Source organism: Flammeovirga aprica JL-4 (genome assembly GCF_012844305.1).
Lineage (GTDB): Bacteria > Bacteroidota > Bacteroidia > Cytophagales > Flammeovirgaceae > Flammeovirga > Flammeovirga aprica.
The window spans coordinates 1-57671 of record NZ_JABANE010000013.1; the positions used below are offsets into that span (position 1 = coordinate 1).

General features: G+C 35.9%; 47 protein-coding genes and 1 tRNA gene (1 of these 48 running past the window's edge). 24 read left to right on the top strand and 24 right to left on the bottom strand.

Annotated features, from left to right (window positions below; all coding sequences use genetic code 11):
- Positions 1-150: 150 nt before the first annotated feature.
- The 7 genes from HHU12_RS06540 to HHU12_RS06570 all read right to left on the bottom strand — a co-directional run bounded on the left by HHU12_RS06540 (position 151) and on the right by HHU12_RS06570 (position 8413).
- Positions 151-1251: a PCMD domain-containing protein gene (locus HHU12_RS06540; RefSeq protein ID WP_169655957.1), complete on the bottom strand. Its 1101-nt coding sequence runs from the start codon at positions 1249-1251 to the stop codon at positions 151-153.
- A 7-nt stretch (positions 1252-1258) separates the two neighbouring features.
- Positions 1259-1981 (bottom strand): outer membrane beta-barrel protein, encoded by a 723-nt coding sequence (locus tag HHU12_RS06545; protein WP_169655958.1) that lies wholly within the window; start codon positions 1979-1981, stop codon positions 1259-1261.
- 189 nt (positions 1982-2170) lie between these two features.
- Entirely contained in the window at positions 2171-2986 is an 816-nt protein-coding gene (locus tag HHU12_RS06550; protein WP_169655959.1) for a DUF6048 family protein, read from the bottom strand.
- Positions 2967-3920, bottom strand: coding sequence for a hypothetical protein (locus HHU12_RS06555; protein WP_169655960.1), 954 nt, complete (start codon positions 3918-3920; stop codon positions 2967-2969). The genes HHU12_RS06550 and HHU12_RS06555 overlap by 20 nt, the downstream gene beginning before the upstream one ends.
- A 217-nt stretch (positions 3921-4137) precedes the next feature.
- Entirely contained in the window at positions 4138-5316 is a 1179-nt protein-coding gene (locus tag HHU12_RS06560) for an acetyl-CoA C-acyltransferase (protein ID WP_169655961.1), read from the bottom strand.
- A 45-nt stretch (positions 5317-5361) separates the two neighbouring features.
- On the bottom strand, positions 5362-7770 hold the full coding sequence (locus HHU12_RS06565; protein WP_169655962.1) for a 3-hydroxyacyl-CoA dehydrogenase/enoyl-CoA hydratase family protein: 2409 nt from the start codon (positions 7768-7770) through the stop codon (positions 5362-5364).
- Positions 7771-7891: 121 nt separating this feature from the next.
- Positions 7892-8413 (bottom strand): MarR family winged helix-turn-helix transcriptional regulator, encoded by a 522-nt coding sequence (locus HHU12_RS06570; protein WP_169655963.1) that lies wholly within the window; start codon positions 8411-8413, stop codon positions 7892-7894.
- A gap of 317 nt (positions 8414-8730) precedes the next feature.
- On the opposite strand from HHU12_RS06570, the gene HHU12_RS06575 reads away from it, so the two are divergent.
- From HHU12_RS06575 to HHU12_RS06595, 5 genes are all read left to right on the top strand, one after another.
- Positions 8731-10509: an ABC transporter ATP-binding protein gene (locus tag HHU12_RS06575; protein WP_169655964.1), complete on the top strand. Its 1779-nt coding sequence runs from the start codon at positions 8731-8733 to the stop codon at positions 10507-10509.
- Positions 10510-10755: 246 nt separating this feature from the next.
- Positions 10756-11280 (top strand): RNA polymerase sigma factor, encoded by a 525-nt coding sequence (locus HHU12_RS06580; RefSeq protein WP_169655965.1) that lies wholly within the window; start codon positions 10756-10758, stop codon positions 11278-11280.
- 181 nt (positions 11281-11461) lie between these two features.
- Positions 11462-12034 carry an adenylate kinase gene (locus HHU12_RS06585; protein ID WP_062618839.1) on the top strand — a complete coding sequence of 191 codons (573 nt, stop codon included), beginning with the start codon at positions 11462-11464 and terminating at the stop codon, positions 12032-12034.
- Positions 12035-12303: 269 nt separating this feature from the next.
- Entirely contained in the window at positions 12304-13413 is a 1110-nt protein-coding gene (obgE, locus tag HHU12_RS06590) for a GTPase ObgE (protein WP_169655966.1), read from the top strand.
- Positions 13414-13491: 78 nt separating this feature from the next.
- Entirely contained in the window at positions 13492-15093 is a 1602-nt protein-coding gene (locus tag HHU12_RS06595) for a hypothetical protein (protein WP_169655967.1), read from the top strand.
- A gap of 135 nt (positions 15094-15228) precedes the next feature.
- Here HHU12_RS06595 and HHU12_RS06600 read toward each other — a convergent pair whose 3' ends face one another.
- The 3 genes from HHU12_RS06600 to HHU12_RS06610 form a co-directional block, all read right to left on the bottom strand.
- Positions 15229-15708, bottom strand: a complete 480-nt coding sequence (locus HHU12_RS06600) for a Dps family protein (protein WP_044204571.1) — start codon at positions 15706-15708, stop codon at positions 15229-15231.
- Positions 15709-15941: 233 nt separating this feature from the next.
- On the bottom strand, positions 15942-16493 hold the full coding sequence (locus HHU12_RS06605; protein WP_169655968.1) for an REP-associated tyrosine transposase: 552 nt from the start codon (positions 16491-16493) through the stop codon (positions 15942-15944).
- A gap of 155 nt (positions 16494-16648) precedes the next feature.
- Complete coding sequence (locus HHU12_RS06610) at positions 16649-18727, bottom strand: S9 family peptidase (RefSeq protein ID WP_169655969.1); 2079 nt, start codon at positions 18725-18727, stop codon at positions 16649-16651.
- A 275-nt stretch (positions 18728-19002) separates the two neighbouring features.
- Here HHU12_RS06610 and HHU12_RS06615 point away from each other — a divergent pair, with 275 nt between their 5' ends.
- From HHU12_RS06615 to HHU12_RS06625, 3 genes are all read left to right on the top strand, one after another.
- A complete protein-coding gene (locus tag HHU12_RS06615) occupies positions 19003-19410 on the top strand; it encodes a hypothetical protein (protein ID WP_169655970.1) in 408 nt (135 codons plus the stop codon).
- A gap of 133 nt (positions 19411-19543) precedes the next feature.
- A complete protein-coding gene (locus HHU12_RS06620; RefSeq protein WP_169655971.1) occupies positions 19544-20866 on the top strand; it encodes a DUF2851 family protein in 1323 nt (440 codons plus the stop codon).
- 110 nt (positions 20867-20976) lie between these two features.
- Positions 20977-21267, top strand: a complete 291-nt coding sequence (locus tag HHU12_RS06625) for an ArsR/SmtB family transcription factor (RefSeq protein WP_169655972.1) — start codon at positions 20977-20979, stop codon at positions 21265-21267.
- Here the strand turns inward: HHU12_RS06625 and HHU12_RS06630 are convergent.
- Positions 21264-22682, bottom strand: coding sequence for a BamA/TamA family outer membrane protein (locus tag HHU12_RS06630; protein WP_169655973.1), 1419 nt, complete (start codon positions 22680-22682; stop codon positions 21264-21266). The genes HHU12_RS06625 and HHU12_RS06630 overlap by 4 nt on opposite strands.
- 304 nt (positions 22683-22986) lie before the next feature.
- Here HHU12_RS06630 and HHU12_RS06635 point away from each other — a divergent pair, with 304 nt between their 5' ends.
- From HHU12_RS06635 to HHU12_RS06660, 6 genes are all read left to right on the top strand, one after another.
- The gene (locus HHU12_RS06635) at positions 22987-25029 is read left to right on the top strand and encodes a PP2C family protein-serine/threonine phosphatase (RefSeq protein WP_169655974.1); all 2043 of its coding nucleotides are present in this window, start codon (positions 22987-22989) and stop codon (positions 25027-25029) included.
- A gap of 86 nt (positions 25030-25115) precedes the next feature.
- A complete protein-coding gene (locus tag HHU12_RS06640; RefSeq protein WP_169655975.1) occupies positions 25116-25676 on the top strand; it encodes a DUF4199 family protein in 561 nt (186 codons plus the stop codon).
- Position 25677: 1 nt separating this feature from the next.
- On the top strand, positions 25678-26370 hold the full coding sequence (locus tag HHU12_RS06645; RefSeq protein WP_169655976.1) for a YggS family pyridoxal phosphate-dependent enzyme: 693 nt from the start codon (positions 25678-25680) through the stop codon (positions 26368-26370).
- A gap of 60 nt (positions 26371-26430) precedes the next feature.
- Positions 26431-27141, top strand: coding sequence for a Bax inhibitor-1/YccA family protein (locus tag HHU12_RS06650; RefSeq protein ID WP_169655977.1), 711 nt, complete (start codon positions 26431-26433; stop codon positions 27139-27141).
- A 624-nt stretch (positions 27142-27765) separates the two neighbouring features.
- Positions 27766-29571 carry a T9SS type A sorting domain-containing protein gene (locus HHU12_RS06655; protein WP_169655978.1) on the top strand — a complete coding sequence of 602 codons (1806 nt, stop codon included), beginning with the start codon at positions 27766-27768 and terminating at the stop codon, positions 29569-29571.
- A 7-nt stretch (positions 29572-29578) separates the two neighbouring features.
- Entirely contained in the window at positions 29579-30034 is a 456-nt protein-coding gene (locus HHU12_RS06660; RefSeq protein WP_169655979.1) for a DUF6438 domain-containing protein, read from the top strand.
- A gap of 76 nt (positions 30035-30110) precedes the next feature.
- Here HHU12_RS06660 and HHU12_RS06665 read toward each other — a convergent pair whose 3' ends face one another.
- Positions 30111-30581: a hypothetical protein gene (locus tag HHU12_RS06665; protein ID WP_169655980.1), complete on the bottom strand. Its 471-nt coding sequence runs from the start codon at positions 30579-30581 to the stop codon at positions 30111-30113.
- A gap of 232 nt (positions 30582-30813) precedes the next feature.
- On the opposite strand from HHU12_RS06665, the gene pxpA reads away from it, so the two are divergent.
- The 3 genes from pxpA to HHU12_RS06680 are packed head-to-tail and all read left to right on the top strand — an operon-like array spanning position 30814 to position 33088.
- Positions 30814-31563: a 5-oxoprolinase subunit PxpA gene (pxpA, locus tag HHU12_RS06670; protein WP_205959799.1), complete on the top strand. Its 750-nt coding sequence runs from the start codon at positions 30814-30816 to the stop codon at positions 31561-31563.
- The gene (gene pxpB / locus HHU12_RS06675) at positions 31560-32228 is read left to right on the top strand and encodes a 5-oxoprolinase subunit PxpB (protein WP_169655982.1); all 669 of its coding nucleotides are present in this window, start codon (positions 31560-31562) and stop codon (positions 32226-32228) included. The genes pxpA and pxpB overlap by 4 nt, the downstream gene beginning before the upstream one ends.
- Positions 32225-33088 (top strand): 5-oxoprolinase subunit C family protein, encoded by an 864-nt coding sequence (locus tag HHU12_RS06680; RefSeq protein ID WP_169655983.1) that lies wholly within the window; start codon positions 32225-32227, stop codon positions 33086-33088. The genes pxpB and HHU12_RS06680 overlap by 4 nt, the downstream gene beginning before the upstream one ends.
- A 147-nt stretch (positions 33089-33235) precedes the next feature.
- On the opposite strand, the gene pruA is transcribed toward HHU12_RS06680, so the two are convergent.
- Complete coding sequence (pruA, locus tag HHU12_RS06685; protein WP_044211646.1) at positions 33236-34870, bottom strand: L-glutamate gamma-semialdehyde dehydrogenase; 1635 nt, start codon at positions 34868-34870, stop codon at positions 33236-33238.
- 223 nt (positions 34871-35093) lie between these two features.
- Here pruA and HHU12_RS06690 point away from each other — a divergent pair, with 223 nt between their 5' ends.
- The 3 genes from HHU12_RS06690 to uvrA all read left to right on the top strand — a co-directional run bounded on the left by HHU12_RS06690 (position 35094) and on the right by uvrA (position 40393).
- Positions 35094-35561, top strand: coding sequence for a GNAT family N-acetyltransferase (locus HHU12_RS06690; protein ID WP_205959800.1), 468 nt, complete (start codon positions 35094-35096; stop codon positions 35559-35561).
- A gap of 212 nt (positions 35562-35773) precedes the next feature.
- Positions 35774-37330, top strand: a complete 1557-nt coding sequence (locus tag HHU12_RS06695; protein WP_169655984.1) for an ankyrin repeat domain-containing protein — start codon at positions 35774-35776, stop codon at positions 37328-37330.
- Positions 37331-37543: 213 nt separating this feature from the next.
- Positions 37544-40393 carry an excinuclease ABC subunit UvrA gene (uvrA, locus tag HHU12_RS06700; protein ID WP_205959801.1) on the top strand — a complete coding sequence of 950 codons (2850 nt, stop codon included), beginning with the start codon at positions 37544-37546 and terminating at the stop codon, positions 40391-40393.
- A gap of 305 nt (positions 40394-40698) precedes the next feature.
- Here uvrA and HHU12_RS06705 read toward each other — a convergent pair whose 3' ends face one another.
- The 3 genes from HHU12_RS06705 to HHU12_RS06715 all read right to left on the bottom strand — a co-directional run bounded on the left by HHU12_RS06705 (position 40699) and on the right by HHU12_RS06715 (position 42753).
- Positions 40699-41457 carry a class I SAM-dependent methyltransferase gene (locus HHU12_RS06705; RefSeq protein ID WP_169655985.1) on the bottom strand — a complete coding sequence of 253 codons (759 nt, stop codon included), beginning with the start codon at positions 41455-41457 and terminating at the stop codon, positions 40699-40701.
- Between the two features lie 26 nt (positions 41458-41483).
- The gene (locus tag HHU12_RS06710; RefSeq protein WP_169655986.1) at positions 41484-42017 is read right to left on the bottom strand and encodes a hypothetical protein; all 534 of its coding nucleotides are present in this window, start codon (positions 42015-42017) and stop codon (positions 41484-41486) included.
- Positions 42018-42150: 133 nt separating this feature from the next.
- Positions 42151-42753: an OmpH family outer membrane protein gene (locus HHU12_RS06715; RefSeq protein WP_169655987.1), complete on the bottom strand. Its 603-nt coding sequence runs from the start codon at positions 42751-42753 to the stop codon at positions 42151-42153.
- Between the two features lie 250 nt (positions 42754-43003).
- Between HHU12_RS06715 and HHU12_RS06720 the strand changes: the two genes are divergently transcribed.
- The gene (locus tag HHU12_RS06720; RefSeq protein WP_169655988.1) at positions 43004-45043 is read left to right on the top strand and encodes a BatA domain-containing protein; all 2040 of its coding nucleotides are present in this window, start codon (positions 43004-43006) and stop codon (positions 45041-45043) included.
- 105 nt (positions 45044-45148) lie between these two features.
- Here the strand turns inward: HHU12_RS06720 and HHU12_RS06725 are convergent, their stop codons facing one another.
- Both HHU12_RS06725 and HHU12_RS06730 read right to left on the bottom strand, forming a co-directional pair.
- Positions 45149-47542 carry a GAF domain-containing protein gene (locus HHU12_RS06725; RefSeq protein ID WP_169655989.1) on the bottom strand — a complete coding sequence of 798 codons (2394 nt, stop codon included), beginning with the start codon at positions 47540-47542 and terminating at the stop codon, positions 45149-45151.
- Between the two features lie 248 nt (positions 47543-47790).
- A tRNA-Leu gene (locus HHU12_RS06730) sits at positions 47791-47872 on the bottom strand.
- A 288-nt stretch (positions 47873-48160) separates the two neighbouring features.
- Between HHU12_RS06730 and mnmA the strand changes: the two genes are divergently transcribed.
- Positions 48161-49366: a tRNA 2-thiouridine(34) synthase MnmA gene (gene mnmA, locus HHU12_RS06735; protein WP_169655990.1), complete on the top strand. Its 1206-nt coding sequence runs from the start codon at positions 48161-48163 to the stop codon at positions 49364-49366.
- Between the two features lie 205 nt (positions 49367-49571).
- Here mnmA and HHU12_RS06740 read toward each other — a convergent pair whose 3' ends face one another.
- The 5 genes from HHU12_RS06740 to HHU12_RS06760 all read right to left on the bottom strand — a co-directional run bounded on the left by HHU12_RS06740 (position 49572) and on the right by HHU12_RS06760 (position 54128).
- Positions 49572-50102 (bottom strand): rod shape-determining protein MreD, encoded by a 531-nt coding sequence (locus HHU12_RS06740; protein WP_169655991.1) that lies wholly within the window; start codon positions 50100-50102, stop codon positions 49572-49574.
- A 37-nt stretch (positions 50103-50139) separates the two neighbouring features.
- A complete protein-coding gene (gene mreC, locus HHU12_RS06745; protein ID WP_169655992.1) occupies positions 50140-51003 on the bottom strand; it encodes a rod shape-determining protein MreC in 864 nt (287 codons plus the stop codon).
- A gap of 241 nt (positions 51004-51244) precedes the next feature.
- Entirely contained in the window at positions 51245-52270 is a 1026-nt protein-coding gene (locus HHU12_RS06750; protein WP_169655993.1) for a rod shape-determining protein, read from the bottom strand.
- Positions 52271-52615: 345 nt separating this feature from the next.
- A complete protein-coding gene (locus HHU12_RS06755; RefSeq protein ID WP_169655994.1) occupies positions 52616-53281 on the bottom strand; it encodes a carboxypeptidase-like regulatory domain-containing protein in 666 nt (221 codons plus the stop codon).
- Between the two features lie 163 nt (positions 53282-53444).
- Entirely contained in the window at positions 53445-54128 is a 684-nt protein-coding gene (locus HHU12_RS06760) for a hypothetical protein (RefSeq protein WP_169655995.1), read from the bottom strand.
- Positions 54129-54575: 447 nt separating this feature from the next.
- Between HHU12_RS06760 and atpD the strand changes: the two genes are divergently transcribed.
- Together atpD and HHU12_RS06770 are read left to right on the top strand one after the other, a co-directional pair.
- Positions 54576-56081, top strand: coding sequence for a F0F1 ATP synthase subunit beta (gene atpD, locus HHU12_RS06765; RefSeq protein ID WP_062618916.1), 1506 nt, complete (start codon positions 54576-54578; stop codon positions 56079-56081).
- A gap of 142 nt (positions 56082-56223) precedes the next feature.
- Complete coding sequence (locus HHU12_RS06770) at positions 56224-56469, top strand: F0F1 ATP synthase subunit epsilon (protein WP_062618918.1); 246 nt, start codon at positions 56224-56226, stop codon at positions 56467-56469.
- Between the two features lie 794 nt (positions 56470-57263).
- Here HHU12_RS06770 and HHU12_RS06775 read toward each other — a convergent pair.
- A protein-coding gene (locus tag HHU12_RS06775) for an undecaprenyl-phosphate glucose phosphotransferase (RefSeq protein WP_169655996.1) crosses the window boundary here: on the bottom strand, positions 57264-57671 show its end. The gene runs 975 nt beyond the window's last position; the window shows 408 of its 1383 coding nt (coding positions 976-1383); its start codon lies beyond the right edge, outside the window; the stop codon is at positions 57264-57266.

The window sequence follows — 57671 nt, forward strand, 5'->3', positions numbered from 1 at the left end:
TTAACGTATTGACTTTTATTATTTTCCATAATAACGATTGTTTTAGTGTATCGTTATTTCAGGACTTCACAAAGTCTGAAAATAAAAAAGTCCATTGTAATCGGCATCAATTACAATGGACTTTTTTATTGGCTTTATCTTGATTAAAAATTAATAATTCAATTTAAAGTTATCAATGTCTAGGGTACTTCCAATAGCACCTGTAAAGGTGTCTCCCAAGGCACTTGAAGAGAAGACAATAAGAATATGAGTAGGTATATCATTAGGATCTGCGAACCCTACTTCTTCCTCACCCGCATTTTGATTTAACCCCATAAACGCAGGAGATCCCGCAGGCAATTCTCCATAATGAATATCCAAATTAAGTGCAGTCCAATCCGTTACAGCATCACCACTTCTATGCCAAGCAGTTCCCAATCTGTATCGTTGCCCATCAACTCTTTTTTGAAGAATTACATAAATATCACATTGATCATCACCTGTAGCTGGATTTTGATTTTCATAGTACTCCGTACCAGGCTTATATCTGTATTCCACTGAAAAAGAAACAGGTCTACTGCCAAATGTGATCCCAAATTTTGTGTTATTTCTAGGATTGGCGGCATCTGGAGGCAAATCATCAGTAAAGTAGCCTGTAAATAAAGAAGCTGCCGCGATATTATATATAGGTACTTTTATACTTTCAAGCTGAGCATATTTTCCTCCATCTCTATCTTGAGGAGTAGTATTACCACCATCAACAAAAGAAGCTACTGCACCTCTGTTTGCAGTGTCCCAAATTCTAGAAGTTAATACATCTGACTGAGGAGTTGGTGTATTATATGTATACTTATTGAATAACCATGTTACTTCTGTTTCATACCATGAGTCAAAATTACTATTCTCTATCTGTATTTCAGAAGTCTGACGGAAAGCTTTCACTTTCCAATTCACTTTACTTCCATCTTCAGCTGTAACTACATATATTACTGTATCGGAAAAGTTTTGAACCTCTCCAACCATGGGTTCAACTGATGCTAAAGATGAAATCGTAATATTTGTCGTTTTAAGACTATCTAAATTCACTGATTCATTTACAGGAACCAAGATTTCTCTATTTAATGAGTCAATTTGAGAAGTGCCTGACTGACCTTCCACTTCAAAAGCTGTAATTTCAGCCTTTGGTGATAAACCAAAATAATCCCAATCAATACATGAAGAAAGAGAAAACACCAAGGCAGATAGTATTGTAAATCGTAATATTTTCATCATTCAAAGTTTAGAAATAGTAGGCCACAGCCAATTTGATTTGTAATAAGTTTACTCTAAAATTAAGGTCAAAATCTGTTCTTTGAGATTCTTCAGTATAGTTTTTCACACCTTTCACATGTTCCATTTCCAATCCCAATAAACCCACTGAAGCTTCAAAAGCAAAACCATCTGCAATAAACGCCGCAAGACCAGGCTGAATACCAATACCCAAAAGCACTTTATCTGTCATGGTTTTATTCAAGTCAGTTCCCGATTCAGTTTGTTTTAATCTTCTAGAAGTTCCCACCTGAAGGGAAGTTTGATTAAAAATACTGAAACGTCTAGAACTTGACAAAGGAATATAGTTTCTGATAAAAGGAGCAAAGAAATAACCATGTCCAATAGATTTCAAGTGTGTTCTAACATTGTTAGCCGTGTAAATTTCATTCTTGTTCTCACTTGAATAAGAAAACTCCAAACCTACCATAAAGAAATCTTTAATGAAATATCCTCCTTGAACACCTATTTCAAAATCACCATTGTCTTGTTTATGTAATTCTCTAATAAACTGATCTTCATTTTCGGCATTGCTTGATGATAATTGCACTGTCAGAGAGGTATACCACTGCCCTTTGGCTTCATTGTGATTGAAATCCATATCTCTAGGATCTGGATCTCCTTTTTTTTCATTTTGTGCATAAATAGATTGAACACTCATTAAAAGTAAGAGTGCAGTTAATATGTGTTTCATAAATAAGAATAGATAAAAGAGTTATTAGAGCACTAAATTTATATTTCAGTGAAAGGGTCAGATTCTCTTATGCTATCAAGTCAAAAACTATTGAATGAGATTTTTGATTTTACATTAAAGAATATTCCTCTCATTTTTTCTGGTTTATTATTTAATATAATGAAAATGATCAAGTAAGTATCGAAAGAACTATTGTTTTTTCTTTTGCCTTGGCTCTGTATACATCGGCCAGAATGGAATTCTATATAAAAGCCTGTATTGGAAATTTAACCTAGATCTGTCGTCTTTATTATGATACCAGCCAGGAATATGCGCTTTTGTAATCGCTGTAGGAGGAAAGTCCTTCTTGATAGTGTAAGCAAACCCAAAATCTACCGTTAGGTTTTGGACTAGTACCAGCTTTAAACTTACCGTAAATTCATACCAGTCCACATTGACGTTTTTCTCCGTCAAGTGCTTTAGTGTCGCTCCCTCTTCCCAATAATCATTTCCAGAACTATAAAAATCTGCTGACTGATCAAAAGTAGAGTTCGCATACTTAAGTCCAAATGACAGAGCATTGGCTGTAGATGCTCTTTTCATCACATTGTATTCAATACCAAAACGATAAAACGACCCGTTACTTCTATATCTGAAAAAATCAGCATCAGGATTCTCTTTCGTGCGGTCCATTACTCCATACTCCCCTGTGATAAAAAAGGCATTTCTGATCATAAAATCAGCATATAAAGTGTAAGCACTCATCTTTGACTCAGTCATAGACTGCACAAGCGGACGTAAATCCGTGCCCAAACGCATTGCAGACAATACAAAGAACTGAGAACCTTTTGGCTCTCCTTTTTTATTTAAAGGCCATGGCTCTTCTTCGATAAGTGTTGTATCCTGTGCTACATCAGAAGAGTCTGTATAAACTTCTTCTCCGGATTCATTTTGAGCATAAAGCGTCAGTGCACCTCCCAAAAGGCACATTGTAATCGTTAATATTTTAGATAAATAGCTTGACATTCGGAAAATCTGGATTAGTATTTACAGTAGTTCTATCAATTTGCATTCTCTTAAAATGAGGGCCTTGAGGATAAATAAATTCTTTACCAGTCGTTCCTGCACTGTCTAAAAGAACACTTCCTGTACCATCAAAAAATATACAACCTGTTGCGTCATCACTAATTGTAGTAGAAGTATTAAAAACTACTTTCATAGACTGTTCTATTGTATCTGCATCATTCGTAATTTGTCTAAAAACAAATGTAGTACTGTCACTACCTTCCAAAGGTAAATAAATAGTACTGAAACGATCCGACCCAGTATAAATCGGTGCAAAATGATTCCCTTTTACATGAATTGATGTAAATGATTCTTCTCTTGGGTTGCCAGTGGCACTATCTAAGTAAGTTACGATTAAATTTCGACTTGCTGATTTTTCTTCAGAATCACAAACATCAATTACAAATCGAATATTCTCGGTGATTGTATCAGCTGAAACAGTGGGTACTACTACTGCTACTGAATCAAATAATACATCTCCTCTATAAAAATCTTGTCCTGCTCCTCCTTGTGTAGGAGAAACCTTCAAACCTGAAAGCTGTTCATAAGCTCCACAATCCGGACCGTTTACTTTCACTGAGGTTTCGTAACTGATATATGTTGAATCGGCCATTCCTTCTGTCACAAATGAAAAACCCGTTTCTCTAGACGTAACTTTCAATGGAAGCAGGTATTTACCGTTTGCCATTTTTGTTATTTCTGGGGCACCATCACCTATTCCTTTTACAGAAGTAAAGTTAATATCCAGTGTACTTGAAGGATCATTTTTATCATAAAAAGCTCCAACAGCATAAGAAGAGGGATTGGAATAAGCATCGCAGTCTCTACAGGATGGGGTTGCAAAAAAAATTGACAGTGGGATTAATGACCATAATCCTCTTTTGATTAATTTCATCAAGTTCATACAACAAATTTAAGGAGCAAAACGCAATTTAAAAGTATTTTCCAATTAGGATTGAGTTTTCGTAGTACAAAACAATCAAAACTTAAGATTTGACAGTTATCTCATTATTGTTGACACTCTCTACACACATATTGTGAAAGTACTGTGCATAAAAAAAGGCGACCCCGAAGAGTCACCTTATCTATTTATAGCCTGAAGGTTATTGGTCTTATTTTAATAATTCATAAATACCAGCAACACCTTGTCCACCACCGACACAAGCTGTTACCATACCGTATTTCTGATTAAGTCTTCTCATTTCATTGAAAAGCTGTACTGAAAGTTTTGCACCTGTACATCCTAGTGGGTGACCTAATGCAATCGCTCCACCGTTTACATTAACAATGCCCGGATCAATATCAATATTCTTCAATACCGCTAATGATTGTGCTGCAAAAGCTTCATTCAATTCCACTTGCTCAATGTCTGACAATTTCAAACCTGCTTGAGCTACTGCTCTTGGAATTGCCTCCACCGGACCAATACCCATAATTCTTGGGTCTACCCCTGCCGATGCATAAGACACCATTCTTGCAATGGGCTCCAATTTCAATTCCTTTACCATACGTTCAGACATCACCATCACGAATGCGGCGCCGTCTGAAGTTTGAGAAGAGTTACCGGCTGTTACTTGTCCTCCTTGTTTGAAGGCAGGTTTTAAACGACCTAACCCTGAAGCATCAGATTTACGTGGTCCTTCATCCGTATCCACTACAAACTCTCTTGTCTTTTTACGGTCGCCCTCCAAGTACGTTTCTTTCACTGTAATTGGAACAATTTCATCTTTGAATTTTCCATCAGCAATTGCGGCCAATGCTTTTTCATGCGATTTTACTGCAAACTCATCCGCTTCATCACGGTCAATACCATAATCTTTGGCTACTTCTTCTGCAGTGAGCCCCATATTTAAATAATATTGAGGTGTCTCCGTTGCAATTTTGTAGTTCAACCCTGTCTTATAGCCCATCATTGGTACCATAGACATGGATTCTGTACCGCCTGCAATAATACAATCCGCCATTCCTGCACGGATCTTGGCCGTTGCCATTGAGATCGTTTCCACACCAGAACCACAGTATCTGTTCACTGTTACACCTGGTACTTTTAAGTTATCTGGAGCAAAAGCAAGCAATGAAATCATTCTTGCCATTTGCATACCTTGTTCTGCTTCTGGAATTGCACAACCTACGATGAGGTCATCAATTCGAGTGGGGTCCAAAGCCGGTACGCTCTGAACGAGATGTTGGATGACATCTGCTGCTAAATCGTCAGGACGTGTGAATCGAAATCCACCTTTTTTCGCCTTGCCAATCGCTGTTCTATATCCTGCTACTATGTAAGCTTCCATTGTTTTAATTATTAATGATCAGTTGTTTAATGGTGATTAGTAAAATTAGTTTCTTAAAGGTTTCCCTTTGAATAGAATACTTTGGATACGCTCCAATGTTTTCTTCTCGCCTGATAAACTCAAGAACGCTTCACGCTCTAAGTCCAATAAATATTGCTCAGAAACTAAAGTTGGAGCTGAAAGATCTCCACCATTGATCACATAATTTAATTTACGAGCAATCTTAGCATCGTGGTCTGAAGCCCAATGTGCATATTGCATTCCTACTACACCTGCCTCAAACAATGCCATACCGCCACGGCCTTGTACTTTAATATCTCTTCTAGGATTGGCTTGTGCATAACCTAAAGCTGACAATTCCAATACACGTGTTTTGGCATCTGCAATCACACGCTTACGGTTTAGTGTTACTCTAGATTGAGCATTCATGAAGCCCATATTTCTCATTTCCTCTGCTGATGTTGCCACTTTTGCTGTCGCGATGCTCATAAACGCATCTTGCAGACGGTTGTACTCCGGATCACCTTCTTTTAATGAATCCGATACTCGAAGTGCCATTTCTTTGGTTCCTCCACCAGCAGGAATCAAACCAACGCCTACTTCTACTAATCCCATATAGGTTTCAGCATGAGCTTGAATGGCATCACAGTGCATTGATAACTCACAACCACCGCCTAATGCTAGACCAGAAGTTGCCGCCACAACAGGTACTGAAGAATAACGTGCTCTCATCATTGTTTTCTGGAACTGAGCAATCATCAAATTGATTTCATCATATTCCTGATCACATGCAAACATGAACAGCATGGCTAAGTTGGCACCTGCTGAGAAGTTGGCCGATTCATTACCGATTACAAGACCTTTCCAGCCTTTTTCTTCCGCAATTGAAATCGCTGTATTTACACCTTCAAGGTTTTCAGCACCTAAGGCATTCATTTTGGTATGGAACTCAAGGTTCAATACGCCATCTCCAATATCAAATAATGTTGCTCCTGCATTGCTCCACACTACATTTTCACCACGCAATGTTTCTAACATCACTAATGACTCTGTACCTGGAACAACTTTGTATGATTTGGAAGGTATGTCATAATAGAAACGCTGACGGTCTTCATTTTTATAGAATGAAGTATGACCTGCTTCCAACATTTCATAAACCCAAGCCGCTGGCTTTTCACCTGCAGCTTCCATTTTCTCCACTGTTTCTTTCACTCCAAGAATATCCCAAGTCTCAAACGGACCTAATTCCCAAGCGAAACCAGCTGCAACTGCTTCATCAATTCTGAATAATTCGTCTGCAATTTCTGGAATACGGTTCGAGCAGTAACGGAATACGTCATAGAAAGTCTTACGATAGAAATCCCCTGCTCTATCTTCAAAACCCAGAAGAATTGGAAGACGCTCTCTTAGATTGTCGATGTCTTTTACCGCCTCTAGTGCTTTGAATTTTGCTCTCGTTTTCGGCTGGTATTCAAATGTTTCAAGATTCAATTCAAGAATAACTTTTTTGCCATTCTCGTCTTTTGTCTTTTTATAATAACCTTGTTTTGTCTTATCACCAAACCACTGACGATCATTTAACTCGCTCACGATTTTTGGTAAAACAAAACGTTCTTTTGATTCATCTTCAGGCAAACCTGCATGCAAGTTGTTCGATACTTTCACCATTGTATCCAAACCAACTACATCACTTGTACGGAATGTTGCAGACTTTGCTCTACCAATTAAAGGGCCCGTCAATTTATCTACTTCACCTACAGATAATCCCATTTCCTGGATTGTATGCATACCTGACATGATTGCATAAACACCAATACGATTGGCAATAAATGCAGGCGTGTCTTTACACAATACCGTTTCTTTTCCTAGGTGTACATCACCATAATGCATCAAGAAATCTACTACATCTTGATCAGTGCTTGGTCCAGGAATGATTTCCAGTAAACGTAAATAACGTGGAGGGTTGAAGAAGTGCGTACCACAGAAGTTTTTCACAAAATCCTCACTTCTGCCATCGCACATAAACTTGATCGGAATACCAGACGTATTCGATGTTATTAATGTACCCGGCTTGCGGTGTTGCTCTACTTGCTCAAATACTTTTTTCTTAATTTCAAGGTTCTCTACCACGACCTCAATCACCCAATCACATGACGCAATTTTAGGCATATCGTCTGTAAAGTTTCCTGTAGAAACTAAGCGCTCAATTCCTTTTTTGAAAATAGGTGCAGGCTTAGATTTTAGAGCTGTCTTTAGAGCATCGTTGACAATTCTGTTTCGAACTGATTTGGTTTCAAGGGTTAATCCCTGTGCTGCTTCTTTCTCTGATAATTCACGAGGTACTATGTCTAACAACAATACCTCTACGCCAATATTGGCAAAGTGACACGCAATTCTAGATCCCATTACGCCGGAACCCAAAACCGCCACTTTATTGATAGTTCTGTTTTTCATCGGTTTACCGATTGGTGTTGTTTATTTTATGTATTTATTTTAATTGGGTGTAAACGCTGTAAGCACTAAGACAAAATTAGAAATCTTCTATTTTTGGCTTAGTACTCAAGAAGTAAAAAAACTACTTCTTATTCACGTTTTCCTCAGTTATTCCGAAGCTTTTGAGTTGATCTCTGATCTCATCGAACATTTGCCCTTTCGGGTCTTTGATCACTTCATTAATGCTGTCCATTACACTAAAGAAGGTTGATAGTTGATCAGGAGTAACTTTTTCTTCTACTCTTCTCTGAAAAACTTTTACGGTCTGTTTCGACATTTCACGTTTCATCTGACCATAATCTGTCAAGCGAATGATCACTTTTCGCTTATCCGTTTTGTCTGCTACTCTTTCAATTAATCCTTTCTCTTCAAAATTTTTGAGCATTCGGGTAAGGCTTCTGGCCTCCATTCCCATCAGCGGAGCAATTTTCGTAGCAGGAGTTCCTTCAACAGGGTCGATATTCAATAACACAAAACCAATGGAGTGGGAAATTTCATAATCTGCACCTAATAAGTTGTACATTTTTGAAATCGCCAGCCATGTGGCCTTGATACTTAAATCGACCGACTTCTTCTTTTTTTCAGTTCTACGTAATTCGCCCATGCTTTCATAATAATTTGTGTGATGTGTGTGTGTTATTGGTGAGATGCATAGGAATATTTTACGTCTAAAATACGCTTATCCTCTCCTTCTAATCTCAAATATATAAATATTTAGTATGCAAGCATAACATTTTTCAAAAACTTTTATTAAAATTTATTTAGAAATCTAGCAATAATCATAAAAGATGTATTACAAAACACACAATTAAATGAAGGTTTCGGAGCTTGTTTAAAACAATTAGTTACATTTGTGTGCTATATTAGTTGTGACAACAACTATTATTGATTTACATCGAAATAATTACAATAGAAAGCAGAATGAAAGAACTCGCTTATCTTAATAAATATATCATACGCTATGGCTTTAGGTTAACATTGGGGATCATTTTTATGATCATCTCCAACATATTTGCGATTGCCCCGGCTCAAGTGGTCCGCTATGCTTTAGATTTGGTGGTGGATACACTCAAAACACAAACTCTACTGAAAGGAAGTGAACTTTATGACAGTTATATTAATGAGTTCTTCCAAGTTGTATTACTCTATGGTGGTGTAATTGTAGGAATGGCATTGATGAGAGGTATTTTCTTATTTTTCGTCCGTCAGACAATTATTGTGATGTCCCGTTTGATTGAGTATGATTTGAAAAATGACATTTTTGAGCACTATCAAAAGCTTCCTTTAAGTTTCTACAGAAAAAATAATACGGGTGACTTGATGGCAAGAATATCAGAAGATGTCAGCAAAGTGAGAATGTATCTTGGACCTGCCATTATGTACAGTATCAACATGGTGATTTCATTTATTCTGACGATCTCCATCATGGTAAGTATCAATGTCGAACTGACAATTTGGGCCTTATTCCCTCTTCCATTGCTTTCCATCAGTATTTATTTTGTCAACAACATCATCAATAAAAAATCTGAACTAATACAGCAACAGTTGTCTACGATGTCAACTTTTGTACAGGAAGCATTTTCTGGTATTAGAGTTTTAAAAGCATTCGTCAGAGAAAAAGAATCACTTCATCAGTTCGATGAAACCGCCAAAGAATACAAATACAGACAGCTAGAACTAGCAAAGGTAAACTCTATGTTTTATCCACTGATGCTATTTCTGATTGGTTTAAGTACAATTCTAACCGTTTATGTGGGTGGGTTAGAAGTAGAACAGGGAGCTATTACTCCGGGTGTGATCGCTGAATTTATTATGTACGTAACACTACTAACTTGGCCTGTAACTTCATTGGGTTGGGTGACAAGTATCGTACAAAGAGCAGCCGCATCTCAAAAAAGAATCAACGAGTTCTTGAGTATTGAGCCAGAAATTACTTCACCTTCAAATAAACCTTTTGATATTAAAGGTAAAATCACCTTCAAAGACGTTTCATTGGTTTATCCTGATTCAGGTATCAAGGCATTGGATAAGGTTTCTTTTGAAATAGAAACAGGAAAAACACTAGCAATATTAGGGACTACAGGTTCTGGTAAAAGTACTGTAGCCAATTTGATTTCAAGATTATATGATCCTACAGAAGGTCAAATATTGATTGACGACCATGATTTGAAGACATTAAACCTTCATGATGTTCGTTCTCAGATCAATATGGCTCCTCAAGATGTATTCCTTTTCTCTAATACTTTGAGAAACAACATTGCTTTTGCGAAAGCTGATGCTACTGAAGAGGACATCATCAGAGCAACGAAAAATGCTGGCCTCTGGGAAAATATCCAAAATATGGACAATGGTTTAGACACTGTTGTAGGTGAAAGAGGAATTACACTATCTGGTGGACAAAAACAAAGAGCTACTATTGCGAGAGCTATTCTGGGCACGCCTAGTATTCTGATCTTAGATGACAGTTTATCTGCGGTTGACACCAATACAGAAAACGAGATTTTGAACAACTTACAGGAGGTAATGAAGGACAGAACTTCAGTAATTATTTCCCACAGGGTCTCTTCAGTGAAATTGGCAAATAAAATTATTGTGCTTCATGAAGGGCAAATCATAGAGCAAGGCACTCATGATGAACTACTTAAGATTGAAGGACATTATCAATCACTTTACCAACAACAATCTGAAAGTAATAATTAAGGATTATTTGCTAATAATTATTAGATTTGCCTCGATTCATAAGACATAAACGTTGAATGCCCTCAAGGTGACATTCTGACTTACCCGTTATAGTGATTCAATTTTTTTTACAATCCGTTAAGTGGCTGTAAAATGACGACCTAATTTGAAATATATTCTGTTTACTGCATAAAAGTTGGTTTTCAATTTGTAAATTAATCTAGTCAATGCATGTAGACAAGTACCACTATCATTTAGCATTTAATATTGAATACTCAACATCAAAAACATAGCATCTCTGAAAAAGAATTTAAAGAACTCTTTGATAAATACTATGATAGTATAAAGAGTTTCATCTACTATAAAATTGGAGATATAGATCTTTCAGAAGACATTGCTCAGGAGACTTTTGTGAAATTTTGGGAATCAAGAGAAAAAGTTATCCTGGAAACTGTAAAAACGTACTTATATACCATTGCCAATAATTTAATGCTCAACCACATTAAACATGGAAAAGTGGTGCTGCAGTTTGAACAGAAACAAAACAAAAAAGACGGGGAAGTAGAAACCAACCCCGAATACAAAATGGAATTGGAGGAGTTTCAATCCACTTTGGATAACACCATCAATGAAATACCAGAAAAAAGCAGAACGGTTTTTTTAATGAATAGAATTGATGGTCTTACTTATGGTGAAATCAGCGAAAGACTAGGTGTGAGTATCAAAGCTATTGAAAAGAGAATGTCAAAAGCTTTGAGCATTTTAAGAAAGGAATTGGATATTAATATCTAAAACATCTCCCTAGACGATGCTTAACAGTTCAATATAAACCGGTTGTATAACCGTTAGAAATCATAAATGAGAGTTAATTTCATTAGAAAACTTTAATTGATTTTTGTATGTTTGCCCTTCCGAGTAAAGTCCTTTTACTCGTTTATCATTCTTATAACAAATAAACATACTATTTAAAGTTATGATCAATCTTGTATTATTTGGCCCTCCAGGTGCAGGAAAAGGAACGCAAAGTGACATGATTAAGGAAAAATACAACCTTGTTCACTTGTCAACTGGTGACCTTCTTCGTGGTGAAATCAAAGCGGGAACTCCTCTTGGGATCAAAGCGAAAGAACTAATGGACCAAGGTCAATTAGTGCCGGATGAGGTTGTAATTGGTATGATTGATTCTAAAATCAAAGCAAACAAAGAAGGTAACGGTTTTATCTTCGACGGCTTCCCTCGTACAGTAGCACAAGCTGAAGCTTTAGATGGTTTAATGTCTGAAAATGGTATTGCTATCTCTGGTATGGTTGCTCTTGACGTTGATGAAGAAGAATTAACGAAAAGAATCTTGAAGCGTGGCGAAACTTCTGGTCGTACTGATGACCAAAACGAAGACTTGATCCGTAACCGTGTGAAAGAATACAACACGAAAACGGCTCCAGTAGCTAACTTCTACGAAGCTCAAGGAAAATATAAAGCAATCGGCGGTGTAGGTTCTATTGAAGAAATCTTCACTAACTTATGTGCAGCGATCGATAGCTTATAATCAATATATTTATATTGCAAAGGAGGGGTATTGTGTAAACAATACCTCTTTTTTATTGGCTTAGAATCTCTACTTTTACTGTTTTTGATAATTTAATTCATTGGTTTTTATACTCTTATTCCAATCAGTTGTTAATAATAGTGATAGGATTTAAGTTCTTTCCCTACCTTTGCAGTTCGGCTTTAAAGTGAGTATTGCATCAATGCATTTTTGTCCTGTGCACCCTCCTCTCTTAAAAGCCTTATTATTCGACATTTAGCATAGAAAAAATGGCTTCATCAAATTTTATAGATTACGTAAAAATATTCACACGTTCAGGTTCAGGCGGATCTGGAGCAGTATCTTTTCGTAGAGAAAAACACGTACCGAAAGGTGGTCCTGACGGTGGTGATGGTGGACGAGGTGGACATATCATCTTAAAAGCTGATAAACAACTTTGGACTTTATTGCACCTGAAATACCGTAAACACGTTCATGGAAACAATGGACAAAGTGGTCAAGGTACAGGTAAAAGTGGTTCTGAAGGTGAAGATATCATCCTTCACGTGCCTTTGGGAACAATCGCCAAAGACGCTGAAACAGGAGAAAAACTTTGTGAGTTGACAGAAGACGGTCAAGAAATCATCTTGATGAAAGGTGGCCGTGGTGGTTTAGGTAACAGAAACTTTAAAACTGCTACCAACCAAACTCCTCGTTATGCTCAGCCGGGTGAAGACTGCCAAGAAGCTTGGGTGATTCTTGAGTTAAAAGTATTGGCAGATGTAGGTCTTGTTGGTTTCCCTAATGCAGGAAAATCTACGTTACTTTCTGTTCTTTCAGCAGCAAAACCTGAGATCGCTGACTACCCATTTACGACAATGGTTCCAAACCTTGGTGTGATTTCTTATCGTGATAACCGTTCATTTGTTATGGCGGATATTCCTGGTATCATCGAAGGAGCAGCAGAAGGAAAAGGTTTGGGTATTCGTTTCTTAAGACATATCGAGCGTAACTCTGTATTACTTTTCATGGTTCCTGCAGACAGCGAAGATGTAGCTCATGACTACCAAGTATTAGTCAACGAATTGACAAAATACAACCCTGAGTTACTTGACAAAAACCGTCTTTTAGCAATTACAAAAAGCGATATGCTTGATGAGGAATTAGAGGAAATGATCTCTGAAACTTTACCTGAAGGCGTACCGTATGTCTTTATTTCTTCTCTTGCCCAAAAAGGTATTCCTGAATTAAAAGATATTCTTTGGGAAGCCATCAATGACGGCGTAGAAGAAGAAGTTCAAGAGTTTGTAGAAGAAGATTACGAACCTCTACCGGATGCAGATTACAATCCATATCAAGATCGCATTGATTTGGAGAATGAAGCAGAGGAAGAGGAATAAAAAATACTAAGAGGCAATTTCGAAAGAAGTTGCCTTTTTTTTATATTAGACTTTTATTTAAACTTTTCAATGCTACAAATGACAAACTTAAGCAAACTACTATTATTAGTACTCTTTGTTATATCCCCATACTTGGGATATTCTCAGTTCCACACTATTTCAGATCTTACTTTATTAAAGTTTGAAGAGAAAGGTACTGACTATATGTACCACAAAAAACTCATCACAGACAAAGGTTCTTATACTTTATACAGTACTTTAAACAAAGAGCAACAAGTATTTCTTTCTTTCGTTCCAAAAAACAGTAGTAAAGAAATTACTATTAATATCAAGAATATTGAAGTTTACGTTGGCTATCAATCAAATAATACCATGGAGTATGTTGACTTAATAGCTGATTATAGAGGAGATATATGGCTTTTCTATTCTGCTTATTCAAGTACTAAACATCGTCTCTTTAGAAAAAAGGTAAACATCGAAAAGAAGGGTTTTGATCAAGGAACTTTAGTGGCTGAAAGGATGCTAATCAATAATAATAAAGGCAGTGATAGAAATAACAAGAGTGTTAATTTTAATATTATTCAATCAGAGTCAAAAAAATACCTTTCAGTTATCACATTCTTTAATAATGAAAAAGAGAAATGTACAAATGTTTTTATTGATATGATCAATGAAAATTGGGAAAAAGAATGGAAAATGTCTCCTACACTCTCTACCTATTTCTCTAATCCTCAGAACAATTTACCTAATAAGATCAATATTTTTAAGGAGAAAAATCTTCAAGTATTCAATGATGGTACTTTATATGGTATTCAGAAATTAAAAAACTCTAGTGAGAAAAAAGATCATTATTTCTCCCTGTATGTTTTTAAAAAAGGAGAAGAACAAGCATTAGTTCATACAATAAGACATGAAGATAAAAACATAGAAGATCTAAGGTTTATTCAAAATGATAATAATAATCTCATCATTGCAGGTTATTATGACTTCAAAAAAAGTAAAGTCAATAATAAGATCGAAGGGTTATATTTTATGAACCTGGATCTCACAAAAAAAGAAATACTTACTGAAACATTTACTCCATTTACAAGAGAAAATATTAGAGACCTATGGCTACCGATGTCTCGTCCTCACTTTGAAGACCAAAAAGATTTTACAAAGCTTCAAAAAGAATTAACTAGAGAATTTGAAAGTGATCCAAACTATAAACTCGACGATGGTTTTAATATTTCAAATATTCTTCAGCAAGCTAATAATACCTATACTTTAATCTCAGAAAATTATAGTATGAATGGGGGAAGTAGAAAGGGGATCCAATATATCAATGTAAACGAATACGGTAAAATTAATTGGATTAAAAACCATTTCAGATACCATTTTATAAACGTCAATTTTCCTTTCGGTGAAACACTAAAAGTTTTCAATATGGATGACTCTATTTTAATGTTTTATTTAGATGGAAATAAGTTATTAAGTGCTGAAATAAGCATGAAAGGAGATACAAACTTCAATATAGTATTTGATCCAAATTCAAATAAAATATATAAGAAAAACTACATTTACCCAGGTACAATTGAAAGGCTTTCCAGTACTGATTTTATCATGCATGCTTTTTCAAGAAAGATAATACAATCACAAAAAACATTCACATTGAAAATCGGTACTCCAAAGGAACAATAGCATCTGATGTTTATTTTATCCTTTATTCAATAGAAGAACAATAGATTCAAAAAATTAATAAAAAAGGAGGTTGCCATTTTAAAATGGCAACCTCAATACTCCAATCTATTCTCTAACTTAATAACTACTGATATCTTATTTCAACCAAGCGGCTAACATCCAAATTGTTTTCTCTTGCTCGCTGATCAACTCTGAAAGTAACGCCACTGTACCTTCATCTCCTGCATCAGATGCCTGCTCAATTACTTCTCTTTCAATTTTTAATAATGTAGACAGGTTATTAACTACTAATTCTACTGAAGCCACATCTGTTGTAATGTTCTTTCCTTGCTCAATTTCTGAAGCTTCTAAATAATCAGAAAAAGTATGTAAAGGTTGTACTCCTAATGTCAAAATTCTTTCTGCAATCTCGTCTACACGATCGTTTGCACCTGTGTATAACTCTTCGAATTTAGCGTGAAGTTCAAAGAAGTTTTTACCTTGAATATTCCAGTGTAAGCCTCTCAAATTCTGATAGTACAGTTGGAAGTTGGCTAATAAAGTGTTTAATCCTTGACCTAATTGTGATGCTTTTTCTACATCAATTCCGATTATGTTTAATGCTAAAGTATTCATGTTTATATCTATCTTTTATTGTTTCTGATTGATTACATTACAAAGGTGGTGGATTCTGTTTATAAATAAAAATAATATGTTTTTATATAGTTATAATAAAAAACTATAAATGTAGAAATAAAAAAACATCTAGCGCAAGTGTTGAGCGATAGCGACACTTGTGCTGGCATCTGTAAAAAGTCTGAAGACTTTTAGATGAAAAATTACTTTAAAGAAGGGGCTTTAATTTGCTTCTAAATCAGTTCAACATCCAATACCCTCAACATTTTACCAGAATAATTTCCTGCACTTGAATACAGGTATTCATCAGGTTCATTGACTATTCCCTCTTTGAGAGGATTATCATGAATATAATTTAGCTTTTGAGAAAGTGAATCAGAGCTCGTAAGCATCTTTGGACAATTATGCTGTTGCCAGAATTGATACCTGGTATTATTTTTATTTCTTTGACCTGTTTTTTCAAACATCCAAATCAACCATTTTTTCCTACTCTCAACAGGATTGTCTTTAATTGCATTGATGATTTTAAGAGACGTAAACTTCTTCATATCTCTAAGGATATATTCTAGCTTATTATCTTCATTATTCGATATTATGAGATGAATATGATTGGTCATAATAACGTAAGCATGTAACGCCAATCCTTTATTGTTTTGACAGTATTTCAAGCTATCAATAATGATGTCTTTGTATTCCTTTCTTGTAAAAACATCAATCCAATGAACTACAGTTAGTGTAACAAAATAGCATTTAGTCTGATCTAGAATTTTGTATTTTCTACTCATTTTTGAATCGTTATTGTAATAGTTAGTTTTAATGTTGAGACTCCTAGCAGAAATGAACTTTTCTTGTGGAGCTATAAGTCTACAGACTTATTAAAAATACCAGCACAAGTCTCGCCTACGGCTTAAGACTTGCGCTAGTAAAATAGTTTTATTTCTTATCGATCAATCGCCACCATCTGCTCTGGAGCAACAACAGCGAAAATTGTCGCATATTCAAATGCTACTTCCTTAAAACGCTGGAAACGACCTGAAGCACCGCTGTGCCCTGCGTCCATATTTGTCTTAAGCATAATGTAATTATCACTTGTACTTTCCTCACGAAGTTTGGCTACCCATTTTGTAGGTTCCCAATATTGTACTTGAGAATCATGCAAGCCAGAAGTAACTAACATATGCGGATAATCTTTTTTCTCCACTTGATCATAAGGAGAATAAGACAGCATATAATCGTAATATTTCTTTTCATTTGGATTACCCCACTCGTCATATTCACCCGTAGTCAATGGAATAGATTCGTCCAACATTGTTGTCACCACATCCACAAACGGTACGTCTGAAATTACGAATTTATAAAGATCAGGACGGGCGTTTACTACAACACCCATCAATAATCCACCGGCAGAACCACCGTTGATTACAAACTTTTCTGCTGATGTATATTTTTCCTCAATCAAGAATTCTGAACAAGCGATGAAATCATTGAATGTATTTTTCTTCTTCAACATTTTACCATCTTCATACCAAGCTCTTCCTAAATCTTCTCCTCCTCTGATATGAGCAATCGCAAAAGCGAAACCTCTTTCCATCAAACTGATTCTTGATGGAGAAAAGGCAACATCATAAGAAATACCATACGATCCGTAACCCGTCATGTACAATGGATTTTGACCATTCAACTCAAAACCTTTTTTATACACTACAGAAATAGGCACTTTTACGCCATCTTTTGCAGTAGCATACAAACGCTTTGCTTCGTAATCCTGTGGATCAAACTTTCCTAAAACCTTTTGTTGTTTCAGTAAAACTCTCGACCTGTCCACCATATTATAATCATATTCTGAATAAGGTGTAGTTAAAGAATTGTAGCCAAAACGTAAGATATCTGTGTTGAAATCTGGGTTTGCCCCTGACCATGCACTGTAAGTCTCTTCACCAAAATCTAAATAATGCTCTGATCCATCTTCCCATTTAATGATACGAATATGCACCAAACCATCTCTTCTTTCTTCAATTACATAGAAGTTTTTGAAGATATCCAAGCCTTCAAGAAGTGTATCAGTTCTGTGAGCAATTACTTCTTCCCAATTGTTTTTATCAGTAGTATCAGCATCTTCTGACACTTTCATCAAGCGGAAGTTTTTCGCATCCCAGTTGGTTACGATATAAAAATGACCATTGAAATGAGATACGCTGTATTCGTGTTCTCTTTCTCTAGGAATGAAAGGTTTGAATTCTCCAAATGGGTCATCAGCCTTTAATATTCTTGTTTCAGTCGTTAGTGTAGAACCCGATTCAATAGCTAAATAAGCCCTTGATTTTGTTCTTCTAACACCAATCCAAAAAGTATCGTCTTTTTCTTCATATACCACTACGTCTTCTGACTGAGGAGTACCTAAAGTGTGTCTCCATACTTTATCAGGACGCAATGTTTCTTTATCTTGAGTCGTGTAGAAAACTGTTTTTCCATCAGCCGCCCAAACTGCATCGCCAGTTGTTTCTTCTAAAACATCTTCAAGGTTTTCACCTGTAGAAAGGTCTCTAAAACGAACTGTATATATTCTTCTTCCAACAATATCTTCCGCATAGGCAATCTTATTTTGATCCTCACCTACGGTCATTCCTCCCACTTTATAATAAGATTTGTCTTTTGCTTCAATATTCGCATCAATCAAAATCTCTTCTTCCGTTTCTAATGAACCTTTTTTACGGCAGTAAATCGGGTATTCCCCTCCTTCTATATAACGAACATAATAATAGTAATCTCTTGCTTTATAAGGCACTGATTCGTCTTTCTCCTGAATACGTCCTTTCAGCTCTTCGAACAAATCTTCCTCGAATTGCTTGTGCTCAGACATTACCTCTTCAATATATTTATTTTCAGCATTGAGATAGTCAATCACCTCTTGGTTTTCTCTATCTCGCATCCAATAATATGGGTCAACTCTTTGGTCTCCGTGTTTCTCTAATATCTTAGGCTCTTTTCGAGCGATAGGGGGTTGGATATTTTTATTCATATTTATGTCTTTATCCTACAAAAGTAATCAGATCTTAAAATAAGTCGGTCATTCACGCAACCTTTTATTACTTAAACACCAAGTTTACTGAAAATGAACACTTTGGCTGTTCAAACACTGTATTTACTGTTCGGTTTCGAACGTGGTTTTTATTTAAATATCAATGAATTAAAACGTAAAAAACTCAATAACAGTAATTTAAGTTTTTATGGCACAGATATAGAATTATAGTTAATGTGTCAAATTAATTACAATTACATAATACATTTAATATCATGAAAACTATTTTCTTAACTCTTACAGTATTAATCTCAAGTTTTGTTTCAGTATTTGCCCATACCACTGATTTAGAAGCACCAAATGATGAAAAAAGTGCTAAACTAATTAAAATGGTAGAAGAAGCAGGAAACAATGATTGGAAAACTTTAAAACATGCCGCTGTATTGACCATCAACTGGGGTGGTGATCTTGAAATGGCGAAAGCATGGATCGACAAAGCAATTACAATTGAAAGCAATGCTTTAACATTGGAAGTTTTAGGTGACTATTACATCAAAACTGGTAATGTGGAAAAAGCAACTGAGACTTATTTTAATGCACTTGAAAAAGGAGTTACTAATTTAGGTAAAGAAGATATGGAACGTATTCAACGTAAAGTTTTAGTTTACGCTAGAATGAAATAAAATTGACTTGGGGTCTGAGCCCCCCGATGACTATCATATATTCATAACACTCACGAAGCCAAGAGGTAAGTTTGCCTCTTGGCTTTTTCTTTTTTATATTGTTTGAACTCTAAAGCACAAAAAGTAAACTCAAATGAAAACGATTCAAGCTAGCAATTCTCTCATGAAAGAAGATTTCCTTTATTTTATCTGGAAATTCAGGTATTTCAAATCTATTGCACTTCAAACAGATCAAAAGGAAACACTAGAAATCATCTCCTCTGGCTTGCAGAATCATGATGCGGGTCCTGATTTTTTGAACGCTCATATCCGTATCAATGGAATGGATTGGCATGGGAATGTAGAAATTCATGTAAAAGCCTCAGATTGGAAAAGACATCAGCATTCTCAAAACCGTGCCTATGATAATGTGATTCTTCATGTGGTTTGGGAAAACGATTTTGATGTATTCCGCAATGATAAGTCACTGATTCCCACTTTAAGTATAGAAAGATTTATAAATCAAGAAGTATTCGACAGGTATCAAACTTTTCTTAGTGATGAACAATTGATTGTATGTGGAAGTCAATTAGAAAATGTGTCAAGGCTTCACAAAATAGCCATGCTTGACCGTGTTTTCATGGAAAGAATAGAACGGAAAGCTGGAAAAATACTCCAACAACTACAGAATTCTAATAGAGATTGGGAGGAATGTACTTACAGAACCTTAGCAGAATACTTCGGTTTTAAGGTCAATAATGATGCTTTTCAGCGTCTTTCAGCTATAGTTCCAGTCCGGCTTTTAAAACTGCATGCTTATCAGCCCACTCAAGTGGAAGCTTTTCTTTTTGGGACTGCGGGTTTTCTATCTGAAAAATCAGAATCTCCCTACATGACAAAACTTTATAAAGAATACAGGTTTCTGAGTCATAAATATTCGATAAAGGAAAAAGAAATGACATTGCAGCAATGGAAATTCCTGAGATTACGCCCTGCCAATTTTCCCACGATCCGCATCGCCCAGTTGGCTAGTATCATCATCAATATTCCTCACTTGTGCTCTGCTTTTCTGCATATTTCTTCATTGGAAAGTTTTATCCGTTTTATGCAACACCCCACCTCAGAATACTGGCATTCGCATTATCATTTCAACAAAAAATCAAAAAAACCGATCAGTCCTTTTATAGGGAAGTCAGCCCTCCAATCTTTGTTGGTTAACGTAGTTATTCCGTTGCAGTTTGCGTATGGCTCTGACAGAAATGAAAACAGGTATAAAGAGAAAGCCATTCAATTATTAGAGTCTATTCCGGCGGAAAATAATAAGTATACCAAAGTGTGGAAAGAATACCCAATCAAGAACAACTCTTCCTTGGATTCTCAAGGGTTGATAGAACTTTACACACAGTATTGTCAGAAAAACAAATGTTTAGAGTGCAGTATTGGTGTACAAATTTTAAGTTCTAAAAATAAGCATTAACACTTCAATACATGAACATGTAATCATAAGTCTGTATATTTGTATTTTCCATCACCCAAGTACTAGGACAGAAGTAACGGGAAGTAGTACTTAAATTAATACAATATTTTATGGAATACGATAAGATAGAAAAAGCTGCTTTTATTTTAAAGACCATTGCACATCCAGTAAGGCTTAGAATATTGGAATTACTAGATTGCACCAACCGTCTTTCAGTAAGCGAAATCTGTACTAAATTAAATTGTGAGCAGTCTTTGACTTCCCATCATTTATCAAATATGAAATTGAAGGGTATTTTATCTTCACAGAGAGAAGGGAAAAATATTTATTATTCGTTGAAAGAAAAGTCAGTGGTAAATATCATCTCATGTCTTGAAGACTGTGACTGCAATATGGGTTAAAGGTCCACTTGATAGTAGAAGTAGAAACCTCCTCCTTTTCCATGTCTGTTGAAGGAGTACTCAAATTTCAGTACTGAACTGTAAAAAGTCACAAAATCAATCCCCAAGCCATACCCTAATAGTGGTGTGTTTGTCAAAGATGCATTGGATTCGCTCACACTAGGAAGATGTACGTATCCGGCATCAATATAAGCCTTGAAGAGAATATCAATCGGCACTCTTTTCGCGTGTTTAGACTTGATAATATTTTGGAAGTTAAATGCTGTGGATAAAGCTCTAAACTTCACCTCATTTTTAAGAATCGCCGCATTTTGGCCATCAATCACATAATTATCATATCCCCTCACAAAAAGGTTGTCATACCCCACGGCCCTGGTCTGATTGTATGGCATTCGCTCTGGAGAACCTAATTTACCGGCAAAACCTGATGAAAAGTAAAAACGCTTGATGTTATCCAAAGGCATAAACTTGTAGGCTGACCATTCTATGATAACGGCATTGAGGTCATCAAAAATTCCAAGTCCCAGTTTCTCTATTCCCAATTTCAAATAATAGCCATCCATCGGATAACTCGTAATATCCCTTTTATCTCTTGTATAAGTATAGCCTAAAGTAAAATACCTTAACCTTGTTCTTCCATCAAGGAAAAAGTCTGGATTGAGCATCGCTACGGTGTCTGCTATCTGATCATGATTAAATTGCAAAGAGAAATTGTGGTGATCATAAAAACCATATCTTTTTCCAAAGTTAACTACTCCTTTCCATGACCTTCTCAGCACTTCGGTATCTTTTTCAACCTCAACAAATTTATTCTCCTCCGTTTTATAAGCTACTGTAGTTTCCTCCAGAAAAGTACCCGAGAAAGAAAGGCTTGTCTTTTGTTTTTTATCAATATAAGGGAAAGCGTATCCTACACTGAACTGCCTTGAAAATCCTAATTTGATCAATACATCAAGAGTCTCATTACGCCCCCGCATATTACGCTGTTTAAAATCCAATCCATACTGAATTCTACCCAAATCCGCATTTCTGTTGTTCCACCACTCATTGAAGCTCCTGTCAGCCAATTCCAGAAGAGGCACAGGCCAGGTATACCACCTTTCAACCATGATGAATTCTATATTGATTGAATCATCTGCCACTTCAATGGCCATGACATCTACAGTTTCAAAAAGTTGGGTATTGAAAACCTTATTTCTTTCCGAAGTAATGTACTGCTTGATATTTTTTTTGGGTACCAATCCTCCCTCCTTGATATCCAATTCCCTGCTGATAATCTGAGGTTTAGTTTTCTTTAGCCCCACAAAGTTGATTTTATTGATATGAACATACCCCACCGTGTCTATCTCATATTGGTCTAGTCCGGTGAGTAGCAGGTCATTTTGTGCACAAACTGGTTGAGTTAATGATAACAAAAAGGTAAAAAAAATCACCTTGATGTGCAGTGCTATAATGGGAGTTCTATATATATTTGTTTTTAATTTAATCACTATGGCTTGCTAAGAAAAAATCAAGCATTTAGATGTATGTTCAATATTGTCTCTCTAAAGATAGAAAAAGCACAATTAGTCGATTATATTTGTATTAACTTCAACTAGAGTGATTCTAGAATATTGAGGTCGCTAATATAATATGCTTTTTTACAGGTAGGCACATATTATACCAAGTATTTTTAATTAAAAAAACAGTATTATTAACAAAGCAACAAAAATAAATGACATGTTCAGTTACAAGAGCATCAAACGTATCAGTACTATAGCTAGTATTGTGAGCTGGATCCTCTTGTTGATGATTGGCGTCCGTGAACAATACCTCACAGACTACAATATCGCACATGCACCTTTTCCCTCTTTTGTGAAAGGCTTAATATTAAATATATGGATTATTTCCTCTTATTTTCTGATTTGGCTCTATTTTCAACCAAAAGAACGGGATTTTCAAGGGCTTTTATGGCAAATTTTTGTTGTAGCGTTACTGTCCACCCTTCTTTCAATGGGTGTGAATCTGTTATTGACATGGCTCAGGGATGAACTGAAATACAATCTGCCCTTCCTCTATGCCATTTTCTTCCATATTGAGTTCTCACTTTTGATGACATTACTGATCAGTACCTTTGTCACCTGGAAGAAATTAATCCTTTTTGAACAAACACAATTTACGCATTATACATGGCTGGCATTTGAAATCTTTCTGGGTTTAACAATGCTCGCTCACTTTATCAGAATTGGAACCATAGACGATGTCTACTTCAAAATCCCGATCGCATTTTTGATACTCTGGATTTTAATGATTTCAATTAATGTAAGATGGGTGCCACACCTCAATTTCCAGCAAAAAGTACAAGGTATTTTTAAGCTAGCTTTTATCATGCTGGCGTTTAGCTACTTTGTAGCAAGCTTTAGATTCTATTTCTATGAACAATCATTGATCAGTGATGATTTGATTAAGAATTTATTCCCTGTTACACTTTTCCTTTTTGTGTTTGTTTATGCCGTATCAGCCGCACTATTCATGCTGTTCAGTTTACCTACATCTTCTGTTTTTGAGAAAAAAGAACAAGAGATCAGTAGTTTCAGAGACTTGAGTTTGGCTGTCAGAGACGGTAAGCAGGATACTGATGTTTATAAGGTTTTATTGCACAGTTCACTAAAAAGCATTCAAGCTGATGCAGGGTGGATTATTGACAATGAATACAATGTCAAAGTGATTTACGGTATAGAAAAAGAGGATATTCTTATTGTAAATCAAGACCTGAAAGAAGCCGAGTACAATGGTTCTCAACCTATAAAACTGAATTTCCAGCCTTACTTCCGCAAAGAAAATGTAAACAGGAACTACCGTTCTATCATTGCATTGCCAATCATTGTGGATACTGAGGTGAAAAGTTCTTTGGTATTGGTCAAAAGGCTCCATAACGCCATTGACTCTGTGATGCAATCTACGGTCAACACCTATGTGGCACAGGCTGGTATTGCATTGTTCAACCTTGATCTTCTTTCTAATGCTGTAAAGAATGAGGTGTATAAAAACAGTATGCAGATTGCCAAGCAGACACAGGAAGCTTTGATGCCTAAAAAGCAGGAAATCAATGAAAATATAGAGGTTTATGTGACGTGGGAACCTGCTATTGTGGTGGGAGGTGACTATTATGATATGCACCGTCTGAATGACAATGAGGTTAGCTTTATCATTGCTGATGTATCAGGCAAGGGACCTAAAGCGGCCTTCAATATGGCACAGATGAAAGGTATTTATCATTCACTGGCACGTGAAGAAGGTATAAAACCTGATGAATTCTTTACAAAAGCCAACGCCGCACTGACGGGCTGTATACAAAGAGACACTTTCATTACAGCGACCTACCTTCATATCAATACTGAATTGCAAAAGGTAGATTACGCCAGAGCTGGACACTGCCCTACGTTATATTACAGTAATGAAACCAATGAAGCCACATTCCTTGATAATAGAGGACTGGGACTTGGTATTGTTCGAAATAACTCTTACAAAAAATTCATTCACAATCATGAGATCCACTATCAACCTGGAGACATTATGATTCTTTACACTGATGGTATCACAGAAGCCAGAAGTAAAAATGGTGTGGATGAATACGGATATGACTACATGAAAGCGATTCTTGAGCAGAATAAAAACGAACCTCTTAAAGTTATCGCCAACAAAATCTTGATGGATGTTTATAACTTTATGGGGAAAGAAGCTATGGATGATGACTTTACCTTATTGATCATCCGCCTGTAAAAAATCAAAAATACCTTACAATATCTCTCTCCTTTCTTTCCTAGTTCCTTCTTCTTATACTACTTTTGTAGCCTTAAGATTGAATTATGAGAGAACAAGAACAAGCACAATCACCTAGTTTAAAATTTTTAAGACCCGACGTGTTCCAAGTGGGTGCAATTGCAGGAGTGATAGCGGCAATCACTATTTTCGGGTATTCTTTTTTATTATACTCCATAGGAGAAAATGCCTTCGGAAGGTATAAATTCTTACTTTTCCCCATTTATGGATTTTTCTTTGCAGGTGCAATGACCTATTTCAGGTTAAAGAAAAACAATGGAAAAATGGCAGGTCATCATGGACTTCTGATCGGATTGACCCTCAACATAGTTTGTTATGCCCTTTATACAACACTTATCTATCTTCTTTTATCTACAAAAGAAATAGGAAAAGCAATGCTTGAAAGACATAGAATTGACTTGATCGATTTAATGGTAAGAGGAAAAGATAATATCGTAGAAGGTTTTGGAGAAGAGATGTATAATCAAAATCTCAATGACCTCAAAGAAGGTTTGGAACCTTTTGCTGTTGCCTTAGATCAATATATCATCCTTCTTATTGGCATCTTGCTTACCTTTTTATTCATGCTCATCATAAAACAAAAATAACATGTCATCTATAGCGGAAAATCTTCATTCTTTCAGACAAAAACTGGAAGGTACTTCTTGTAAACTGGTTGCTGTTAGTAAGACAAAACCTGTGGAAATGCTGCAGGAAGCTTATGATGCTAACCAGAGAATATTTGGGGAAAACAAAGTGCAGGAGCTTGTAGACAAACATGAAGTCTTGCCTCAAGATATTCAATGGCATATGATCGGTCACCTTCAAAGAAACAAGGTGAAATATATTGCTCCATTCGTCTCATTAATTCATTCCATTGACAGCCCAAGACTTCTAAATGAAGTACAGAAAAGAGCGGCACAGAATGATAGAGTTATCGACTGCCTGCTGCAACTCTTTATTGCTGAGGAAGAAACAAAATTTGGTTTCTCTAAAGAGGAAGTGATTGAGTTCCTTTCTTCTGAAGAATTTAAGGCCATGAAAAACATCAGAATTGTAGGTGTAATGGGTATGGCTACCAATACTTCTGACGAAGCGCAGGTGAGAAAAGAATTTTCATCTTTAAAAGATATTTCTGAAGAATTAAAAGATAAATTTAATAACTTAGAGAATGTGAAAATTTCAGAAATTTCTATGGGTATGAGTGGTGACTTCCCTATAGCAATTGAAGAAGGAAGCACAATGATTCGTGTAGGAAGTGCCATCTTCGGAGCAAGAAACTATGGTACCCCGAAACACTAGCTTTTAATGTTACGTTTAATTCAATAGGAATTAAAAAAGATCTTAAATTAATTAACTAAAATGAGACAACAACAAGATTATGCGTTTCAACGCAGTCAGAGGAGTATTGATGATATAGCTGGTATTCAAAACTCGTTTATGACAAAAGTTTACGGATGGATGAGTGCCGGATTAGTAATTACTGCTTTAGTAGCGATGTTCGTTGCCAACAATGCTAGTAATATGGCCTTAGTAGCCAACAATTATTGGATATTAATTATAGCACAATTTGGTTTGGTGATCTTCTTAAGTGCAAGAATCCACAAGATGTCAGCGGTTACAGCTACTACATTATTTATATTATATTCTGCTCTAACTGGAGTTACCTTATCCTCTATTTTCTATGTTTACCCTTTGGCTAACATCGGGTCTACGTTTTTAATTACAGCAGGTACATTTATAGGCATGAGTATCTTTGGTTTAACAACCAAAAGAGATTTGACTTCAATGGGTAACCTTTTATACATGGCTTTACTAGGTTTAATCCTAACATCAGTAGTCAACATTTTCTTAGGCAGTTCATTAGTGTATTGGATTTCTTCTGCAGTAGGTGTATTGATCTTCGTAGGATTAATTGCTTTTGATTCTCAAAAATTAAGAGATATGGGTTATCAAATTGCAGATGGTGAGTCAGCTCAAAAAATGGCTATCCATGGTGCTTTAAGCTTATACTTAGATTTTATCAACTTATTCTTATTATTACTCCGTTTCTTTGGCGGATCAAGAGACTAATAAGTTTTATTAGATATTAAAATTAACTCCTTGAAAGGCAAACGCTTTTCAAGGAGTTTTTTTTATAAGGAACTAAAAGAAATGGTTCATTTCGTGTTCCATAAAGACCTGATAAACGCTTTATTCTTCACCCATAACAAAAATAGTTTCACTTTAGACTTAAAGCATATCCCGATTCAAAAAGTCATTTTCATTTTTCAAGAATAATACTGTTATTTGCAATACTATTTGCACTTAACATGACACAATTAAATCTCCTTGAAATCACTTTCTCTTCAAAAAAAGATGAATTGTGCTATTTTCAAGACTATGAATGTAAAATCTAATTTTTTCGAATAAGTACTAAATCAAAAACAAATCATAGTTAATTCTAATCGCAAAACATTAATGGAATTAGTATGAGATAATTTTTAATTTGTACTTAATTACACACTCTCAAATCATTTTTCACTTCAGTACTTATCACTTTATAATCATTGCTTTCAGTACTCAGAAAAAAATAAACAGAAAACTTTAGCTGTTTTTACTCATAAGAAACATTGCATCATTGCGGAGCAAAATAGGTAATACTTTACAAGCTTTTTTTGAATTTTATACCCTTTTCACACTCAACTTTTAATTATTATGACTAAGATTTTTACTACTTTATTACTTGTATTGTCTGTGCAGTTCGCATTTGCACAAGATGATGTCTACTCTGAGTATCTACTCAGTAAACTCCAAGAATTAGAACATGATCATACTTCCTCACATGGAAGGCATCATGGAGGAAAAATAAATTGCGGTACTCCTCTTTTCCTAGAAGCTCACCGCAACTGGGGGCGCCTTAATGCCAAAGCACAAGCTGCTTTTACTGCTTCTTCGGGACGTCATACTTACGACAGCCCTAAAGTTTACGAATCACAATACTTCACACTTCATTACACATTAACTGGCGATGATGCAATTGACGCAACAGATCAAGATGGAAACAACATCCCTGATTACATTGACCTCGTTGCTACTATTTCAGACAATGTGTTTAAAATTGATATTCAAGACAGAGGGTTCAATGCTCCTCCTTCTGATAGTGGATTAGGCGGTTCTAACAAGCCAGACATCTATATTTACAACCTTGAATCTGGTGTTTATGGAACTGTAGCTCCTGAGGTGAACCTTGGTGACAACTCCGCTACCACAATCACTGAAACGGCCTCTTATACTTCACATATGAATTTGAGAAATAACTATTCTGGATTTGGAGGCAGTGAGGAAGAAAATCTTAAAGTAACACTGGCTCATGAGCTTTCTCATATGATTGACTTTGGGTATAACTACAATTTCCCTACGTGGTTCCTTGAAGCAAAAGGTGCTTGGGAAGAAAAAAGAATTTACCCCAATCTTACAGACAACTTCCAATATCTTACTTCATTTGTTAACCCTGATTATGCTTTAGATTATGGTTCATATAACATAGATGACAATGCAGATGAAAAATCAACAAGATGGTACAGCGGATGGTTACTTTTCCAATTAGTTTATGAAAACCTTGAAGACCAGACTCATCCTTTCTTCAGAAAAATACTAGAAAGAGGTGTTGGATATACTTCTGATGAATGGGGCTACAGCTTTATCAACGGTGAGCTGGAAGACCTTTTTGGTATTGACCTTAACGAAGCCCACAGAAGGTTCAGGGTAACAATGGGCTTAATGACATCGGATACCAACATGAATGAAGATTATGTGTTGAAAGACGTTGCTAAATACAAAAACTACTTAAAAGATACTTATTCTAATGATGGTGAAAGGTATTCTTTTCTATACAAAGATTTTGGACCTATCAGCGTGGAGAGTGAATTCAGTTTAGATGCTAGTGCAAATGAAATGGTAGAATACAGTAGTGCCACTGACGGTAATAACAGACTCAATCGCTTGGCGGCTGATTATTTACATTTCCAATCAAAAGGAGCTGAAAATGTAGAGATAAAACTTACAGCAGATGAAGATGAGGATGTGATGATGGATGTAATCTTGTTTAATACAACCACAAACAAAGCTACTGTGTTAACGGATTCGTCTAACCATACGCTTACCATTGAAAATCCTGATCAATATGAATTTAAAATCATTGTAGTGACAAGAAATGATGATGAACTAGACGGAAGCACTGACGCCACTTATCAAATCACGGCAAAAAAAGTTGGCAATGTAACAAGTCTTGTTGATGATTTACAGAAAATCACTATCGGGCCTAACCCAACGAATGGGTTGATCAATATCAGCTATGATGCTAACACAGTGAAAAATATTCTTGTACATGATATCACAGGAAAACTGAAAGGTACTTTTGAAGCAAAGACTTTCAATACAGATGTGGTATTAGATGGTGAAAAAGGAATGTATTTTATCACACTCGATAATGGTAAAACTTTTAAGGTCATCAAAAACTAAACTATTTATGAAAAATCTATTTTTTACTTTTATCACCCTTCTTACTCTATTTTCCTGTGCTAAGACAACTAGTCAGCCAACAGAAAATATTGAGGTAATAAAAATGTCCAAAACAAGTTGCCGAGGAAAGTGCCCTCAATACTCTATAGTGATTTACAATTCTAAAAAAGCAGTATTGGAGGCTAAAAGCAATCTTGAAATGAAAGGAAAATACGCACTTGAATTAAGTGATGCCCAATACAATGAATTGGTAAAAGCTTTCGAAGATTCAGATTTTACTTCTTTTGATAAAGAATACACTTCAAAGGTTACTGATCTTCCTACAACATACATCAGTTTTCTAGCCAATGATGCTTTATATACCATAAAGGATTATCATGGTGCTCCTGAAAAACTGAAGGAACTTGAAAAGAAAGTCTCCAATCTACTAGAAATGGAAGGATGGGAAAAAACTGATATATAATCAATTACACATCTGAAATAAATTGACCGTCAAAAAACACGTTTGAAGCCTTTTTTAAGCTTCCAAACGTGTTTTTTTATTTGGAAGCATAGATCGCTTTAATATTTGGCTGTAAATAAGGCGAAAAAGTGGCTTGTAAACGGCCGTCTTCTGTGATATTAAGATGAAGGTTATTGAGGCTTGTGATACCGGGCTGTACTTGGTAAGTATATTCTGAATTCTCCAGTGCAACAACATTTTGCTCAGAAAGGCTCCAAGAAAATTGTATTTCATCAGTATTAAATATCAAACGGACCGTTACCTGTGTTTCATTCTCTCTGATCACAGATATATAACTATTTCCAATTTCAGATTCTTCCAACTGATCCACAATGTTAACACCTTCGTACTGAAAACCAGAAATAATATACTGTCCCTCTATATTTTTCGATAAATCAAGAGGGGCTACTTCCTCAGGTTGTTCAAAACAAGAGATAAGAAAAAAAGGAATGACAACAAGTAATAGATGGGTAAATCTTGGGTTATTCATAGCTAAAAAGTAATTCATGTAATTAGGTTTCTGTTCTTTACACGAAAGAATCATTTTTTAGATACTCTCTTCTATTCCTTACATGTAATCCTTTTATTTTATTTATTCTAAAAAGCACTACCCAAGTCATTCAATTAGAAAAGTAATCATTCATTTAATAAAATTACACATGTAATAAATAAGTTTAAATAAATGTTATCCCTTATTTTTGAGTACTTTATCTCTTAAAAGTGACACTGTATTAAACTTGATGATATTGAAAACAATAGACCTCAATGCGGACCTCGGCGAAGGTTTTCCTTATGATGAGCCACTTCTTCAGATTGTTTCTTCTTGCAACATTGCTTGTGGCGGACATACTGGCACTAATGAAAGTATTAGAAAAACCCTGCAACTCGCACGAAAATATGATGTCAATGTTGGTGCTCATCCCTCTTATCCTGACCCTGAAAACTTTGGCAGGAAAGAGATGATTATTGCTTCTGAGGCCTTAAAACAATCCTTGATCGAACAGGTACAAAGTATTTTGAGCATTGCGGAAGAAGAAAACGTGACTGTTAGTTATGTGAAACCACATGGTGCTTTGTACAATAAAGCGATGGTAGATGATGACACTGCTAATATTGTTATTGAGGTGATTCAAAGTTTTTCGAGCTCTTTGTCAATTATGGGGATACCTAACTCCATTCTAGAGAAGCTTTGTCTGGAAAATAACATTTCGTTTATCAAAGAAAGCTTTGCTGACAGAAGATATACTTCTGATGGGAAATTGGTTTCAAGAAGTAATGCAAATGCAGTGATTCATACTAAAACTGAAGTTTGGCAACAAATAAAAAGTAGTGTCGAAAACGGAACAATTGAAAGCATTGATGGAGAAATAATACATTTAAAAACAGACAGTATTTGCTTTCATGGCGACACTCCAGAAGCTTTAGATTTAATTCAATTTGTCAAAAAAAATCTGGCAGAAAATGCCATTACTATAAAGTCATTTTTATGATTGAGGTCAAAAGATTCGGAGAAAAGAGTTTGATAATTCAGTTTGAAAACATCATTTCCATTCCAGTTCATCAACAAGTAAAAAGCTATTATAAACAGCTTTCACATGCTTCTATTAAAGGTATTAGATCAATTTCTCCAGCTTATAATTCTATCACATTAATGTATGAGCCATTGGTCATTTCTTTTGATGCTTTAAAGGAAAAGGTTGAAAATTTAGAAATTAATTCCGATACTTCAATAGATCAAAAAGTGGTGGAGATCCCCGTTTGCTATGACAGTTCTTTAGGATTGGATATCGAAGAAGTGGCTCAATCAAAAAATATGTCAACAGATGACATTATCAATTTACACACCGCTCCTCATTACACAGTGTATATGTTAGGCTTCTCTCCCGGTTTTATGTACCTCGGCGGTCTGAATCCTCAATTATTTACACCAAGAAAGAAAACTCCACGACTTCAAATCCCTGCCGGTGCAGTAGGATTGGCAGATCAGCAAACGGGAATTTATCCTTCTCCTACTCCGGGTGGTTGGCAGATTATTGGGCAAACTCCGATTCCAATTTTTCAAGTCAACGAAAAACCGCTTGTTCAAATGGGGGATCAAATCAAATTCAAGCCCATTGACCTTGATACTTTTCACCAACTAAAGAATACAAAATGAGTTTTGAAATCATAAAAGGAGGATTGATGACCACCATTCAAGATGGAGGAAGGTATGGAGTACAAGACCAAGGAATTCCTGTTTCGGGTTTTATGGATGAATCTTCTGCTCAAATTGCGAATTCATTGGTGGGAAACTCTCCAAACTCCGCTTTATTGGAATGCTGTCAGGTAGGTTGTACTATAAAAGTAAATACGGAGTTTTCAGTGGCTTTTTATGGAGCACATATGGAACTTAAATTAAACAATCATTTAGTCCCTCAAGGAAAAATTATCACCCTAACAACTGATGATATATTGAGTATTGGCTTTACCACAAAAGGAATGTATGGATACTTGGCCATTTCTGGTCAATTAAACATTTCAAAAATATATGATAGTTATTCTACCTATCTCCCTGCTCAATTTGGTGGGTATTATGGAAAAAAGCTAGAAGTAGGCGATGTTGTTCATATCCTCAAGCCCAATATTCTATCCAATAGCTTTAGTGTTATCAAACCTCAAAATTTCCCTCAACATGTAGTTCTTGAAGCACTACCCGGCCCTGAATGGGATGAACTTCCAAAAGAAAGTCAAGAGCTATTATTATCATCCACTTATACCATAAGTAAAGACATTAATCGAATTGGATATCGATTAGAAGGCGACTCTATTCCTTTAGGAGCCAAAAAAGAAATCATTTCTTCTGGAATGGTTAAAGGCACTATGCAAATTACAAGTGCAGGAATTCCGATTATTATGATGGCTGATGCTCCTACTTCTGGAGGGTACTTGAGAGTATTGAATTTGACGGAAAGAGCGTGTGATCAGTTGGCACAGATGCAAGTCGGAAACAGAGTGGAGGTAAGAATGAAGAGGTAAGAGGGAAGTTTAAATTTCATTTTTTATTTACTACAAAAAAGAGCATAACCCTTTCGAATTATGCTCTTTTTATATATTAGGAAGGTTTAAAGTTTCAAAAAGATAGAGTCACCTCTTCCCTCTTAATTCTTACCTCTTTCCTCAAAATTATCCCATAAATGGATACTTGTAATCTTCTGGAGAAACAAATGTTTCTTTCATTGTTCTTGGAGTAGTCCAACGCATTAAGTTGATTGCAGAACCCGCTTTATCATTAGTACCTGAAGCTCTAGAACCACCGAAAGGTTGTTGACCAACAACAGCACCAGTTGGCTTGTCGTTGATGTAGAAGTTACCTGCCGCGTTTTCTAATTTCTTAGTCGCCAACTCAATCGCATAACGGTCTTGAGAGAAGATCGCTCCTGTCAATGCATACGAAGAAGTGTTGTTTACTAAGTACATAGCCTCATCGAAGTACTCTGCGTCATAAACGTAGATAGTAACGATTGGTCCAAAGATCTCTTCTACCATTGATTCGTAGTTAGGATCTTTAGTCACGATGATTGTTGGCTCAACGAAGTAACCTTTTGATTTGTCGTAACCACCACCAGCGATGATTTCACACATTTCAGAAGCATTAGCTCTGTCAATATAACCCGCACACTTATCAAATGATTTCTCGTTGATCACTGCTGTGAAGAAGTTTTTGAAATCATGTGGAGTACCCATGTGGTTGTTGATGATATCATTCGCATCCTCGATGATATAACCTTTCACCTCTTCCCAAAGGTTAGAAGGAACATATACACGAGAAGCAGCTGAACATTTTTGACCTTGGAATTCAAATGCACCACGAGTGATCGCCGTAGCTAAACCTTTCGCTTTTGCTGATTTGTGTGCCAAGATAAAGTCTTTACCACCAGTCTCACCTACGATACGAGGGTAAGTGTTGTACTTCGCGATGTTGTTACCGATAGTAGCCCAAAGATCTTGGAATACACCTGTAGAACCTGTGAAGTGAAGACCAGCAAACTCAGGGTGATTGAAAATCACGTCACCTGCGTCTGGACCAGATACATAAACAAGGTTGATTACACCGTCAGGTACACCAGCTTCCTTGAATACTTCCATCAATACGTTAGCAGAGTAAATCTGATCGTGAGATGGTTTCCAAACTACTGTGTTACCCATCATTGCAGGAGCTGTTGGTAAGTTACCTGCAATTGCTGTAAAGTTGAATGGAGTTAAAGCGAATACGAATCCTTCTAATGGACGGTACTCTAATCTATTCCACATGCCTGGAGATGACTCAGGTTGATCCTGGTAGATCTCAGTCATGAATTGTACGTTGAATCTTAAGAAGTCGATTAATTCACATGCTGAATCAATCTCTGCTTGGTGTGCTGTTTTTGATTGGCCAATAATAGTTGCCGCATTGATCTTCGCTCTGTAAGGACCTGCTAAAAGATCTGCTGCTTTTAAGAAAATTGACGCTCTGTGCTCCCAAGACAATTCCGCCCAAGCTTCTCTAGCACCTAATGCTGCGTTGATTGCTTGAGTTACATGGTCCTTATCACCTTTGTGATACTCACCTACCACATTTTGGTGATCGTGAGGAGATACACAAGTGCCTAAGTTACCCGTACGAACCTCTTCAGCACCAATATACATTGGAACATCGATCTTTTGAGATGACATTTCTGCAATTTTTGCTTCTAACTCAGCACGCTCAGGAGTACCTGGAGCATAGCTTTTGATGGGTTCGTTGACAGCCTTAGGTACGCTGAAAAATCCTTTTGCCATGGTTTAAAATAATTGATATGTGAATATATACTTAGCTGTCTGATAGTATGTGAAATACAGACAGTATAAATTTTGTGCTACAAATGTATGAAATTGAGTCACATAATCATCATGTTATTTGAAGAATAAAGGGCGTTTTTATCATTTTTTATTGATAACATTAAAGCCTATTCCTCTTATAATTCAATATCTTGCATGGGATTTCAAAACAAAACCACTCATTATGATCACGTTTAAAACCTATCAACCTTCCCATCAAAAGAAGATTCTTGAAATATTCCATTCTAATACTCCCAAATATTTTGATCCCGAAGATGAATCTTACCTTATTGATTTCCTTGAGAATTACACAGACGAAAACTATTTGGTGGTGGAAAATGATAAGGGTGAGATTATTGGTTGTGGAGGATATTACACTAAAGAAGATCGTCATGGAATGCCATGGGTTATGTTCCAACAAAGAAGTATAGGTGTTAAAAATTTACTCCAAATCGCCGACACTTTTTACAATGAGATAGAGAGTAGAATTATTGCTGAAGGTAAAATGTATCCTATTTATATTGATACCACTCAGCTGATGGAAAAGCTTTTCAACCGTTATGGTTTTGTCACTTATGAGAAAGTCAAAGATGGTTTTGGGAAAGGGTTGGATGAGTATAAGATGAAGAAGGTATTTGAAACTGGAGCTTAGTTTTCAATGTTTTGAAACTTGATAAAAGCGAACTTATAAAACAGCTGATCTTAGAAAGATGAAAATAACAAAATGATTCCTTGAGAGATAAATAAGGAGAAATCATTAATTTTAATTCTCTAAATAAAAAATGAGTACTAAAAGCAAACTTCTTAAAAGGGTTAACCACAACCTTACTTTGACTTGGTACTCACATTAAACTAAATAAAAATATGAAAGCATTACTTCTAGCTACTTTTTTTGTCCTCTTCTTTCATCTCAATCAACTTCAGGCTTGTTCTTGTAAATATGTATCTGGTTTTCTCAACACTATGGTGACGACTAGTAATATCTACAAGGTACAGATTATGTCTAATGAGGGAAGGTACATCAAAGTCAAACTGCTAAAAAAATTCCGAGGAAGAAGTGAAGAAGGCAGTACAGTTTATATCTACAAGGGAAGTATTGGTCCAGGATGTTCTACTTCAATGGGGCACTTTATTGTCAACAGTGTTTGGTACGTAAATGTAAGTTATGGCAACGATGAAAAACTGCATTTAATCTACTGTGGTACTAATGCTGTGGGGGTGCGTGCCAACCTTATTGATGCAGGAGAAGATAATGAACTTCTTGGTGACAAAGTCTGGACCACTGAGAAAATCAATGTCGCTAATTTCGAAAGACACATCATAGAAATGCTCAAAACGAAGCAGAAATATCCTTGTCATGATGTGGTCAGTAGTGATAAATCAAAAGTGCTGACAGAAGCTGAAAAAGCTAAATTCAAACAAGCTGTTCAAGATGGCAATACACTTTCAATTGTTGATGATATCACAGAGGATAATAACTATGCTGCGGTGAAAGTTCTTCTGGAAGACTCTAATTTTATTCAATCAGAAGCAGGTAAAAAACTGCTTAATAATGCCATAAGCAATTCACAAATTGACATTGTAAAACTGATTTTAGAAAATGGGTTTGATCCGGCTCCTGAATCGTATAGACTTTTCAGAAAAAGCATTCGAAAGCCAGCTATTTTTAAATATCTCCATCAAAAGGGATGTGATATCACAACCACCAAAACCAACGGGAATATTCCTCTTTTTGTAGAAGCGGCAAATAGTGGTTGTATAGAAGTGATTCAATATATGCTGGACCAGGGAATTGATAAAAACGGCCCTAAAACTACAGCGGGACTAACTGCTTTAGACTATGCCATGAGTTTCAATAAAATAAACCCAGAGGAGGTATTTGACCTTTTGGGTGAAAAACTGGAAGTGCTTGACAAAGAATATTGGTTCCAGCTTGGTAATGAAGTCGCTCTAGGTGTTACTAAATTTTCAGATCTCGAAAGAATAGGTTCAGAAATCAACTCAGATGAAACCAAACTTAGATCAAGGTATGATGAAACAAATATTTCTGGCGAAATAAAAACAGGTAGAGTTACTAATACCTTTGTATCATTGCATTTCCCTAAAAACTGGAAAGAAAAGTATCATTTTGATATTGAATCATCTTATAACGAAACCCTCAAAGCATTTGAAGATTTAAACTTTAAAATTGAGGTCACTACTGCTCCTCATGTCGTGAAGTTTAGTCGACGAAAAACCCTCAAAGCTGTAGTCACCGCTACTTCCCCAAGTGGGAAAACAAAAGTCAAAATCAACTTTGCGGCAGGAAACAGAGAAAAGAGTAAAACAGAAGGCTTTTCGGTAGATTCTCCAAAAGTGATCTCCTATATTTCTATCACTTGTACAGCAGAAGGTGGAGACCCTGTAACATTAGAAAACTAACTTACCTTCAAGAAAGCGTAAAGATACTTTCGTGTTATTCTGATTTGTAAGGAATGATTTAAGAAGGAAGAGGTAAGCCTAGCATGTACTAAGCTAAAAAATGTTGATAATTATTTTTGGCTTAGTACTTATTTCAAAAAAAAGAAAATAATGTAGACTATTTCCATTATTTTTAAGGACTGAATTTGTTATTTCATCATCATTTCAAACACTTTGGAGAAACACTCAGAAGCATACATCGAGGAAGAAATTGCCATTTACGGGGCAAGAGAGAATAATCTTAAAAACTTTGATTTAAAATTTCCTAGAAATAGTCTAGTGGTGATCACTGGCGTTTCAGGTAGTGGAAAATCGTCTTTAGCATTCGATACTATCTACGCAGAAGGACAAAGAAGATATATGGAGTCTTTTTCTGCCTACGCTCGTTCTTTTATTGGAAATATGGAACGTCCGGACGTAGATAAAATTGAAGGTTTAAGTCCTGTAATTTCTATTGAACAGAAAACAACTTCAAGAAACCCTAGATCGACTGTAGGTACAACAACGGAGATTTACGATTTCCTTCGTCTGCTTTATGCTCGTACGGCTGATGCTTTTTCTTATGTAACAGGTGAGAAAATGATTAAGCAAACGGAAGATCAAATCATTGAGTGGATCATGAGTCATTATGACGGTCACAAAATGATTATTCTTGCTCCTGTGATCAAAGGTCGTAAAGGTCATTATAGAGAACTTTTCGTTCAGCTTCGAAAGCAAGGCTACAGCAAAGTGCGTGTGGATGGTGAAATTTTGGACTTAGTGCCAAAAATGCAGGTCGACCGTTATAAGACCCACGATATAGAAGTAGTGGTGGACAGAGTGAAAGTAGCTGAGAAAGATATTTTCAGAATTACGCAATCACTGAAAACGGCGATGAAAGAAGGTAAGGGAATCATGATGACGGTTTTCCCTGATGCACCTGCAAAGGAACAAGTAAAGTTCTTCTCCAAATTCTTGATGGATCCAAAGTCGGGTATCTCATATGATGAACCTGCTCCAAATATGTTCTCTTTCAACTCTCCTTACGGAGCATGTCAGACATGTAATGGTTTGGGTGAGATTGAGGAAATCACAAAAGAAGCCGTTATTCCAGACCCTTCGAAAAGTATTTTTGCGGGTGGTATTGTTCCATTAGGGGAATATAGAGATATCTATATTTTCAAGATGATCGAGCAACACTTGAAGCAAAAAGGATATACGCTTTCGACTCCTATCAATGAGTTGAGTGATGAAATGATTGAGATTGTACTTCATGGTTCTGATGAAGAAATTGAAGTATTGACTGCCAAGGAGTCGAAATATGATTCTGCTTGGGTAACTCAATTTGAAGGGGTAATTCCTTTCTTGAAAAGACATGCGAAAAGCAGTTCTGAAAAAGTAAAAAACTGGGCGGAGGAATTTACAATCGTCAAAACTTGCCCTACTTGTAATGGTGCAAGACTCAAAAAAGAATCTTTACATTTTAAGATTGCAGATAAAAACATTGCTGATCTGGCTGAAATGGACATCAAAACATTTGGGCAATGGATCAATAATGTGGATGACGACCTTACGGAACGTCAAAAAACAATTGGCTCTGAAATTCTCAAGGAACTAAGAAAGAGAACACAGTTTTTGATCAATGTAGGTCTCGATTATCTGACTTTAAATAGATCATTGAGAACACTTTCGGGTGGTGAAGCACAACGTATTCGTTTAGCAACGCAAATCGGAACACAACTCGTAGGTGTACTTTATATATTGGATGAACCGAGCATCGGTTTACATCAGCGTGATAATGTCAAGTTGATCAAATCACTACAAGATTTAAGAGATTTAGGTAACTCAGTCATTGTAGTGGAGCATGATAAAGACATGATGTTGGCCTCTGATTACATTCTTGATATTGGCCCGAAAGCAGGGCTTTATGGAGGAAATGTAGTGGCGGCAGGAAATCCAGATGCCTTCTTGAAGCAAGGAAGTGCAACAGCTGATTTCTTGAGTGAAAAACTCCAGATTGAAATTCCTAAAAAGAGAAGAGATGGTAATGGAAGATCAATAGAATTAAAAGGTGCTTCTGGCAACAACCTGAAAAATGTTGATGTTTCTTTCCCATTGGGTAAAATGATTGTCGTATCAGGCGTTTCAGGTTCTGGAAAATCTACTTTGATTCACGATACCTTATATCCAATTCTTAATCAAAAGATATATCGTTCTAAAAGGGCTCCTAAAGCATATAAAAGTATAGATGGACTAGACTTTATTGATAAGGTTATTGAGGTAGATCAATCGCCAATTGGTAGAACTCCTCGTTCCAACCCTGCCACTTATACGGATATGTTCTCTGAGATCAGATCATTGTTTACTCATCTTCCTGAATCAAAAATCAGAGGATACAAGCCAGGCCGTTTCTCATTTAATGTAAAAGGTGGTCGTTGTGAAAACTGTCAAGGTGGTGGTAAGAAGTTGATCGAAATGGACTTCCTTCCTGATGTTTATGTAGTTTGTGAAGAATGCAAAGGCAAGCGTTATAACCGTGAAACATTGGAAATCAGATTCAAAGGAAAATCAATTTCTGATGTATTGGACATGACCGTTAATCAAGCGGTAGAGTTTTTCGAAGCTCATCCAAAAATCATGAGAAAGCTATCTGCTTTGAAAGATGTTGGCTTAGGATATATAACATTAGGGCAACACGCTACTACACTTTCAGGCGGTGAAGCACAACGTGTAAAACTCGCCACAGAACTTTCGAAGAGAGATACGGGTAAAACTTTCTACATTTTAGATGAACCTACAACAGGCCTTCATTTTGAAGATATTCAACACCTTTTAGATGTACTTCACAAGTTAGTTGACAAAGGAAATACGGTACTTATTATTGAGCATAATTTAGATGTAATTAAGGTGGCTGATCATATCATTGATATCGGCCCAGAAGGCGGTGCTGAAGGTGGAACTGTAGTGGTAACGGGAACTCCTGAAAAAGTGATCAAAAACAAGAAGAGTCACACTGCAAAATACCTAAAGGAAGAGCTTAAATAATGTGGATCAGCACACTACAATTTTCCGAATCATATATAACAGATTTCTCCTTTACTGCGATATTTGTAAAATAATATTTTACGGAAATTCCATAAGTGCAAAATAAATGAATGAATATTTTGTTATTTAATAGGAACACAAAACAATTCACTTATTATTGCACTATGTTGATAATTATTTGCATTTAGTATACATTAGCTTTATATTTGTGTCACTAACCAATTCAATTATCACTTCAAATAAAAAGCACGTTTTCAGTGAAGAAAACGTGCTTTTTTGTGTTTAGACACTATTATTTTTAAAGATCAGACTTTCTTGGCAATATAAAAGCCATAACTGTAATAGTCTTTGAATTTTTGATACATCTGAATCTCTCCTTTTTCCTGTTCAACTAGATTTTTAGCTTTCTCTGAATGATCATTATCTTCTAAAAAAGAAGCAAAACGATCTTCCATAGGGCCGTAATAATTTTTCAGCCAGCTCTCCTGTTTCAAAGGAAAATACCCCACAGGTTGATACCCTAATTCTTCCATTGTTTTCATTTTGTTAGAAGCAGTATCAATTTCTGGATAAGCAGCATTCCAATATTCCTCAATTTCTGAAGGGCGTGTACCTGTCAACCAAGTGATTTCACTCACCGCAATATAACCTCCAGTCTTAAGGTATTTTTTCCACTCTTCCAGCCCTTTTTTAAACCCAATATTATAAATCGCACCTTCTGACCAAATCAAATCAAACTCCTCTTCTCGAAAAGACAGCTGATCCATCGATTCTTTCAACGTTTTGATTCTATCGTCAAAATTATTTTGAACAGCTTTTAAATTTAACTGCATCAAAAATTCAGAAAATAAATCTACCGCGGTGATCTCTGCATTTACCAAGGCATTGGCCAAGGCGAAAGTTTGAGCACCAGAACCACATCCGATATCTGCTACTTTTAACTTTTCAATTCCATCAAAAGCTGTAAATGACAATGCTTTCTCTGTTTCAGCATCACTTCCAGGACCTTGTCTTTCTGCTTTTACATGAAAATCGATCAGTAATTTAAAATCTTCTTCAGTCATAAGATTAGGGTTAATAAGGGTTAGGATTATAATTTCATGTCTGTCTCTTCAAAAGGAATATTCTGAAGCATTATTTCTTTGTCTCTTTTATTCAATCTCAAATCAGAGATAACGGTATGCACTGTTGGGTTGCTCATTGCTAACAGTATCAATGAGAATAAGTATACACCCATCATCAAAGGCTCTAGTGTCAATCTATACAATACCACTGTCACTACAGGTGCTACAGCCAAAGGTATAAATTTAAAAGATTGTGCTTTCAACAACATCGTAAGTCTGTAAGGCAATGAATCTTCTTTTCTGATCACCTTTAGTTTCTTTTGATACTGCATATAAACGACAACTGCTACTGCTACTGCAATCAATGCCACAATACCTGAAAAGACTTTTCCTAGAGGAGCTATAACTCCTTCCAATTCTTCGTTTTTATCTTGAAGATACCAAATAGTGAAAAAAGGAACAGAAAGGCTCGCCAAAGAATAAAATACAATTCTTAATTTATTGACCATCTCAAATGGCTCTTTGAATCCTTCAAAAAAGGTAGGTTTTTTATCGCTCATCTTGTATAATAAATTTGTTACCACAAATGTACAACGCTAACATTTTAAAGTAAAAAAAATCCACAACAGCCTAACAACTATTGTGGATTCAGAAGTACTTGAAGGTACCTTAAGTACTTATAGAAATTTTAAATTACTTCGTTCCTTTCTCTTCAGAAGTCGCAGCAACTAATTCCTCTTCATATTTTGCATTCAAACCATCGATAACAGCTTGAGTGATGTCTTCTACGTTTGGTGTTGACCAGATTACAGTAGACGTAACGCCATCGCTATAACCTAATATAATACTGTAGTTTTTATCTGCAGAGTAAGCATCTAAAAATTCTTTTACTCTCTTACGTACTTCAGCTTGGATTGCAGCCTCTTCAGCAGCTAAACCTTGTGCTTGTGATTGCTGAGCAATTTGAATTTCTTGTTGTTTGATCGCTAACTCCTCTTGCTTCTTACGGATGTCATTTTGTGACATTAAACCCGCTCTAGCTCTTTTTTCAAAGTTTTCCGCCTCTTTCTGCAATTTCATTGCACGTGTCTGCAATTGCTTTTGGCTCTTCTCTACTTTCGCTTGGAAATCTTTGTACTGATCCTCTCCATACTTATAGTAAACCGATAAAGTATCGTTGTTGATATAAGCGATTTTTGTTGTAGCTCCTTCAGGTGCTGCTGTTTGAACAGGTTGAGGTTGCTGACATGCAATCATTGTAGCAATGATACCTACTACGATTAATAACTTCTTCACTTTATTTATTAGTTTAGAATGTGATTCAAAAAATATACTATGAAAATAGATAAAAAAAACCTCGAGGGAAGATTATTTTCTATTTTATTTCCGATTTAACTCGGCACAAATATAATTAAATCCTTCTAAGTGTAAAAAGTCCTATTCTTTCATTGTATCTTACTAGTATATTTTTCACAAAAATGATGAAATTAGATAAATAGAAGTACTCTTTTGTACCTCAAAGTATCGCTATAAGTCTAGATTTTCTATGAACTTCGTAAACCCTGTTTTTTTATATGCCCTGCCTTTGGTTGCAGTGCCACTGATTATTCACCTTTTTAATTTCCAGAGGTCGTCTGAAGTGAAGTTCACCAATGTAGCTTTTCTTCAAACCGTCAAGGAAATGTCCAATGCACAGGACCGTTTGAAAAAGATATTGGTGATGATTGCCCGAATGGCTTTTATACTTCTGGCAATTCTGACCTTCGCACGCCCTTACATACCTAAAGAAGATGGAAGCACACTGTTGAAAGGCGACACCGGGAAAATCAGTATTTATATTGATAACTCATTCAGTATGCAAAGCGAACGCAATGGCAAAACGCTTCTTGATGCTGGTAAAGATATTGGCCGAAATATCCCTGGTATTTTCCCTGTGGGTTATAATTATCAGATTATTGATAACCGCTTTACAGGAAGTTCCAGATATTTTAAAAATCAGGATCGAACGGAGGAAGAAATCATCAGTTTGACTTATTCTAACTTTACTAGAGGTTTAGATGAAATCAACACCTTCAGTCAGGATGCTTTTGTGCGAGAAAAAATGGGTGATAATAAACAGATCTTTATCATTTCTGATTTTCAAAAATCCACGAATCAGGAATTCGAACAGTTTGATTTTGATACTTCTACTACTTACCACCTGATTCCATTACAGGCCGATAAAACCGAAAACCTGCGTATTGACTCTGTTTGGCTAGAAAAACCTTTCTTAAAAGAAAAAGAAAATAATAAACTCTTTGTCAAAGTCTCAAACCTCGGTAAAGGAGAAGTAAAAGACAGAGATCTGAAATTATATATCGAAGACGTACAATCCTCTAATGCTAATATTTCATTGGAAGAAAATGAAACCAAAACCATTGAGATGGCATTTGCAATCAGCAATGCAGGTTCAAAAAGATGCAGAGTGAGTATTGATGACTACCCTGTTGATTTTGACAATGATCATTATTTCATTTTGAATGTCTCGCCTAATATCAATATTGCTATCATATCGGATAACCCTAGAAAGTACCTGTCTACGGTTTATAAAAGTGAGCCTTTCTTAAATGCAACTTCTTTCAGATCCAACTCCATTGATTATTCAGCTACAAACGGTGCTGACTTATTGATTCTGGATTATGTAGAGTCTATCAATGAATCATTAAACGAGGTCATCACTAATGCTATACGTAATGGAACGAATATAGCAGTGTTCCCACCTCCAAATATGGATATCGATAGTTATTCAGCCGCTTTTGGTGTATTGATTTCTAAAAATAATATCTCAGCAAGCAGTCAATTTATCGGTACAACTCCTCCTCCTAAAAAGGACCCTTTCTTTGCCAATGTATTTGAAAAGAGAATCAAAAATATGAGCATGCCTGAAGGTATTTCTAATTACCAATGGAACGGCAGAGGGGTACATACATTATTGAGCTACAAAAACAGTCAGAGCTTCTTGTCAGTACAGGAAAATGCTCTTCAGAATATCTATTTCAGTTCTGTACCGCTTGATCCTAAATACTCCAACTTTGGAAAACACGCCTTGTTTGTACCGGTCATGTACAGAATGGCTATTTTGAGTAAAACGCAGTCTGATCAATTATCATTTAATTTTGGAGAGAAAAATATCCGCATCCGTTTGGATGGACTTCAGAAAGGAAGCATGTACAAACTGCAGAAAGGAGAACTTGAAATTATCCCTACTCAAAAAGTCAATGCTGATATTCTGACATTAAAACTACCGAATGAGGATATGGAAGCAGGTTGCTATGCGATCAAGAGCACTGAGAATGATGCCATCATCGGTTATATCGCTTTCAATTATGATATACTGGAATCAAAACTTGAAAGCTATTCTACAGATGCTTTACAAGAGAAATTCAAAGACATCAAAAACGTGAAACTATACAGCAACATCAAAGCTGATACTTTCAAGCAAGTCTTTCTAGAAGACAACGTTGCACAGCCACTTTGGAGAATCTTCTTACTTCTAGCTCTATTTTTCTTGAGCATAGAAATGGGTATTCTAAGATTCTGGAAATAAATTCAGAAGATTTTTACTTCTAAAGTATATTTTCCAAACATGGAATAAAAAAATCCATTGCAAACCGAAATCTGCAATGGATTTTTTATTTATGCTTATTGAAGACTAAACCTTTTCAACTTCTGAAGACAGATCATCTCCTTTTTCTCCTAGTTGAGATTTATAGAATAGAATCTGTTCGTCTTTCAAGGCGATTTCTTTCTTCAATTCTTTTCTCACCTCTTCCAATTCATATTGCCTTCTTGCCATTTCCTCCTGCGTAGTCTGAAGCTCTTCTGTATTCTGAAGCATCTCTTCCTCTCTCGTTCTCAACTCCTGCGTCAACTTCTGCGCATCAGAAAGCAGATGAGCAGTTCTTGTATTGTGTTTTGCAGAGGTAATCGCTGACGCAATATTTTCTGAAATCCTTTCCACAAACTCAATCATATATCTTTCAAATACATCAAAAGAAGCCACTTCAATAACTCCCAAGGCCTGCTCATTGAATTTCAGCGGTACAATCAAAATACTTTTGGGAGATGCTAGTCCCAGACCTGTTACTATCTTAGAATAGCCTTCAGGAACATCATCAATAAACAATGATTCATTTTCCTGCCAGCAACGCCCTGCCAAGCCTTCACCAAACCCAATCTTTTTATCAAGATACTTTTGTCTATCAAAAGCATAACATGCCTTTAACTGTAAGAATGATTTATCAGCTATTTCATCATCTTCCACCAAGAATAACATTCCCTGATTGGCCGATAAATAATCAACAAGTTCTCTCAATACAACTTCATACAGCTGATCTACATTATCAAGATACTGCCTTGTGATATCTGCAAACTTTGTAATTCCTTCATTGACCCATTGTCTTCTGTAATCTTCAATAGAAACCTCTTTTAAGCGGTCTCTCATTTTCACCAAAGAATTACCTAAAATATCTTTATTGCCATAGGTCTCAAATTTGGTCTCAAAGTTCCCCTTACCAATATCTCTAGCAAAATCTGAAGTATCTCTTGTACGTTCAATCAAGGTATTCATAGACTCAATAGTCTGTCCTATCTCATCTGCTGAAGTCACCGGAATTGACGCGGACAAATCTCCCTTAGAGAGTTTACCAATCGCTTCCTGTAATTTATAAATCGGTCTTGTAAAACTCGTAGAATAAGCATTGGAGATAATTACACCAATAATGAAGATAACCAAGGTCGCCAATGCCACATTCCACTTCAGCCTTTCAATCGACTCAAAAGCTTCCTCTTCTTGCATTTCAGCAATTATAATCCACGGCAGCTCTCTTATCTTCAAAGTAGAATAAGCACTCAATGCAGGCTTCCCTAAATAGTTCTTGGATAGCATATTGCCAGAGTGTCCTTTTAAGGCATCAAGTATTGGCTCCGTTTTTACCGTTTTAGAAAGTACGGTAGTTCTTAATGACTTTATCTGATTGATTTCCTCTCCTGGAACATTCAAGTCCAATAATTCTTCATAAAACTTTTCTGATTCCTCTTCAAAAAGACGGGCATCACTTCTCATCAACTGATCTTTACCTACCAAATAGGTTTCACCTGTTATCCCTAGTCCTTCTTCCACCCAATCACCATCATCAGTCATAATTTTATTTACTGCAGACAAAGGCATTGTAGCGATAAGTACTGCGATCTTTTCTCCTTCCTCATATACTGGAGCAGAGAAAAACAACTGCAATTCACCGTATGCACCTTCATAAGAAACAAAATCAGATAAGATCACCATATTTGGACGGATAGAGTTTCTTGCCAATGTAAAGGCCTGTCCCAATGCTGACTGCCTGAATACCCCAGACATCAAACTTGATCCAAAATCTGTATTTTTTGCCACAGAATAAATTACTTCTGAGGTATGTACATTGACCAATAAAATATCTGAGAACCCATCAGCCATTAAAAATCTTCTAAAAGAAGAATGATATCTTTCGTGAATATCTGAATAGGCCGTCTTATCATTGGCCCTGTTCAGTAGTTCTTTTTTACCGATAGGATGTTTATTGTTGGCAATATAAAGGTTCTGAAGTACTACAGCCTTATCTGATAACTCATCTGTACTCTTTGTCAGTTGTTTTGAGAAAAGATCCTGATCACCGAGCTTTCTATCCACACTTGTTCTGTAAAATTCCTTGAGGTCTCTGCGCATCAAAGTAATTTTACCAGGAGAATAATAAAAATCCATGATGGAGTAGGCAGGAGAAAGCTCCATCACGGCATCAGCCACCATTCTACTTTGTGCCAATACACTTACCTGCTCTTTAGCATCCTCAATAAAAGACTCCAACGCTCTTCTTTTCACTTCCCTTACAGAAGTCAACTGATCGAACACGGCCTCTTCCAACGATTTCTTAGCAGAGTAATACCCCAAAAAGCCTACTGCAATACTTGAAAGCACTGCAATCATTAGCATGTTAAGCAAAACCTTAACACGAATACTTAAATCATTTAATCTTAAACCAACATTTCTGGAAGTTGATGATTGATCACTCATAGTCTACTTTATATGTCTCCTACTATTGCAGTACTTTAAAGCAATTCAAGTACCATGATTACATAGTGGATGTATGAACTATTTCTTTTTATAGAATTTATCTCTGATTATGAAAAATAATCATTCTAAGTGAATAGATGAAATTATTCTGATTATAAAGAATAACGAAGAAACGGATATTCTATTTTTAAGATTACTAAATTTTGGGCATAAAAAAAAAGGTTGATATTTCTATCAACCTTTCTAAGTGCGGGTGGAGGGACTCGAACCCCCACGCCGTGAAGCACTAGATCCTAAGTCTAGCGTGTCTACCAATTTCACCACACCCGCTTTTTGTGGTGGCCTTTTGTTTTAAAGCGATGCAAAGGTGCACGTTTTTATATTACCACGCAAGTTTATCATAAAAAAAATTCCTAAACAAAATTAAATATAATGCGATTTACATTTCCAAAAAGAATATCAGCCTGTTATTCAGATGTGTTAAGTATCTGATAATAAATAGCGTGTGCAACATCAAAAAGATATTCCTATCTTTGAAAAAAAAAATCAGATTTTTATAAAAAAAATTTGATCTGTTTGTGAAAAGGGAACTTAACCCCCTGTAAGCATTTTAATTTTATGGCAAAAAGAGTAGTAGTAGGTCTATCCGGAGGAGTAGACTCAAGCGTAGCCGCTTATTTATTAAAAGAGCAAGGTTATGATGTAATTGGTCTTTTCATGATCAATTGGCATGATGGAAGTGTAACAATTCAAGGTGAATGCCCGTGGATTGATGACAGTAATGATGCATTGCTTGTGGCAAACAAGTTAAACATCCCTTTCCAAAGTGTAGATTTAAGTGAACAATACAAAGAACGTATTGTGGACTATATGTTTGCTGAATACGAGGCAGGCAGAACACCCAACCCAGATGTATTATGTAACAGAGAAGTGAAATTCGATGTCTTTATGGATATTGCAATGTCACTTGGTGCTGATTATGTGGCCATGGGGCATTACTGCAGAAAAGATTCTTTTATTGATGAAAATGGTAAAGAAGTCTTTCGTTTACTTGCAGGTGTTGATGGAAATAAAGATCAAAGCTATTTCCTATCTCAGTTGAATCAAGAACAGCTTTCTAAAGCTTTATTCCCAATTGGTGAGCTAACAAAACCAGAAGTAAGAGCTATAGCAGCTGAACAAGATCTTATCACAGCTAATAAGAAGGACTCTCAAGGTCTTTGTTTTATTGGAAAGGTAAAACTTCCTGATTTCTTAAAACAACAGCTTATGCCAAAAGAGGGCAACATCGTAGAAGTACCTGTTGACCACCCTATCTATCTGGAAAGAGAAGCATCTATCAAAAATGCCTCTTCTGAAGCTGAAAAACTGGAGCTTGAAACAATCCCTTATACGTACAAGCCTACATATGGTAAAAAAGTTGGGGAACACCAAGGTGCACATTATTACACTATCGGTCAACGTAAAGGCTTAGGTGTTGGAGGAACTCCGCTTCCTTTATTCGTGATTGCAACAGATACAGAAACAAATACTATTTATACTGGTCAAGGTAGTGAACATCCTGGTCTGAATAGACAAGGCTTGAAAGTAGAATCAAACGAAATTCACTGGGTCAGAGAAGACTTGCGAATGGAAGTTGGTGAAACTAGAGAATATATGGCTAGAATCAGATACCGTCAGCCTCTTGAAAAAGTCACTCTTTATCAAAAAGAAGATGGTTTATACTGTGTCTTTGAAAACAAACAATCTGGTATCTCAGCAGGTCAGTTTGTCTCTTGGTATGAAGGGGATGAATTAATAGGGTCTGGTGTAATCGGCAGATAATTTAAAACTGATGGTGGGAGTAATTTTACCATTTTCTATAAATTGATTATCCGTTTGAAGCACTTATAAGTACTAGGACATAAGTTTCTGAAATAAAAAAATGGTCATAAGTTTTCAATTACTTATGACCATTTTTTCTTGGAGTATGTCTGGAACATCTCTTTTATATTTTAATTTCTTCTTCACAAGATTCCATTGCTTTTAATCAAAGTCTTCTTCTACCTACATTTCCATAAAATAGATACTGAATAGCCAATACTATCATTAATGTAGCTACTGTACTTAAAACACCTCTTAAAATCGCCTTAGGCATAAAAGATGTGCTTCCTGCCTCTATTACAAATAGAACAATATGATGGATAAGAATTTGAGGTATCACAAAAACTAAAAAAGTACCGAAACCCATTTGATTTAAAGTGGGCACTTCTGATAGTTCATATCCTCCCGTTGGAGCAGTCCACCTCATAATTTGAGTTCTTGTAAAAGCTAAGAAAACACAAGAAGCAGTGTGTATACCGATGGAATCATAAAATATATCAATCACAAAGCCCATACAAAACGCTACGATCAGGATACTCATATTCATGGCTCCAAATGGCAGCAATACTAAAAAAGCAACGTAAGGAAACACCATCACATTACCATCAAAGAAAGTAAGGTTTCTAAAAAATAATACTTGAACAAAAAGGTAGATTAAAAATAAACCTACTTGTTTTAACCATATTTCTCTTCCCATAATTTATTCTTGATCCTTAAGACTCTTACTAAAAATTTTACTGTTCATCCATCGCTTCCAGAGAATCTTTCTCTGCTCTGAACAATGACTTTGAAACATAAACGTGATGCAGTTTTGAGAAATCTACAGATACATCAATCGTCACTAACCAAAAACGCTCTGATGGTGTTTTTTCTGCTTCTGTCACTACCCCCAACATTACACCTTCTGGATAAACAGTATTGAACCCTGATGTTGTAATCGTATCACCTACATTAATATCAAGATGAAGCGGTAAATAATTTGCTGACGCCTTTGTAGGATCCTCTGTATTCCATTTTACTGTACAAAGTGCTCCATTCTTCTTCAACTCTGAAGAAACGGCCATATCTCTATGCAATAATGAATAACATGTAGCAAAGTGGTTTGAAACTGATTTCACTTGCCCTACTACACCATCTTTTGTCATGATTCCCATTCCCTCTACAATTCCATCCTCTCTACCTTTATTTAAGGTGATATAATTGGCAGATCTATAAACAGAGTTGTTGATCACTCTTGCAGGGATAAAATCATAAGCAATAGTATCACTCATACCATAGAAAAGAGGAGATAAAGCATCTTTTTGAACCACCTGCTGATCAGTACTATCATTAATCCCTACTATTTGATTCAATTCAATCTGCTTTCTCAGAAGTGCATTTTCATTCAACAGGTCTTCATTCACCTCGGTAAGGTTGAAGTACTGCTCAATATTTGATGTAGTATTATAAATCCCTCCTACTACAGTGTTAGAAGAAGACAGAATAACCGAACGCTGATAAGTATTATTATTCACAATCAAAGCTGCCGCAACAAGCTCTAAAAGGATAAACACTAAAAAGACTCGGTATTTAAATATGATAGCAAATAATTGACTCATACAATGGCAATCAAAAATGTTAAGTACTAAGCCAAAAATAGTTAATAATTAAATTATTTTGTCTTGGTACTTATCTCCAGAAAAAATATAAGAAAGAAAAGGTTTTTAGCTTAAGTAATACTGATCTGGTACTTATCGTAATTATTTCTCTCCCTTAAATATCATGCAATTTAAAATGAAGTTCCGAACAAAAAAAAACGCAATGGAATCTTTCAATTCTTATTGCGTTATTTTTATCTAATTAGGTAATCAAAATGGCTTTGTACCTATTTAATTCTTTCAAGACATGGCCCGTTCCTAATACAACGGCTCTCAATGGATCTTCCGGCACATGCACCGGCAACTTCGTTTTCAGTGAAATTCTTTTATCCAATCCTCTAAGCAAGGCTCCTCCACCCGTGAGGTGAATACCTCTGTCATAGATGTCGGCAGATAATTCTGGAGGAGCTGTTTCTAATGCCCTCAGAATTGCTTCTTCTATTTTTGAGATGGATTTATCTAAAGCAAAAGCAACTTCCGCATAAGAAACATTGATTACTTTCGGAATACCTGTCAATAAATCACGACCTCTGATTTCATAATCTTCTGGAGCATCATCAAGCTCTGCTAATGCGGCTCCAACTTCAAATTTAATTTTCTCTGCTGATCGTTCACCAATAAGTAGATTATGTTGACGACGCATATAATCTAGAATATCTCTATTGAAAACATCACCGGCAGTTCTAACAGATTGATCACATACAATGCCTGACATTGCAATCACTGCAATCTCAGTTGTTCCACCCCCAATATCAACAACCATGCTTCCCATCGGCTCTTCAATATTGACACCAATACCAATTGCTGCCGCTATCGGTTCCGGCACCATGTACACTTCTTTTGCTCCAGCATGTTCGGCAGAGTCACGAACAGCCCTTTTTTCTACTTCTGTAATTCCTGAAGGGATACAGATTACCATTCTGTGGGAAGGTGTGAAAAATCGTTTTTTAGCATCAGACATCTTTATCAAGCCACGGATCATTTGTTCTGCAGCATGAAAATCAGCAATTACACCATCTTTAAGAGGACGAATTGTTTTAATATTCTCATGTGTTTTCTCATGCATCTGCATGGCTTTAGCTCCCAGAGCAATCACTTTTCCAGATTGTCTGTCTAATGCAATGATAGAAGGTTCTTCTACCGCAATTTTGCCTTTGGTGAGGATCAGCGTGTTAGCTGTTCCAAGATCTATTGCTAGATCACTTGTAAAAAAATCAAAGAAGCCCATTGATACTTTACTCTTTTTTCATTTTTCGAGATAATTGGTATAACTGCAGTAAAAAAAATCGAGTTATTAATGGTTTCAATTTGTAGCAATTACTTACATGTAAGCAATTACTCTCAGTTTATTGAAAAGGAAATACAAGATAAACGATCAGAATTTATCTCGTCTATTTTTATTGGTTCATCAATACAACCGCTATAATGAAGCATAATAACCGCCTTATCTACGGCGAAGTACTAGATGAAAATTAATGATAATCATAAATCCTCCGTTTACTTTTGTCCTAGTACTCAAAAAAGAAACGACAAATAATGTACCTATGGTATATTATTTCTCTATAAAAATACGTTAATCTTTTCTTTTAAAGTCACCCCTCTTGATGGATTTAATCAAATCACCCCAAGCAAATGGATTCAACAAAGGATTTGCTGTTTCCATAAAATACTGAGTAGCAATCTGATCCGCCCTATAATTCATATAATATTTGTAGTTGCCACTAGCACCCATTGGTAATGCATTGGACATCATTGTCAATTTTTCCTGACTAAGATTTTTTTCCATATTTTCCACTCTTTGATCTTTCTGTTCTCCAAGAGCTAAAAATGCCTCTTCAAAAATCTCTTTGGTTGGATATGGAAATACCTCTAAAAGTGGAAGTTCTGTAACTTCTTCTCTCATTTCTATCAATACCGTAAAACCAAGGTCATCCCTTTTAGGAATTACAATCTCCTGTTTTGCAAATCCAACTGAACTGACAACAATTGTATCACCCACTTGAGTAGGCATAGTGAAAAAACCTGCATGATTGGTAACTGTACCTCTACCCGCTTGTTTGATATAAACGTGAGCTCCGGGAACACCATAAGAACTATCTCCTTCCACTACAATACCTGAAAACTGTATTGTATTCTGCTCTCCCTGGGCTAAAATGTCATTAGGCTGTAAAAAGAAGGCTACTATTCCTAAAAACAGTATCGCCTTGATATTTAATATTTTTCCAAAAAATTGAATCATTCTCCGTCAATGAATAATTTTGATAAGTGATTAAGTTTATCAAATATAAGGAAAGCCTCAATACAAAAGGGATGTAATGAGGCTTTTCTTAAAATATTTGTAAATAATTAAGTGAATTAGAGTTTTTAAGTTTCTTCTTTTAACACTCTAATGCATTATTATATTAATGTCCAGTATTACCTTCCGTTGAAACTACAGACGCCAACATTGACGATTTAATTTTCTCAAACTGTTGTTTCTTAAGGTTTTTCAACTCAATATTTCTTTCATGCACCCATTTTTCCGGGCTGTATTTTCCTTCAGGATACTTATCCCAATACCCTGTATATTCTAATCCTAATGATTCAAACTCCATTCTGAATTCATCATCAATCAGGATAAAATTCTCTCTTAAATTTCTTGATAACTGTGTGATAGCACTAGGAGTCTGCACCATCTTCTGCTCCATTTCTTCAAAGTGCTGCTTCAATTCTTGTCTTTCTTGTAAGATCTCGTTTGCCGTTACTTGCTCTTGAAGCTCTTCTCCTTCCCAAAAAGCATCATCTGCTGCATGCACCTCTGTTTCAAGCTGTTTCTGTTGCTCAGCTGAAATCCTCATATGCTGTTCGTTTTGTGCTAAAGGCGCTGAAGATCCAAGCATTTGTTTCCAGCTTTTGATATTCTCCTTTTCAGCAATATTCATACAAACCCATGACTTACCGACATAGGCAGCCCACAAACTCATATCCGTTGGTGTTTCTTGTAGTAGTGACCAAACTTTTGGTTTGTTAAGAGGATCGTTGGCATATGCATTCACACTCAAAGTGGTAAATGCCAGTAATAGATAAAAGGTATTTTTAATCTTCATTTTTCACACAGTAAGTTGTCATTTTGGGTTGTTCATAAGTTACACTTCGATGGTATATCTAAATAAACAACGTAAAATGAGCGTTGATTGCTAAAGTAACCTAAAAAATCATGCCTAATTCGATGTAAGTTTTTATAGCAATAGTTATCAATTATAATAAAGTCTGCCTACAAGAACTAAAACTTACGTGTAAATTCCTAATAAATTTTAATCTTGATTCGATATACGCCATTCTATTAACTCTATTTGGTAAAAAAGGCAGTCAAATTCAAAATTTCAACCGGTATACCATAAAATTTGCAATTAAAATACAATTCTTACACTTAAAATGTCAATAATCTTTGGAATCATTAGATAGTATTATAGTTTTGCATTGAAAATAGTCTTTGAAGTAGTCTTGCTTCGAAGCTTGTGTTTGAATTCATTGATATAATAATAAATACCAAGATGTCAAATATCGGTAAAGTTTCCACAGTCATTGGACCAGTAGTTGACGTCAGCTTCGAAGCAGAAGGATCTACGCTACCTGCGATTTACAATGCTTTGAAGGTGAAGAAATCCAATGGTCAGGAGATCATTTTGGAGGTTCAACAACACCTTGGCGAGGAACGCGTTCGTACAGTAGCGATGGACGGTACAGAAGGTCTTCAGCGTGGAGCTGAAGTACTTGATACAGGCGAGGCTATTGCAATGCCTACAGGTGAAGAAGTTAGAGGTCGTTTATTCAACGTTGTAGGTGAAGCTATTGACGGAATGAAACAACCTTCAGGTAAAACTTCATTACCTATTCACAGGTCTGCTCCTCCATTTGATCAATTAGCAACTTCTACAGAAGTTCTTTATACAGGTATCAAAGTAATTGACTTATTAGAGCCTTATACTAAAGGTGGTAAAATTGGTCTTTTCGGTGGTGCCGGTGTAGGTAAAACAGTATTGATCATGGAATTGATTAACAACATCGCAAAGGTATACTCAGGTATTTCTGTATTTGCTGGTGTTGGTGAGCGTACTCGTGAAGGTAATGACCTTCTTCGTGAAATGATCGAATCAGGCGTAATCAAATACGGTAAAGAATTCGAAGAAGACATGGAGAAAGGTGGATGGGACCTTTCTAAAGTAAACGAAGAAGAGCTTGCTCAATCACAAGCGACATTGGTATTCGGTCAAATGAACGAACCTCCAGGTGCTCGTGCTCGTGTAGCTTTATCTGGTCTTACAATTGCAGAGTATTTCCGTGATGGTGACGGTGAAGGTGAAGGTAGAGATATCTTATTCTTCGTTGACAACATTTTCCGTTTCACTCAAGCAGGTTCAGAGGTATCAGCCCTTCTAGGTCGTATGCCTTCAGCCGTAGGTTACCAACCAACGCTTGCTACTGAAATGGGTGCTATGCAAGAGCGTATTACTTCTACTAAGAGAGGATCAATTACATCCGTACAGGCGGTATATGTACCTGCCGATGACTTAACTGACCCAGCTCCAGCGACAACATTCGCCCACTTAGACGCACAAACAGTATTATCACGTAAGATTACTTCAATGGGTATCTTCCCAGGTGTTGATCCACTTGAGTCATCTTCACGTATCTTATCTCCAGATGTATTAGGAGACGAACACTACAACACTGCCCAACGTGTAAAAGAAACAATCCAACGTTACAAGGAATTACAAGATATCATTGCAATCCTTGGTATGGACGAACTTTCTGAAGAGGATAAGCAAGTAGTAGCAAGAGCTCGTAGAGTTCAACGTTACTTATCTCAGCCATTCCACGTAGCAGAACAATTCTCAGGTATCCCAGGTCTAATCGTAGACATCAAAGATACTATCCGTGGTTTCAACGAAATCTTAGATGGTAAGTGGGATCATCTTCCAGAAGCAGCCTTCATGTTCGTAGGTGCTATCGAGGAAGCTGTAGAAAGAGGTGAGAAAATGCTTGCTGAAGCGAAGTAATTCCTTCATCAACTTAATCATATTCAAAGACGGGAGTCTGGGATCTTCTCGGATTCCCGTTTTTAATTTAGGGAGTAGGAAGTTGTACACATTGACTGCTTCTACCTCTCAAACATAATTTACTTTAATAAATTTATTTATCATGTTTGTTGAATTAATTACTCCTGATAAAAAATATTTTGAAGGTGAAGCTACAGGTGTGAAAGTTCCTGGTATCAACGGGGAATTTGAAATGCTTGATAGACACGCCAACATCATCTCAAGCTTAGCAAAAGGTGATGTTCGTATCGCCAACGGTAAAGACCTTACTACTTTCACTGTTGACGGCGGTACTATCGAGATGCTTGACAACAAGCTAGTAATTCTAGCAGAAGCTGTATTAAGCTAAGCATCATCACATAGCATTATGATTAAGGACGATTTTATCGTCCTTTTTTTATGCTTAAAAATGAATGTAACGTTTCGCATATAATCCAATAAGAGTCTTATAAAAACAAAAACACCTCACTAATTTAATAATGAGGTGAAAACTATACTAGCATACCCTTATCTAACAGTAGAGGGTAAAATAATATCCACAAAATCTTGATTAAATATTGGCTTTAAGTAAATGCTCAGAAATTTAGTCGCATATTTTGGTGTTATTAAGAGAAATAGTATTGTTTTTTTAGAACCGTTAAAAAAATTCCTTCTAGTACTTTAAGCTTTATTACTCATTGCTAATCATATATTTAAGTTCACTCCTAACATTTGATATATTTTTATTTATACAATAAATTCATTTAAAACACCCCACCACAAGATGAGGTGAAAACTGAACTATTCTCTTCCCGATTCCCATCAAAAGAAGATATATACAACATAACTTGTGATTATTTGATGCCTGTTAGCTAAGTGAGAGCATAACAAATAATTTGCTTGCATACAGAAATAGTTTAGCTTTTTTATATGAACCGAAGCAGAGTACAATGACTCTATTTCTTGTTTTCTATATTTATTCAATATTAACCGCTAAACAATTTATTTACAAATATTTACTAAATTATTTTCAAGTGTTTTTTCACTTTTATGAAATTGAAAATGGTGCATTGTGTTATTGAAAATTTCGTAACAAAAAAAGAGTCACAAACCTTAAAATTACAGGTTTATGACTCTTTTAAATATTTTCTTAATGAAAGGTTATTAATAAGCCTTTTCATCTCCATTTACAATCCCCATCACTGTATCAAAAATTATTTGAACATCGAACCATAAACTCCAATTATTAACATAAAATCGATCAAGCTTCACTCGTCCTTTCATTGCATACTCATCGTTTTCCGTTTCTCCTCTATATCCTCTTGCTTGAGCAAGACCCGTAATACCAGGTTTTACTAAATGACGAGACATGAACTTCTCAACCACTTTAGAATATTCTTCAGTGTGACGCAACATATGAGGTCTTGGCCCTACCACAGACATATTACCGATAAATACATTAAAGAACTGTGGAAGTTCATCAATAGAAGTTTTGCGAATAAATGCTCCAACCTTAGTGATTCTCATATCACCCTTCGTAGCTTGTTTAGCATCGCTATCAGAATTCACTGC

Bases quoted from the DNA above. Each gene is read 5' to 3' on its own strand.
- HHU12_RS06555 (WP_169655960.1), bottom strand. From the start codon at position 3,920: ATGAAATTAATCAAAAGAGGATTATGGTCATTAATCCCACTGTCAATT.
- mreC (WP_169655992.1), bottom strand. From the start codon at position 51,003: ATGAGTCAATTATTTGCTATCATATTTAAATACCGAGTCTTTTTAGTG.
- HHU12_RS06755 (WP_169655994.1), bottom strand. From the start codon at position 53,281: ATGATTCAATTTTTTGGAAAAATATTAAATATCAAGGCGATACTGTTT.
- HHU12_RS06725 (WP_169655989.1), bottom strand. From the start codon at position 47,542: ATGAGTGATCAATCATCAACTTCCAGAAATGTTGGTTTAAGATTAAAT.
- HHU12_RS06770 (WP_062618918.1), top strand. From the start codon at position 56,224: ATGTTTGTTGAATTAATTACTCCTGATAAAAAATATTTTGAAGGTGAA.
- HHU12_RS06570 (WP_169655963.1), bottom strand. From the start codon at position 8,413: ATGGGCGAATTACGTAGAACTGAAAAAAAGAAGAAGTCGGTCGATTTA.
- obgE (WP_169655966.1), top strand. From the start codon at position 12,304: ATGGCTTCATCAAATTTTATAGATTACGTAAAAATATTCACACGTTCA.
- pruA (WP_044211646.1), bottom strand. From the start codon at position 34,870: ATGGCAAAAGGATTTTTCAGCGTACCTAAGGCTGTCAACGAACCCATC.
- HHU12_RS06615 (WP_169655970.1), top strand. From the start codon at position 19,003: ATGAAAACTATTTTCTTAACTCTTACAGTATTAATCTCAAGTTTTGTT.
- pxpB (WP_169655982.1), top strand. From the start codon at position 31,560: ATGATTGAGGTCAAAAGATTCGGAGAAAAGAGTTTGATAATTCAGTTT.
- mnmA (WP_169655990.1), top strand. From the start codon at position 48,161: ATGGCAAAAAGAGTAGTAGTAGGTCTATCCGGAGGAGTAGACTCAAGC.
- HHU12_RS06605 (WP_169655968.1), bottom strand. From the start codon at position 16,493: ATGAGTAGAAAATACAAAATTCTAGATCAGACTAAATGCTATTTTGTT.
- pxpA (WP_205959799.1), top strand. From the start codon at position 30,814: ATGATATTGAAAACAATAGACCTCAATGCGGACCTCGGCGAAGGTTTT.
- HHU12_RS06565 (WP_169655962.1), bottom strand. From the start codon at position 7,770: ATGAAAAACAGAACTATCAATAAAGTGGCGGTTTTGGGTTCCGGCGTA.
- HHU12_RS06650 (WP_169655977.1), top strand. From the start codon at position 26,431: ATGAGACAACAACAAGATTATGCGTTTCAACGCAGTCAGAGGAGTATT.
- HHU12_RS06750 (WP_169655993.1), bottom strand. From the start codon at position 52,270: ATGGGCTTCTTTGATTTTTTTACAAGTGATCTAGCAATAGATCTTGGA.
- HHU12_RS06560 (WP_169655961.1), bottom strand. From the start codon at position 5,316: ATGGAAGCTTACATAGTAGCAGGATATAGAACAGCGATTGGCAAGGCG.
- HHU12_RS06740 (WP_169655991.1), bottom strand. From the start codon at position 50,102: ATGGGAAGAGAAATATGGTTAAAACAAGTAGGTTTATTTTTAATCTAC.
- HHU12_RS06665 (WP_169655980.1), bottom strand. From the start codon at position 30,581: ATGAATTACTTTTTAGCTATGAATAACCCAAGATTTACCCATCTATTA.
- HHU12_RS06585 (WP_062618839.1), top strand. From the start codon at position 11,462: ATGATCAATCTTGTATTATTTGGCCCTCCAGGTGCAGGAAAAGGAACG.
- HHU12_RS06600 (WP_044204571.1), bottom strand. From the start codon at position 15,708: ATGAATACTTTAGCATTAAACATAATCGGAATTGATGTAGAAAAAGCA.
- HHU12_RS06640 (WP_169655975.1), top strand. From the start codon at position 25,116: ATGAGAGAACAAGAACAAGCACAATCACCTAGTTTAAAATTTTTAAGA.
- HHU12_RS06660 (WP_169655979.1), top strand. From the start codon at position 29,579: ATGAAAAATCTATTTTTTACTTTTATCACCCTTCTTACTCTATTTTCC.
- HHU12_RS06710 (WP_169655986.1), bottom strand. From the start codon at position 42,017: ATGAGCGATAAAAAACCTACCTTTTTTGAAGGATTCAAAGAGCCATTT.
- HHU12_RS06680 (WP_169655983.1), top strand. From the start codon at position 32,225: ATGAGTTTTGAAATCATAAAAGGAGGATTGATGACCACCATTCAAGAT.
- HHU12_RS06705 (WP_169655985.1), bottom strand. From the start codon at position 41,457: ATGACTGAAGAAGATTTTAAATTACTGATCGATTTTCATGTAAAAGCA.
- HHU12_RS06655 (WP_169655978.1), top strand. From the start codon at position 27,766: ATGACTAAGATTTTTACTACTTTATTACTTGTATTGTCTGTGCAGTTC.
- HHU12_RS06690 (WP_205959800.1), top strand. From the start codon at position 35,094: ATGATCACGTTTAAAACCTATCAACCTTCCCATCAAAAGAAGATTCTT.
- HHU12_RS06760 (WP_169655995.1), bottom strand. From the start codon at position 54,128: ATGAAGATTAAAAATACCTTTTATCTATTACTGGCATTTACCACTTTG.
- HHU12_RS06550 (WP_169655959.1), bottom strand. From the start codon at position 2,986: ATGTCAAGCTATTTATCTAAAATATTAACGATTACAATGTGCCTTTTG.
- HHU12_RS06645 (WP_169655976.1), top strand. From the start codon at position 25,678: ATGTCATCTATAGCGGAAAATCTTCATTCTTTCAGACAAAAACTGGAA.
- HHU12_RS06545 (WP_169655958.1), bottom strand. From the start codon at position 1,981: ATGAAACACATATTAACTGCACTCTTACTTTTAATGAGTGTTCAATCT.
- HHU12_RS06625 (WP_169655972.1), top strand. From the start codon at position 20,977: ATGGAATACGATAAGATAGAAAAAGCTGCTTTTATTTTAAAGACCATT.
- HHU12_RS06720 (WP_169655988.1), top strand. From the start codon at position 43,004: ATGAACTTCGTAAACCCTGTTTTTTTATATGCCCTGCCTTTGGTTGCA.
- HHU12_RS06610 (WP_169655969.1), bottom strand. From the start codon at position 18,727: ATGAATAAAAATATCCAACCCCCTATCGCTCGAAAAGAGCCTAAGATA.
- HHU12_RS06620 (WP_169655971.1), top strand. From the start codon at position 19,544: ATGAAAACGATTCAAGCTAGCAATTCTCTCATGAAAGAAGATTTCCTT.
- HHU12_RS06695 (WP_169655984.1), top strand. From the start codon at position 35,774: ATGAAAGCATTACTTCTAGCTACTTTTTTTGTCCTCTTCTTTCATCTC.
- atpD (WP_062618916.1), top strand. From the start codon at position 54,576: ATGTCAAATATCGGTAAAGTTTCCACAGTCATTGGACCAGTAGTTGAC.
- HHU12_RS06595 (WP_169655967.1), top strand. From the start codon at position 13,492: ATGACAAACTTAAGCAAACTACTATTATTAGTACTCTTTGTTATATCC.
- HHU12_RS06540 (WP_169655957.1), bottom strand. From the start codon at position 1,251: ATGATGAAAATATTACGATTTACAATACTATCTGCCTTGGTGTTTTCT.
- HHU12_RS06575 (WP_169655964.1), top strand. From the start codon at position 8,731: ATGAAAGAACTCGCTTATCTTAATAAATATATCATACGCTATGGCTTT.
- HHU12_RS06635 (WP_169655974.1), top strand. From the start codon at position 22,987: ATGTTCAGTTACAAGAGCATCAAACGTATCAGTACTATAGCTAGTATT.